At 71.7% G+C, this 56,441-nt stretch carries 51 protein-coding genes (1 of these 51 only partly in view); 21 read left to right on the forward strand and 30 right to left on the reverse strand.

The features are described from left to right. Positions 1-458, forward strand: the 3' portion of a protein-coding gene (locus ACH35V_RS25250; RefSeq protein ID WP_395975539.1) for a tetratricopeptide repeat protein. The gene continues 1,198 nt to the left of window position 1, outside the view; 458 of the gene's 1,656 nt are visible here — the last part of the coding sequence; its start codon lies off the left edge, out of view; its stop codon occupies positions 456-458. Between the two features lie 137 nt (positions 459-595). Next, complete coding sequence (locus ACH35V_RS25255; RefSeq protein ID WP_395975541.1) at positions 596-1,297, forward strand: DUF4234 domain-containing protein; 702 nt, start codon at positions 596-598, stop codon at positions 1,295-1,297. Positions 1,298-1,346: 49 nt separating this feature from the next. On the opposite strand, the gene ACH35V_RS25260 is transcribed toward ACH35V_RS25255, so the two are convergent. After that, on the reverse strand, positions 1,347-1,943 hold the full coding sequence (locus tag ACH35V_RS25260) for a TetR/AcrR family transcriptional regulator (RefSeq protein ID WP_395975543.1): 597 nt from the start codon (positions 1,941-1,943) through the stop codon (positions 1,347-1,349). A gap of 68 nt (positions 1,944-2,011) precedes the next feature. On the opposite strand from ACH35V_RS25260, the gene ACH35V_RS25265 reads away from it, so the two are divergent. Both ACH35V_RS25265 and ACH35V_RS25270 read left to right on the forward strand, forming a co-directional pair. Then, the gene (locus ACH35V_RS25265) at positions 2,012-2,680 is read left to right on the forward strand and encodes a hypothetical protein (protein ID WP_395975545.1); all 669 of its coding nucleotides are present in this window, start codon (positions 2,012-2,014) and stop codon (positions 2,678-2,680) included. A gap of 102 nt (positions 2,681-2,782) precedes the next feature. Continuing rightward, positions 2,783-3,286 (forward strand): hypothetical protein, encoded by a 504-nt coding sequence (locus ACH35V_RS25270; RefSeq protein WP_395975546.1) that lies wholly within the window; start codon positions 2,783-2,785, stop codon positions 3,284-3,286. 11 nt (positions 3,287-3,297) lie between these two features. On the opposite strand, the gene ACH35V_RS25275 is transcribed toward ACH35V_RS25270, so the two are convergent. Together ACH35V_RS25275 and ACH35V_RS25280 are read right to left on the reverse strand one after the other, a co-directional pair. Further along, on the reverse strand, positions 3,298-4,107 hold the full coding sequence (locus ACH35V_RS25275; RefSeq protein ID WP_395975548.1) for an SAM-dependent methyltransferase: 810 nt from the start codon (positions 4,105-4,107) through the stop codon (positions 3,298-3,300). A 105-nt stretch (positions 4,108-4,212) separates the two neighbouring features. After that, positions 4,213-5,337: an ROK family protein gene (locus ACH35V_RS25280; RefSeq protein ID WP_395975550.1), complete on the reverse strand. Its 1,125-nt coding sequence runs from the start codon at positions 5,335-5,337 to the stop codon at positions 4,213-4,215. 148 nt (positions 5,338-5,485) lie between these two features. Between ACH35V_RS25280 and edd the strand changes: the two genes are divergently transcribed. The 5 genes from edd to ACH35V_RS25305 all read left to right on the forward strand — a co-directional run bounded on the left by edd (position 5,486) and on the right by ACH35V_RS25305 (position 10,522). Further along, entirely contained in the window at positions 5,486-7,300 is a 1,815-nt protein-coding gene (gene edd, locus ACH35V_RS25285) for a phosphogluconate dehydratase (RefSeq protein ID WP_395975552.1), read from the forward strand. After that, on the forward strand, positions 7,297-8,319 hold the full coding sequence (gene glk / locus ACH35V_RS25290) for a glucokinase (RefSeq protein WP_395975554.1): 1,023 nt from the start codon (positions 7,297-7,299) through the stop codon (positions 8,317-8,319). The genes edd and glk overlap by 4 nt, the downstream gene beginning before the upstream one ends. Further along, entirely contained in the window at positions 8,316-8,942 is a 627-nt protein-coding gene (eda, locus tag ACH35V_RS25295) for a bifunctional 4-hydroxy-2-oxoglutarate aldolase/2-dehydro-3-deoxy-phosphogluconate aldolase (protein WP_395975556.1), read from the forward strand. The genes glk and eda overlap by 4 nt, the downstream gene beginning before the upstream one ends. A gap of 36 nt (positions 8,943-8,978) precedes the next feature. Further along, a complete protein-coding gene (locus tag ACH35V_RS25300) occupies positions 8,979-9,368 on the forward strand; it encodes a PPOX class F420-dependent oxidoreductase (RefSeq protein ID WP_395975558.1) in 390 nt (129 codons plus the stop codon). A gap of 227 nt (positions 9,369-9,595) precedes the next feature. Then, entirely contained in the window at positions 9,596-10,522 is a 927-nt protein-coding gene (locus ACH35V_RS25305; RefSeq protein ID WP_395975560.1) for a LysR family transcriptional regulator, read from the forward strand. Between the two features lie 5 nt (positions 10,523-10,527). Here ACH35V_RS25305 and ACH35V_RS25310 read toward each other — a convergent pair whose 3' ends face one another. Then, the gene (locus ACH35V_RS25310) at positions 10,528-13,071 is read right to left on the reverse strand and encodes an ABC transporter permease (RefSeq protein ID WP_395975562.1); all 2,544 of its coding nucleotides are present in this window, start codon (positions 13,069-13,071) and stop codon (positions 10,528-10,530) included. Positions 13,072-13,201: 130 nt separating this feature from the next. Between ACH35V_RS25310 and ACH35V_RS25315 the strand changes: the two genes are divergently transcribed. Continuing rightward, on the forward strand, positions 13,202-14,491 hold the full coding sequence (locus ACH35V_RS25315; RefSeq protein ID WP_395975564.1) for a sensor histidine kinase: 1,290 nt from the start codon (positions 13,202-13,204) through the stop codon (positions 14,489-14,491). Beyond that, positions 14,488-15,132, forward strand: a complete 645-nt coding sequence (locus ACH35V_RS25320; RefSeq protein ID WP_395975566.1) for a response regulator — start codon at positions 14,488-14,490, stop codon at positions 15,130-15,132. Before ACH35V_RS25315 ends, ACH35V_RS25320 begins: the two co-directional genes overlap by 4 nt. A gap of 14 nt (positions 15,133-15,146) precedes the next feature. Here the strand turns inward: ACH35V_RS25320 and ACH35V_RS25325 are convergent, their stop codons facing one another. Both ACH35V_RS25325 and ACH35V_RS25330 read right to left on the reverse strand, forming a co-directional pair. Next, on the reverse strand, positions 15,147-15,626 hold the full coding sequence (locus tag ACH35V_RS25325; RefSeq protein WP_395975568.1) for a DUF1707 domain-containing protein: 480 nt from the start codon (positions 15,624-15,626) through the stop codon (positions 15,147-15,149). 2 nt (positions 15,627-15,628) lie between these two features. Further along, positions 15,629-16,285 (reverse strand): PadR family transcriptional regulator, encoded by a 657-nt coding sequence (locus ACH35V_RS25330; protein ID WP_395975570.1) that lies wholly within the window; start codon positions 16,283-16,285, stop codon positions 15,629-15,631. Between the two features lie 140 nt (positions 16,286-16,425). Between ACH35V_RS25330 and ACH35V_RS25335 the strand changes: the two genes are divergently transcribed. Next, on the forward strand, positions 16,426-18,408 hold the full coding sequence (locus tag ACH35V_RS25335; RefSeq protein WP_395975572.1) for a phosphatase PAP2 family protein: 1,983 nt from the start codon (positions 16,426-16,428) through the stop codon (positions 18,406-18,408). Here ACH35V_RS25335 and hpnH read toward each other — a convergent pair whose 3' ends face one another. From hpnH to hpnC, 6 genes are read right to left on the reverse strand one after another with little or no spacing between them, the layout of a single operon-like run. Then, positions 18,409-19,413, reverse strand: a complete 1,005-nt coding sequence (gene hpnH, locus ACH35V_RS25340; RefSeq protein ID WP_395975574.1) for an adenosyl-hopene transferase HpnH — start codon at positions 19,411-19,413, stop codon at positions 18,409-18,411. It lies immediately after the preceding gene. 3 nt (positions 19,414-19,416) lie between these two features. Then, positions 19,417-21,297: a squalene--hopene cyclase gene (gene shc / locus ACH35V_RS25345; RefSeq protein WP_395975576.1), complete on the reverse strand. Its 1,881-nt coding sequence runs from the start codon at positions 21,295-21,297 to the stop codon at positions 19,417-19,419. A gap of 49 nt (positions 21,298-21,346) precedes the next feature. After that, positions 21,347-22,357, reverse strand: coding sequence for a polyprenyl synthetase family protein (locus ACH35V_RS25350; protein ID WP_395975578.1), 1,011 nt, complete (start codon positions 22,355-22,357; stop codon positions 21,347-21,349). Beyond that, complete coding sequence (gene hpnE / locus ACH35V_RS25355; protein ID WP_395975580.1) at positions 22,354-23,697, reverse strand: hydroxysqualene dehydroxylase HpnE; 1,344 nt, start codon at positions 23,695-23,697, stop codon at positions 22,354-22,356. Before hpnE ends, ACH35V_RS25350 begins: the two co-directional genes overlap by 4 nt. Positions 23,698-23,710: 13 nt before the next feature. Beyond that, a complete protein-coding gene (gene hpnD / locus ACH35V_RS25360) occupies positions 23,711-24,628 on the reverse strand; it encodes a presqualene diphosphate synthase HpnD (protein ID WP_395975582.1) in 918 nt (305 codons plus the stop codon). Then, positions 24,625-25,614 carry a squalene synthase HpnC gene (gene hpnC, locus ACH35V_RS25365; RefSeq protein WP_395975584.1) on the reverse strand — a complete coding sequence of 330 codons (990 nt, stop codon included), beginning with the start codon at positions 25,612-25,614 and terminating at the stop codon, positions 24,625-24,627. Before hpnC ends, hpnD begins: the two co-directional genes overlap by 4 nt. 172 nt (positions 25,615-25,786) lie before the next feature. Here hpnC and ACH35V_RS25370 point away from each other — a divergent pair, with 172 nt between their 5' ends. Next, on the forward strand, positions 25,787-26,410 hold the full coding sequence (locus ACH35V_RS25370; protein WP_395975586.1) for a TetR/AcrR family transcriptional regulator: 624 nt from the start codon (positions 25,787-25,789) through the stop codon (positions 26,408-26,410). A gap of 7 nt (positions 26,411-26,417) precedes the next feature. Then, on the forward strand, positions 26,418-27,782 hold the full coding sequence (locus tag ACH35V_RS25375; RefSeq protein ID WP_395975588.1) for a carotenoid oxygenase family protein: 1,365 nt from the start codon (positions 26,418-26,420) through the stop codon (positions 27,780-27,782). Positions 27,783-27,787: 5 nt separating this feature from the next. Here the strand turns inward: ACH35V_RS25375 and ACH35V_RS25380 are convergent, their stop codons facing one another. From ACH35V_RS25380 to ACH35V_RS25390, 3 genes are all read right to left on the reverse strand, one after another. Continuing rightward, positions 27,788-28,750, reverse strand: a complete 963-nt coding sequence (locus ACH35V_RS25380) for an aminoglycoside phosphotransferase family protein (protein ID WP_395975590.1) — start codon at positions 28,748-28,750, stop codon at positions 27,788-27,790. 61 nt (positions 28,751-28,811) lie between these two features. Further along, positions 28,812-29,111, reverse strand: coding sequence for a DUF1905 domain-containing protein (locus tag ACH35V_RS25385; RefSeq protein ID WP_395975592.1), 300 nt, complete (start codon positions 29,109-29,111; stop codon positions 28,812-28,814). Positions 29,112-29,177: 66 nt separating this feature from the next. Continuing rightward, positions 29,178-29,660, reverse strand: a complete 483-nt coding sequence (locus ACH35V_RS25390) for a PPOX class F420-dependent oxidoreductase (RefSeq protein ID WP_395975594.1) — start codon at positions 29,658-29,660, stop codon at positions 29,178-29,180. 342 nt (positions 29,661-30,002) lie between these two features. Between ACH35V_RS25390 and ACH35V_RS25395 the strand changes: the two genes are divergently transcribed. Continuing rightward, positions 30,003-31,361, forward strand: a complete 1,359-nt coding sequence (locus ACH35V_RS25395; protein ID WP_395975596.1) for a DUF222 domain-containing protein — start codon at positions 30,003-30,005, stop codon at positions 31,359-31,361. 213 nt (positions 31,362-31,574) lie between these two features. After that, positions 31,575-34,340: an aconitate hydratase AcnA gene (gene acnA, locus ACH35V_RS25400; RefSeq protein ID WP_395975598.1), complete on the forward strand. Its 2,766-nt coding sequence runs from the start codon at positions 31,575-31,577 to the stop codon at positions 34,338-34,340. 56 nt (positions 34,341-34,396) lie between these two features. On the opposite strand, the gene ACH35V_RS25405 is transcribed toward acnA, so the two are convergent. Further along, positions 34,397-35,017, reverse strand: a complete 621-nt coding sequence (locus ACH35V_RS25405) for a LysE family translocator (protein ID WP_395975600.1) — start codon at positions 35,015-35,017, stop codon at positions 34,397-34,399. A gap of 74 nt (positions 35,018-35,091) precedes the next feature. Here ACH35V_RS25405 and ACH35V_RS25410 point away from each other — a divergent pair, with 74 nt between their 5' ends. Genes ACH35V_RS25410 through mug form a run of 3 tightly spaced genes read left to right on the forward strand, consistent with a single transcriptional unit; the run spans position 35,092 to position 37,340 of the window. Then, on the forward strand, positions 35,092-36,030 hold the full coding sequence (locus ACH35V_RS25410; RefSeq protein WP_395975602.1) for an aldo/keto reductase: 939 nt from the start codon (positions 35,092-35,094) through the stop codon (positions 36,028-36,030). Between the two features lie 27 nt (positions 36,031-36,057). Next, positions 36,058-36,777 carry a sulfite exporter TauE/SafE family protein gene (locus ACH35V_RS25415; protein WP_395975604.1) on the forward strand — a complete coding sequence of 240 codons (720 nt, stop codon included), beginning with the start codon at positions 36,058-36,060 and terminating at the stop codon, positions 36,775-36,777. Further along, entirely contained in the window at positions 36,777-37,340 is a 564-nt protein-coding gene (mug, locus tag ACH35V_RS25420) for a G/U mismatch-specific DNA glycosylase (RefSeq protein WP_395975606.1), read from the forward strand. Before ACH35V_RS25415 ends, mug begins: the two co-directional genes overlap by 1 nt. Before the next feature lie 4 nt (positions 37,341-37,344). Here mug and ACH35V_RS25425 read toward each other — a convergent pair whose 3' ends face one another. The 5 genes from ACH35V_RS25425 to idi form a co-directional block, all read right to left on the reverse strand. Further along, positions 37,345-37,809 (reverse strand): hypothetical protein, encoded by a 465-nt coding sequence (locus ACH35V_RS25425; RefSeq protein ID WP_395975608.1) that lies wholly within the window; start codon positions 37,807-37,809, stop codon positions 37,345-37,347. Positions 37,810-37,989: 180 nt separating this feature from the next. Further along, complete coding sequence (locus ACH35V_RS25430) at positions 37,990-38,832, reverse strand: carbohydrate ABC transporter permease (protein WP_395975610.1); 843 nt, start codon at positions 38,830-38,832, stop codon at positions 37,990-37,992. Then, positions 38,829-39,722, reverse strand: a complete 894-nt coding sequence (locus ACH35V_RS25435) for a carbohydrate ABC transporter permease (protein WP_395975612.1) — start codon at positions 39,720-39,722, stop codon at positions 38,829-38,831. The genes ACH35V_RS25430 and ACH35V_RS25435 overlap by 4 nt, the downstream gene beginning before the upstream one ends. A 4-nt stretch (positions 39,723-39,726) precedes the next feature. Next, positions 39,727-41,043: an ABC transporter substrate-binding protein gene (locus ACH35V_RS25440; protein WP_395975614.1), complete on the reverse strand. Its 1,317-nt coding sequence runs from the start codon at positions 41,041-41,043 to the stop codon at positions 39,727-39,729. Between the two features lie 124 nt (positions 41,044-41,167). Then, positions 41,168-41,746 carry an isopentenyl-diphosphate Delta-isomerase gene (gene idi, locus ACH35V_RS25445; protein WP_395975616.1) on the reverse strand — a complete coding sequence of 193 codons (579 nt, stop codon included), beginning with the start codon at positions 41,744-41,746 and terminating at the stop codon, positions 41,168-41,170. Between the two features lie 151 nt (positions 41,747-41,897). Between idi and dxs the strand changes: the two genes are divergently transcribed. Next, positions 41,898-43,883 carry a 1-deoxy-D-xylulose-5-phosphate synthase gene (gene dxs / locus ACH35V_RS25450; RefSeq protein ID WP_395975618.1) on the forward strand — a complete coding sequence of 662 codons (1,986 nt, stop codon included), beginning with the start codon at positions 41,898-41,900 and terminating at the stop codon, positions 43,881-43,883. Here dxs and ACH35V_RS25455 read toward each other — a convergent pair. From ACH35V_RS25455 to ACH35V_RS25475, 5 genes are all read right to left on the reverse strand, one after another. Continuing rightward, entirely contained in the window at positions 43,880-44,245 is a 366-nt protein-coding gene (locus tag ACH35V_RS25455) for a hypothetical protein (protein WP_131965692.1), read from the reverse strand. The genes dxs and ACH35V_RS25455 overlap by 4 nt on opposite strands. A 71-nt stretch (positions 44,246-44,316) precedes the next feature. Beyond that, positions 44,317-45,666: an FAD-dependent oxidoreductase gene (locus ACH35V_RS25460; RefSeq protein WP_395975620.1), complete on the reverse strand. Its 1,350-nt coding sequence runs from the start codon at positions 45,664-45,666 to the stop codon at positions 44,317-44,319. A 60-nt stretch (positions 45,667-45,726) separates the two neighbouring features. Next, positions 45,727-47,211 (reverse strand): amino acid permease, encoded by a 1,485-nt coding sequence (locus ACH35V_RS25465; RefSeq protein ID WP_395975622.1) that lies wholly within the window; start codon positions 47,209-47,211, stop codon positions 45,727-45,729. A 196-nt stretch (positions 47,212-47,407) separates the two neighbouring features. After that, complete coding sequence (locus ACH35V_RS25470; protein ID WP_395975624.1) at positions 47,408-49,501, reverse strand: 3-hydroxyacyl-CoA dehydrogenase NAD-binding domain-containing protein; 2,094 nt, start codon at positions 49,499-49,501, stop codon at positions 47,408-47,410. Next, a complete protein-coding gene (locus ACH35V_RS25475; RefSeq protein WP_395975626.1) occupies positions 49,498-50,700 on the reverse strand; it encodes a thiolase family protein in 1,203 nt (400 codons plus the stop codon). The genes ACH35V_RS25470 and ACH35V_RS25475 overlap by 4 nt, the downstream gene beginning before the upstream one ends. Positions 50,701-50,850: 150 nt before the next feature. Between ACH35V_RS25475 and ACH35V_RS25480 the strand changes: the two genes are divergently transcribed. After that, the gene (locus ACH35V_RS25480) at positions 50,851-52,626 is read left to right on the forward strand and encodes an AMP-binding protein (RefSeq protein WP_395975628.1); all 1,776 of its coding nucleotides are present in this window, start codon (positions 50,851-50,853) and stop codon (positions 52,624-52,626) included. Here the strand turns inward: ACH35V_RS25480 and ACH35V_RS25485 are convergent. From ACH35V_RS25485 to ACH35V_RS25500, 4 genes are all read right to left on the reverse strand, one after another. Beyond that, positions 52,623-53,852: a sensor histidine kinase gene (locus ACH35V_RS25485; RefSeq protein ID WP_395975630.1), complete on the reverse strand. Its 1,230-nt coding sequence runs from the start codon at positions 53,850-53,852 to the stop codon at positions 52,623-52,625. The genes ACH35V_RS25480 and ACH35V_RS25485 overlap by 4 nt on opposite strands. Next, positions 53,849-54,511, reverse strand: coding sequence for a response regulator transcription factor (locus ACH35V_RS25490; protein WP_395975632.1), 663 nt, complete (start codon positions 54,509-54,511; stop codon positions 53,849-53,851). The genes ACH35V_RS25485 and ACH35V_RS25490 overlap by 4 nt, the downstream gene beginning before the upstream one ends. 48 nt (positions 54,512-54,559) lie before the next feature. Beyond that, entirely contained in the window at positions 54,560-55,402 is an 843-nt protein-coding gene (locus ACH35V_RS25495; RefSeq protein WP_395975634.1) for a hypothetical protein, read from the reverse strand. 99 nt (positions 55,403-55,501) lie between these two features. Continuing rightward, positions 55,502-56,377 (reverse strand): SMP-30/gluconolactonase/LRE family protein, encoded by an 876-nt coding sequence (locus ACH35V_RS25500; protein WP_395975636.1) that lies wholly within the window; start codon positions 56,375-56,377, stop codon positions 55,502-55,504. Positions 56,378-56,441: the final 64 nt, after the last annotated feature.

The raw sequence follows: 56,441 nt of genomic DNA on the forward strand, positions 1-56,441 counted from the left end.
GGGTTCCCGAGACCCGCCGGTTCTTCAACAACCGGTACGTCGACATCCTCGGCATCGCCGCCGAGATGCTGAGGGGAGAGATCGAGTACCGCAGAGGGGGGCACCGGAGAGCCTTCGACCACCTCCGGACGGCGGTGTCCCGCTACGACCGGCTTCCCTACGACGAGCCTTGGGGCTGGATGCAGCCGCCCCGGCACGCCCTTGGTGCGCTGCTGCTGGAGCAGGGCCAGGTGGAGGAAGCCGCCGAGGTGTACCGCGCCGACCTGGGCCTGGGCGACACTGCGCACCGGGCGGCCCATCACCCGGACAACATCTGGAGCCTCCACGGCTACGCGGAGTGCCTCCACCGGCTCGGCAGGTGCGCGGAGGCCGAGTCCGTCCAGGCCCGCCTGGACGTCGCCGCGTCCCACGCCGACACCGAAATCCGCGCCTCCTGCTTCTGCCGCACCGACGACTAGGGACGAGGACGCTCCGTGGGGCGCCGAGTCGATGGATCTTGGGAGACATATCGCGAGGTGTACCGTGGTTAAGAGGCCGATAGCGGTCCGTCACCGTGCTCCCTTCGTGCATTTCGCGTTGCCTGAAGGGAGGACCGATGGAGCCACTGCCAGCGGTTCAACGGGTGGATCGCTATGTGCATGAGAGGCGGACCACAGACCAGAAGTTGGTCGATTGGGCTGTCTACTTCTTCTTGCTGTCCTGGGTCACCCTCGGCATCTACACCATCGTGGTCTTCTACCGGCGGCTTAAGCGTGCAGACCTCTTCCGGGACCGTCGTCTCCACTACCACGGCGCTGTCATCGAGGCCACCAGGCAGTTCGCCGAGCAGAGCGGTAGTGGTCACGAAGTCAGAGGACAGCTCGATGACCTGCGGCGGTACGTCAATGACCGGTTTGAGGACGAGCATCGGCCGATCAACGCCGGGCTGTCGGTCTTTCTGAGCTTCATCACGCTCGGGGTCTACTGGTTCATCGCCACGTACCGGATGATGCGGTTCTGGTGGGAGATCCAGCTCACGGAGCAGGACTTCGACGACGTGCTGAGCGACATCTGGCTGCGCCTCGGAATCGTCCAGTACCGCGTGACCTTCGAGCCCGTGCCGGACCTTCATCGCGGCTTCGGGGTCCATGTGCTGCTGACGGTCGTCACATTCGGGATCTACGGAGTTGTCTGGGACTATCAGCTTCACACCGATCCGGAGAAGCTCTTCCCAGAAGTGCACTCGACCGAGGACACAGTCCTGTCGGCTCTACGCCACGCCGAGACGGCGCCTCGCGGAGGCCGTGCGGTGGCCTGAGCCTGGCGGCGTTTCATTTTGCCCAGGTCCGTTGCGACATCGGCCCGAGTCAGGCGGACGAGTGGGTGGCTCGGTGGTGAAGGTCGTTGAGGTGGGTGGATACGGCGGCGCGCATTCGGTCCGGGGTCGTGGTGCGCGGGTGCAGGGCGGCGTGGACGGCCAGGCCGTCGACCAGGGCGTGGAGGCGGTCGGCTTCTAGTTCCGTGTCCGACTCCGGGGCCAGGGAACGGGCCAGGGCCAGGCAGCCGGAGCGCATGGTGGCGTGAGCCTCCTCGCACAGGGCGCGCAGGTCGGGGTCGACGAGGGCGCGGGCGGTGAAGGCGAGCCAGACGTGGTTCTCGGCGGCGCGTTCGGCGTCCATCGGGAGGAGCTCGTTCAGGACGCGGGCGGCGCGGTCGCGGGGATCGGCGTCCGTGGACGGGACGGCGGCGATCCGCTGCTCGATCCGCTCGATGATCGTCCGGAGGGTGAAGGCCAGCAGCTCGGGCTGGGTGGCGAAGTAGTGCCGCAGCGAGCCGGCCGACAGGCCCGCCTCCTTCGCGACATTGCGGACGGACGCCCGGTCCAGGCCGTCCCGCCGGACCACCCGCCACACCGCCGCGACCACGTCCTGCCGGCGCCTGGCCGGATCCACCACTTTCGGCATGGGACTTTTATAGCACAGCTGTGTTACATTCCTCGTGATGGCACGGTCGTACTAAATAAGGAGTCGTCATGAGACGCGCGCTCGTCGTCGCCCTCACCGCCGGACCGCTGCTGCTCACCGGGGCCGGGCTCGCCGCCGGAGCGGCGCTTCAGGCCGAGTCCGGCGGGTCGTTCGCGACTTCGGAGCAGCGCTTCGGCACGTCCGCCGTCGCGCTCAAGACCGACGAGATCGAGGTGGGGGCCGAGACGGCGCGGGCCGGGAACCCCATGCCCGACGTCGGCGAACTCGCCGAGGTGAAGATCGTCGTCCGGCCGGCCGACCCTGGCGTTCCGCTGTTCGTGGGGGTCGGGCCCAAGGCGGAGGTCGAGCGCTACCTGCGCGGGGTGTCGCGGGACGAGTTCGTGTCGGCGCGGCTCAGCCCGTTCAAGCCGGTGTTCCAGCGGCTGCCGGGCGCGGACACGGCCGCCGCGCCGCCGTCGCAGCAGCGGTTCTGGGTCGTCAGCTCCGCGGGAACCGGGACGCGCACCGTCACGTGGGACAAGACCGGCGGCGCCTGGTCCGTGGTCGTGATGCGGATGGACGGCCGTTCCGGCGTGGACGCGCACGCCTCGATCGGCCTGCGCTTCGGCTTCCTGCTCCCCGGCGCGGTCGTCGCGCTGGCCGCCGGGACCGTGCCGCTCGCCTGGGCGCTGGTCGCGCGCCGCCGCCACGCCACCGGCCGCCGCGACGCGTCCTGAGAGGGAGTCTGTCCGGGTTGCGGTTTCTTGGGGTGTTCTCGTGCCCCCTTTTGGGGGTGCGCGTGCGACGCTCGATGGAGATCACGGACGTCTGGAGGGCTGATGAAGGCGCTGCTCAACTCGCTGAACGAGGACGAGAAGGCCCTCGTCCGGGAGACCGGGAGCGGGGAGCTCGCCGGCATGGAGGAGGACGGGCTCGTCGATCTGCACACGAGGATCAGGCGTGCCCGCGACAAGTACAGCAAGCTGTACCGGCGCACCGCGAGCGAGCGGGTCGGGAAGTACGGGGGGCGGGGGAAGGCGCGGCCGAAGAACGTCCGGAACGCGGGGAAGGCGGAGGTGTTCGAGGACGCGCTCGCCCGCGTGAGCTGGTACCTGGCGCGGGCGGCGCGGCGCAGCGCGGCCGAGCTCAAGGCGGAGCGGATCGAGGCGGCCAGGTCCGGAGGGAGCGTCCCGCCGGGGGCCGGGCCTCCGGAGGCCGCGCCGAGGACGTCCCAGACGACGGCCCGCCGCAGGCCGACCAGCGCCGACCCCGCGCTGAGCCGGAGGCATGCGGCCACCAGGGCGAAGGGCGCCCGCAGGCAGGCGAGGCGCGACAGCCGCTGAGCGCCGGGCCGTCAGACGACGCGGCCGACGCCGGCGAGGAAGCCGGGCTGGGACATGTCGGACCGGTCCGGTTCGCCCTCCGGCCGCCAGTCGGCCACCTGGACCAGGCCAGGCCCGACCAGCTCGGTGCCCTCGAAGAACGTCCTGATCTCGTCGACTCCCCGCGGGATGAAGCAGCCCGGCCCCGTCCCGTCGTAGGCGGAGCGCACCTGGGCCTCGATGTCCTGGGAGACGCCGCCCGCGTACGCGTGCGAGATGGCCAGATGGCTGCCGGGGGCCAGCGGCCCGCGCAGCCTCGCCATGATCTCGGCGGGACGGTCCTCGTCCGGGACGAAATGCAGGACGGCCAGCAGGATGAGCCCCACCGGCCGGTCGAAGTCGATCCGGGCCCTGACGTCCGGATGGTCGATGATGCCCTCCGGTTCGCGCAGGTCGCCCTCGACGACCGTGGTGAGCGGGTTGTCGGCCAGCAGCGCCCGGGCGTGCGCGAGCACGATCGCGTCGTTGTCGACGTAGATGACGCGGGAGTCGGGGGCGGCGCGCTGGGCCACCTGGTGCACGTTCTCCTGCGTCGGCAGGCCGGAGCCGATGTCGAGGAACTGGCGCACGCCGAGCCCGGCCATCATCCGCACGGCCCTGGACAGCAGCCCGCGGTTGGCGCGGGTGATCTCCCGCGCGCTCGGGATCGCCGCCATGACCCGGTTCGCGGCCTCGCGGTCGGCGGAGAAGTTGTCCTTGCCGCCGAGGTAGTAGTCGTACATCCGGGCCACGCTGGGGCGATCGGGATCGAGGACCCATCCCGGCTGGTGCTCATCGCTCACCGGCAGACCTCCCCCTCCGTAACGCCCAATCGACTGATTGTAGGGGAGAAATCCGGACGATTTCCGGAAGCTGCGGCCCAGGGCGGCGCCGGGCGACGGCGGCCGTCAGGACGCGTCGATGATCTCGGGGGCGAGGATGCGGTCCAGGACCATCGCGGCGCAGCCCCTGAGGCCCGCCTGCTCGCCCAGGCGGCTGGGCTCGATGCGGAGGTCGCGGGTGGCGAGCGCGGTGGAGCGCTGGTAGACGGTCTCGCGCAGGCCCGCGATGAGGGGCGCGTCCGCGCCCGCGAGGTCGCCGCCGAGGACGACGACGGCGGGGTTGAGGAGGTTGACGGCGGTGGCGACGACCTCGCCGATGCGGCGTCCGGCGTCGCGGAGGAGCGCGACGGTGGCGGGGTCGCCGGAGCGGGCCAGCGCGGCGAGGCCGGAAAGATCGCTCGCCCCCGCGCGGGCGAGGAGGGCGGCGCCGCCAGCGATGGCCTCGACGCAGTTGACGTTGCCGCAGCGGCACGGCGCCTCGACCGGGGCGGGGACGGGGACGTGGCCGATCTCGCCCGCCGCGCCGAGCGCGCCGCGCTGGATGCGGCCGCCGCTGACCAGGCCCGCGCCGATGCCGGTGGAGACCTTCACGAACAGCAGGTCGTCGACGCCGGGGTGGGCCTGGTGCTCGCCGAGCGCGGCGGCGTTGACCTCGTTGTCGAGGTAGGCGGGGACGCCGAAGTGGGCGGAGATCGGGGGCCCGACGTCGATGCCGTCCCAGCGTCCGGCGGCGTGCTCGACGGTGTCGGGGACGCCGAGGCCGACGCCGCGGACGGTGGACGCGTCCAGGCCGGAGCGGGCGAGCAGCGACGTCCACTCGTCGAGGAGGCGGGGGAGGGTCTTGCCGGGGGAGACCTCGGCCGGGGGGCCGTCGGCGCGGGCGAGGACCGTGCCCGCGAGGTCGCAGACGGCGAGCTGGCCGCGGGACTGGCCGAGGTTCGCGACGAGGACGGCGCCCCCCGCGGCGTTGAACTCCAGGCGGGCCGGCGGGCGCCCGCCGGTGGACGGGCCGTCGGCGCGCTCGGTGACGAGGCCGCGCGAGATCAGGTCGGCGACGCGGGACGCGACGGCGGGCCGGGACAGCCCGGTGATGCGCCCCAGCCCGGCGCGGGTGGCGACGCCGTCCTCCCGGATCAGGCGGAGCACGTCCCCGCTGGTGGACGGGCGGGTCCCGGGGCGCGGCAACGGCATCCGGCCAGTCAAGCACGCGCCGCTTTGGTACGTCCAGTTCGTGCAAGATCCAGACTTTTGTAAGTGTGTGTTCATAAGTCGGGTTGTGTTGGTTACCTATGTCTCGGTAGCTTGACGATCTGGAGATCCCCCTGGACTGGAGCGTCCTATGGCCGTACATCCCGTGCTGGCGGAAGTGACCCGGCGCGTCGCCGAGCGGAGCGCCGGACCGCGCGGCGCCTACCTGAGCCGAATCCGCGACGCCCGGACGGAGGGCCCGGTGCGCGGCGGGATGGGCTGCGCGAACCTCGCCCACGGCTTCGCGGCGTGCGGCGTCCAGGACAAGCTGTGGCTCAGGGGCGACGTCGCGCCCAACATCGCGATCGTGTCGGCGTACAACGACATGCTGTCCGCGCACCAGCCGCTGAAGGACTACCCCGACCTGCTGAAGGCCGCGATCCGCGCGGCGGGCGGGACGGCGCAGTTCGCCGGAGGCGTGCCCGCGATGTGCGACGGCATCACCCAGGGCCGCGCCGGGATGGAGCTTTCGCTGTTCAGCCGGGACGTGGTCGCGATGGCCACGGCGGTGGCGCTGTCGCACGACATGTTCGACGGGGCGCTGCTGCTCGGCGTGTGCGACAAGATCGTCCCGGGGCTGGTGATCGGGGCGCTGTCGTTCGGGCACCTGCCGGTGATCCTGGTCCCGGCCGGGCCGATGGCGTCCGGGCTGCCGAACGGGGAGAAGGCGAAGGTCCGCAAGCGGTTCGCGGCCGGGGAGGTCGGGCGCGAGCAGCTCCTCGCCGCCGAGGCCGCGTCCTACCACTCGCCCGGCACCTGCACCTTCTACGGGACGGCCAACTCCAACCAGCTCCTGATGGAGGTCATGGGCCTGCACCTGCCGGGCGCGAGCTTCGTCCCGCCGGGCACGAAGCTGCGGGACGCCCTGACCGAGGCGGCCGGACGGCGCGTCCTGCAGCTCACCGACCTGGCCGACGGCTACCTCCCGATCGGTGAACTGCTGGACGAGCGCGCGTTCGTCAACGGGGTCGTCGCGCTGCTCGCCACGGGCGGCTCCACCAACCACACGCTCCACCTGGTCGCGATGGCCGCGGCGGCGGGCATCGAGCTGACCTGGGACGACTTCGACGAGCTGTCCAAGGTCACGCCGCTGCTCACGCGCCTCTACCCGAACGGGACCGCCGACGTGAACCACTTCCACGCGGCCGGCGGCACCGCGTTCCTGATCGGGGAGCTGATCGACGCCGGGCTCGTCCACGAGGACGCGAGGACGGTCGGCGGCGACACCCTGGCCGCGTACCGGAAGGCGCCGGAATTCGACGGCGGCATGGTCGAGTGGCGGGACGTGGCGCGCGCGTCGGGCGACACCGGCGTGCTGCGTCCCGTCGCCGACCCGTTCGACGCGCACGGCGGCCTGCACACCGTGCGCGGCAACCTGGGCCGGGCGGTGGTCAAGGTGTCGGCGGTGCGTCCCGAGCACCGGACGATCGAGGCCCCGGCCCGCGTGTTCGACTCGCAGGAACGGCTCCAGGACGCGTTCGCCGCCGGGGAGCTCGACCGGGACGTGGTCGCGGTCGTCCGCAACCAGGGGCCGCGCGCCAACGGGATGCCCGAGCTGCACCGGCTGACCCCGCCGCTGTCCGTCCTCCAGGACAGGGGGCACCGCGTCGCGCTCGTCACGGACGGGCGCATGTCGGGCGCCTCCGGGGCGGTGCCCGCCGCGATCCACGTGTCGCCGGAGGCGGCGGCGGGCGGGCCGCTCGCCCGCGTCCGCGACGGCGACGTCGTCCGGCTCGACGCGGACGGCGGGGTGCTGGAGGTCCTCGTCCCGGACGAGGAGTTCGCGGCCCGCGAGCCCGCCGCCGCACCCCCGCCGGACGGGACGTGGGGGACCGGCCGCGAGCTGTTCCGGACGTTCCGCGCCGCCGTCGGCCCGGCCGAGCAGGGCGCGGGAGTCTTCGCGTGAGCGGCGTCGTGAGCGGCGGCAGCACGGCCGCGCGTCCGTGGCTGGTCGGGGACGTCGGCGGCACGAACGCCAGGTTCGCGCTGGTGGACGGCCCGGACGGCGCCCCGTCCCGCGCGCACTCCCTCCCCACCCGCGAGCACGCCGGTCTCGCCGAGGCCGCGGCCGCCTACCTCGCCCAGCACGCGCCGGGCGTCCGGCCGTCCGCCGCGTGCCTGGCGGTGGCCGGGCCGGTCACGGGCGGGACGTACCACCTGACGAACGCGGGCTGGCCGAAGGGCACCCGCGAGGAGGTGCGCGCCCACCTCGGCGTGCCCCACCTGGACATCATCAACGACTTCGAGGCGCTCGCCCTCGCCCTCCCGCGCCTCGGCCAGGACGACCTCGTCCCGATCGGCGACCTCGTCCCAGTCGGTGACGCCGAGCCGACGGAACCCGGCGCGCCGCTGGCCGTGGTCGGGCCGGGCACGGGGCTCGGCGTGGCGGGGCTCGTGCCGACGCCGTCCGGATGGCTGCCGCTGCCCGGCGAGGGCGGCCAGGTCGACGTCCCGGCCGCGACCGACCGGGAGATCGAGATCACGCGGCTGCTGCGCGCCGAACGCGGCGCGGCCAACGCCGAACACCTGCTGTCCGGGGCCGGGCTGACCCGCATCCACCGGTACCTGGCCGCGCTCGACGGCACGTCCGCCGAACCGCTCACCGCGCAGGAGATCACCGAGCGCCGCGACGACCCGCGCTGCCACGAGACGCTGCTGACGTTCTGCGCGATGCTCGGGTCGCTCGCCGGGAACGTCGCCCTGACGCTCGGCGCCCGAGGCGGCGTCTACCTCGGCGGAGGGATCCTGCCGCGCATCGCGGACGTGCTCAGCGACAGCGCGTTCCGGGCCCGCTTCGAGGGGAAGCCTCCCGTCGAGGACTACATGCGCGGCATCCCGACCGCGCTGATCGTCCACCCCGGCCCCGCCCTGGCCGGGGCCGTGACGCGGCTCGCGCAGAGCCTGCCCGAACTGGAGATCGCATGATCGCCGCCGACCTGTTCGACCTCGCGCCCGTCATCCCCGTCGTGGTGCTGGACGACGCCGACGCGGCCGTCCCGCTGGCCCGCGCCCTGGTGGACGGCGGGCTCCCGGTGATCGAGGTGACGCTCCGCACCCCGGCCGCCCCGGCGGCGATCGCGCGGATCGCCGCGGAGGTCCCGGACGCGGTCGTCGGCGCGGGGACCGTCGTCCGGCCGGAGGACGCCGAGCGGTCCGCCACGGCCGGGGCCCGGTTCCTGGTCAGCCCCGGCCGCACGTCCCGGCTCCAGGCGGCGATGGTCGCGACCGGGCTGCCGTTCCTGCCGGGCGTCGCGACCGCGTCCGAGGCGCTCGCGCTGCTGGAGGACGGCGTCACGGCGATGAAGTTCTTCCCCGCCGAGGCCGCGGGCGGGATCCCGTACCTCAAGTCGCTCTACGGGCCGCTGCCGCAGATCCGGTTCTGCCCGACCGGCGGCGTCGGGCCGGGGAACGCCGCCGAGTACCTCGCGCTGGACAACGTCGGCTGCGTCGGCGGGTCCTGGCTCACCCCGGCGGACGCCGTCCGCGACGGCGACTGGGACCGCGTCCGCAAGCTCGCCGCCGAAGCCGCGGCGCTCCGCTCCCGCTGATGTCACATTCGCGCGCCGTGCGCCCGTCTCATGGGCATGAATGACGCACCGACTCTAGAGAGCCTGAAGAAGCAGCGGACCGTCCAGGTGACGTCCTACCGCAAGGACGGGACGCCGGTCGGGACCCCCGTCAGCGTCGTCGTCCGCGGCGACCACGCCTACTTCCGCACCTACGACAAGGCGTTCAAGGCCAAGCGGCTGTCCCGCAACCCCGAGATCGAGATCGCGCCGAGCACCTCCAAGGGGAAGGTCACCGGCCCGGCGGTGCACGGCCGCGCCCGGCTGCTGACGGTGGAGGAGGCGCGGCCGATCCGGAAGCTGCTGGCCCGAAAGCACCCCTTCCTCCAGGGGTTCGCGGTGCCGCTCTTCCACAAGATGAAGCACTACCAGACGCTCCATTACGAGGTCACCCTTGAGGACCGCTGACCCGTGCGCAGTGCGGGCAGGGACCGGCGACGAGCCCTCGCCCGCCGCCCGTCGGGACGAGGTCCATCCGGAGCCGGCCGCAGGCGCAGCGGGTCCAGACCACGATGCCGTCGCTGGTCAGATGCCGTGAGACTGTCGTGCTCTGCTGATCCATGACACCAGTCTGCAACCGGCCGAACGTTTCCGTCCATTTCAGGTTTCCGCACTGGATCGTGCAAGATGGTTACATGATTGATCTGCGGCGGCTGCACATGCTCCGGCTCGTCCACCAGTTCGGGACGGTCACGTCGGCGGCGGAGGCGATGCACCTCACCCCGTCGGCGGTCTCGCACCACCTGCGCGAGCTGGCGCGGGAGCTGAAGGTCCCGCTGCTGGAGCCGCAGGGCCGCAAGGTCAAGCTCACCCCGGCCGCGCACCTGCTGGTCGAGCACGCCGACGGGCTGCTCGCCAAGTGGGAGGAGACCCTCGCCGACCTGGAGTCGCATCGCGCCGGGGCCGTGGGGCCGCTGCGGATGTGCGGGTTCACGACGGCGGTCGGCGGGCTGATCGCCCCGGCCGCGGGCGCGCTGAAGCGGGCCGACCCCGGCCTCGCCGTCGAGATCCGCGAATGCGACACCGACGTGGCGATGGGGCTGCTCGCCGCCGACGAGACCGACATCGCCGTCATCGAGCCCACCCCGGACGCGCCGCCGCCCGGCGACCCGCGCTTCGACCGGGAGCCGCTGCTGGAGGAGGCCCTCGACCTGATCGTCCCCGGCGGCCACCCGCTCGCCCTCCGCGCCGGCGTCTCGCTGGAGGACGCGGCGGACGAGGCGTGGATCAGCGTCCAGCCCGAAGGCTGCGCCCACCACCAGCAGGTCATGGCGTACTGCGCCGCCGCCGGGTTCACGCCCCGCATCGCGCACAACGCCACCACCTGGTCGGTGATCTGGGCGCTGGTCGCCAACGGGCTCGGGGTGTCGCTCGTGCCGCGGCTGGCGGGCGGGCCGTCCGACCAGCCCGTCGTCCGGGTCCCGCTGAGCGGCGACGGCGTCCCGAGGCGGCGCGTGCTGACCTGCGTGCGGCGCGGCAGCCGCGGCAACCCGCTGATCGTCCGGGCGCTGCGCGCCCTGCACGACGCCGTCCCCGACCGCTGCACCCGGATGGCCGCCTGACCCCGCTATTCGCTCGCGATCGCTTCCAGGATGTTCATGCGGGCGGCGCGGCGCGCGGGCCACACGGCGGCGACGACCCCGATCACCGCGGCCGCCGCGACGCACACCGCCAGCGTCCCGTACGGGATCGCGAGGACCTCCATGCCGCCGTCCCCGTCCGCCATCACGCGCTGCAGGACGATCCCGAGGACCAGGCCCGTCCCGACCCCGGCCGCCGCGCCGAACAGCGACACCACGACCGCCTCGTACCGGATCATCCGGCGGAGCTGGCGGCGCTGCATCCCGACGGCGCGGAGCAGGCCGATCTCCCGCGTCCGCTCGGTGACGGCGAGCGCGAGCGTGTTGACGATGCCGAGCGCCGCCACCAGCACCGACAGCACCAGCAGGCCGAGGACGAGGTTGAGGAACAGGCCGATGTCCCCGGCGGCGTCGTCCTTCACCTGGGCGCGGTCTTTGAGCTCCAGGTTCGGCCAGGGGGCGAGCGCCGCCTCCAGTGCGCCTCTGCGGGCATCCGTGACGTTGATCTCGATGCGGTCGATGGGCGCGTCCGGGTCGCGCGTCCGGTAGCCCGCCCAGTCGATGATCATGGACGGGGCGGACGGGGTGACGGACGGCCGGTCGGCGTAGATCCCCGCGATGCGGAACGTCCGCCGCGTCCCGTCCTGGTAGCGGCCCTTGATCGTCGAGCCGACCCGCCAGCCCTGCGACGTCGCGACGCTGCGGCCGACGAGCAGGGCGTCCCCGCGCGCGGACGGCGTCCCCTCCTGGAGCGGCAGGCGGAAATGGCCGAGCAGCTCGCCCGGCGAACCCGCCGCCGCCGTCCGGACGGACCCGGCCAGCTCGAACCGCGCCGTCCGGATCGGGATCGCCGACCGCACGCCGCCCACCCCCGCCACCGCGCCCGCCGCCTCCGCCGCGACCGGCGTGATCTGGCTCCGGCCGGTGACCTGGTAGTCGGCGGTGAGGCCCGCGTCGAGCTGCCGGTCCACCGACGTCGCCATCGACTGGACGATCACCGACACCGTCGCGATCAGCGCGAGCCCGATCGTCAGCGCGGACGCGGTCGCCGCCGTCTGCCGGGGGTCGCGCAGCGCGTTCCGCCCGCCCATCCGGCCGGAACTCCCGCCGAACCGTGCGAACGGCCAGGCCAGCACCCTGATCACCGGACGGCCGACCACGGGCGACACCACGACCACCCCAGCGAACAGCGCCATCGCGCCCGCCCCGGCGAGGGTCAGCGCCGCCGTCCCGTCCGCCGCGAGCCCGGCCGCGACCAGGCCGCCGCCCGCCGCGAGCGCGACGCCGCCGCACACCGCCCGCCCCCGCAGCGGACGCGGCGCGGCCTTCCCCTCGCGGAGCGCCGCCACGGGCGGGATCCGCGACGCGCGCCGCGCCGGGACGAACGCGGCGGCCAGCGTGACGAGCGTCCCCACCCCGTAGGACGCGATCACCGCCGAGGCCGGGATCACGAGCGTCCCGAACGGCAGCTCCTCGCCGCCCGTGACGACGGTCATCAGCCGCGCCAGCCCGGCCGCGACGCCCGCGCCCGCCGCCAGGCCCAGCGTGGAGCCCGCCAGCCCGACCCCGGCCGCCTCGCCGAGCACCGACCGCGTCACCTGTCCGCGCGACGCCCCGACCGCGCGCAGCAGCGCCAGCTCCCGCACCCGCCCGCTCACCAGCATCGCGAACGTGTTGAAGATGATGAACGAGCCGACGAACACCGCGATCACGGCGAAGACCAGCAGGAACGTCCGCAGGGCCTTGAGTATCTCGGTGAACGACGCGGCCTGCTCGTCGACGGCCTCCCGCCCGGTGATCGCCTCGACGCCGGGCGGGAGGGCGGCCGCGACCGCGTCCCGGAGCCGTTCCTGCGGGACGCCGTCGTCCCCGTGCACGACGATCCGCGCATACGTTCCGGGATGGTCGGACAGCAGCCGCCGCGCGGTCTCCGGCGCGAACGCCGTCATCGAGAGCTGGTCGCTCAGCGCCGAGTCGCCCACCTCGAACAGGCCCGTCAGCCGGAACGCGCGCGTGCCCGAGGTGAGCGCCACCTTGACCTGGTCGCCGACGCGGTACCCGGCGTCGGCGGCGGTCGTGACGTCGACGGCGATCTCGTCCGGCGCGGCGGGCGGCGTCCCGGACGTCAGGCGGGGGAGCGACAGGTCGGGGTCGCCGTCCCACGCCACCCCGGCCTGTGGCTCCGCGCCGACGATCTCGCCGCGCCGGTCGACGACGGCGGCGAACCCGGTGACGACGCCGTGCGCCTTCTCCACCCCCTCCACGCCCTGGACGGCGGCCAGCACCGGCTCCGGGACGGGACGCTCCGACGCCCGCTCACCGAGGCCCGGCTCGAACGCCCGGTCCGTCCGGACGACGACGTCCGTGCCGCGGCCCAGGTCGTCGAAGGCCCGGTCGAACGAGCGGTCCAGCGTGGCGGAGAAGATCAGCGTCCCGGCGACGAACGCGACGCCGGCGACCACCGCGACCGTCGACAGCAGCAGGCGGGCACGGTGCGCGACGAGGCCGCGGAGCACGAGCTTGAACATCATGCCGCCGATTCCAGCCCGGACGGACCCCCGCCCGGCAGCGCCGGTCGTCGTGTCCGCGCCCTACGAACTGCCTCCGGGACGCGACTTTCGTAGGGGTCGCGGGCCCCATCCGGGTGCGTACCGTGTTCTTGTGCACCTGCCCTCGCCGCGTTCCGCGATCGCGCGGCTCCTCCCGCCCGGACGGTCCCGCGACCTGACCGCCGACGCCCTCGTCGTCGCGGCCGGCGTGGCGCTGAGCCTGGGCGCGGACGGAGGCACGATCGTCCGCCCGCACGGCGGCGCCACGATGGCGCTTCTCCTGGTGCCCGCGCTCGCACTGGCGTTCCGGCGCCGCGCCCCGATGACGGTCGCGTGGATCACCGCCGCCCTCGCCGCCCTGGTCTGGGCCGTCGAGCAGGCCGCGCCGGGGACGCTGCTGCACGTCGACGCCGACCACGCCCTCAGCCCGCCGGTGTGGTGGCCGCCGACCGCGCCGCTCGCCGCCTACGCGGCGATGGCGTTCCCGCGCGACGGCGCCCGCCCGGTCTGGATCCGCGCGCTGCCCGTCGCCGTGCTGCTCCTCCCCGTCGGCGCCCTCGGCGACGTCTTGCCCGGCACGGCCATGCGGCAGTTCTCGTCGCAGGAGACCGACAGCATCGAGGCGCTGGTGTTCCGCAGCGTGGTCGCCGTGGCGGTCGCGGCGCTGATCGGCATGTACGCCGCCGCCCGCCGCCGCGTGGTCCAGGCGCTCACCGAGCGGGCCGAACGCGCCGAGCGGGAGCGGCACCTGCTGGCCGAGCGGGCCCGCGCGGAGGAGCGCGCCCGGCTCGCCGCCGAGATGCACGACGTCGTCGCGCACCGGGTGACGCTGATGGTTCTGCAGGCGGGGGCGCTGCGCGTCCGGGCGAAGGACGACCCGACCCGCGAGGCCGCCGAGGAGCTGCGCGGCACCGGCTGCCTGGCCCTCGAAGAGCTCCGCGACGTCATCGGCCTGCTGCGCCGCGACCCCGCGGCGGCGGCCCCGGCCGCGGACTCCGGTCCGCTGCCCGACCTGTCGGCGCTGGTCGCCGAGTCGGCGGCGGTCGGCGTCCCGGTCGAGCTGGCCGAGCACGGAGACCCGCCGCCCGCCTCGCCCGCCGTGGGACGGACCGCGTACCGGGTCGTCCAGGAGGCGCTGACCAACGCCCGCAAGCACGCGCCGGGCGCGGCCGTCGAGGTGGACGTCCGCTACCGCGTCGACGGCGTGACGCTGACCGTCCGCAACGCGTCCGCGCCGGGCGAACCGGACGCCGAACTGGCGGCCAGCGGGTCCGGCATGGGCCTCGCCGGGCTGCGCGAGCGCGTCGAGCTGATCGGCGGGACGTTCACCGCCGGCCCGCACCTGGACGGGTTCCGCGTCGAGGCGTCCCTGCCCGCCTACGTCCCGGTGGCGAAGCCGTGATCACGGTCCTGCTGGTGGACGACGAGCCGATGGTGTGCGCGCACCTGCGCACCATCCTCGGCGCGGCCGACGACGTCCAGGTGGTGGGGGAGGCGCACGACGGGGCCGCCGGGGTGGAGGCCGTCGTCCGGTACCGGCCGCACGTGGTGCTCATGGACCTGCGGATGCCGGGCGTGGACGGCCTCGCCGCCATCGAGCGGATCGCCGCGCTGCGCTCCCCGCCCGCCGTGGTCGCGCTGACGACGTTCGACGCCGACGAGTACGTGATCCGGGCGCTGCGGGCGGGCGCGGCGGGCTTCCTGCTGAAGTCGACGCCGCCGGAGGACCTGGTGAAGCTCGTCCGGGTCGCCGCCGACGGGCACACCGTGATGTCGGCCGCCGCGACCATGCGGCTGCTCGGCACGGCGGACGCCCGCGCGTCCGACCGCGACCGGACCCGGGCCCTCGTCGGCGGCCTCACCGGACGGGAGACGCAGGTGCTGGCCTGCCTCGGCGAGGGCCTGTCCAACGCGCAGATCGCGGGACGCCTCCACCTCAGCGAGGCCACCGTCAAAGGCCACGTGTCCCGGCTGCTCGACAAGCTCGGCTGCGCCAACCGCACCCAGGCGGGGCTCGTCGCCCGCGACGCGGGCCTGCGCTGAGCCCCGCGCCCGCGTCAGGCGCGGGTGCGGGACCGGCGGACCCCGACCGCCAGCACGACGGCGCGGATGACCCAGACGGCCAGCGCGATCTGCAGGACGGCGAGGAACCCCGCGCCCGGCCCGACCGTGAACGCCAGCACCAGGAACACCGCGAGCATCAGCGGGAACGCCTTGAAGTGCGGCCCGTGGCGGTGGGGATGGAGCCGCATGTGACGGTGCCGCCACGCGGGATGCCCCGGCCCGCCGAACATGACGGCCGCCCCCTGCTGCCAGGGGACGTCGGGCGCCTTCTCCGGCTCGGGCAGCCCGGTCGGCGGCGGCAGGTCGCGGACGTGCGCGCGCAGGTCGCCGCGCGTCTTGGCGGACAGCACCGCGTCGAGGCGCTCGTCCAGCTCGGCGGTGTCGAGACGGCCCGCCGCGAAATGGTCGTGCAGGGCGAGCATCACCGCGTCGCGCTCGGCGTCGCCGATCCGGATCTCATCCTGGCGTGCCATGATCACTCCCTGGTTCCCGCGGCCGTCGGCCCGGCGTCGTCGTCGCCACTGTCGGTGTCGGTGTCTTCGTCGGCCAGGATTCGGTAGAGGTCGCGCCGCGCGTCCGACAGGACGTCCCTGGCCCGGTCGACCTGCTCCGGCGAGCCGGAGTGGACGATCTGCATCACCGCGGCGCCCGTCTGCGCGGCCTGCCTGAACAGCTCCGGGACGCCCTCGCCGTACTCGGGCGTCATCTCGGCCCACGGCTCGGCCAGCCGGTCGGCGTGCTCGGCGACGTAGGCGCGGCCCTCGTCGGTCAGGTGGAACGACCGGCGCCCGCCGGCCTCCTCGCCCGCGATCAGGCCCTCGTCCGCGAGCTGCTGCAGCGCCGGGTAGACCGCGCCGGGGGACGGCTTCCACGCGCCGTCGCTGCGCTCGTTGATCTCCTGGATGATCTGGTAGCCGTTGCGCGGCTCCTCGGCGAGCAGCACGAGGATCGCCGCGCGGACGTTCCCCTTGCGCGCCTTGGCGCCCCGCCCCCACGGCCCGCCGCGCCCGCGCGCCCAGGGCGGGCGCGGCCCGCCCCAGGGGCCCGGGAAGGGGCCGTGCCCGTGGCCGCCGCCGAACAGCGCGCCGAAGGGGAAGTCGCCCCAAGGGCCGCGCCCATGCATGTGACCCATGTTCTGCACCACCTTCTGAGAGCTCTCTATGACCTCTCGCGATACGACAACGATATATCGATGACGTCCGGATGCGCCAGATGGTTCCCGGCGCCGTCTGATCGTCCGGAAACGTGGGTAACAGGCGTATGAGGAGGACGATGGGCACACACGAAGCGGTGACCGCGCGGGACGCGGTGTTCACGCCGGACGCGCCGGGCCCGAGCCTGCGCGCCCGCCGGGAGCTGCTGATCGGGCTGCTGCTCTTCGCGCTGTACGCCCTGGTCACCCGGCTCCCCGACGACGGCAGGACGGCCGCCGCCCGCGCGCACGGCGAGGCGATCTTCAACCTGGAGAAGGCGCTTCGCCTCGACGTCGAGCTGGGCCTCAACGGCTGGCTCGCGGACCAGTCGATCCTGCGGGTGCTGGCCAACTACGAGTACGCGATCACCTACATCGCGAGCGCGCTGGCCCTGCTGATCTGGCTGTTCGTCCGGCATCCCGAGCGGTACCGGACGGCCCGCAACGCCTTCATCCTGCTCAACCTCGGCGGCCTCGCGACGTTCGCGCTGTATCCCGTCATGCCGCCGCGGCTCATGCCCGACCTCGGGTTCATCGACACCGTCATGCAGGGCCGCACCTGGGGATCGTGGGGGTCGCCGCTGGTCGAGCACGCCGACAAGTTCGCCGCCGTGCCGTCCCTGCACATGGGCTGGACGCTGTGGGTCGGCGTCGAGCTCGCCCGCGTGAAGGCCAAGCGCTGGGTGCAGGTGCTGAACGCGGTGCACGTCCTCGTCACCCTGTACGTCATCCTCGCCACCGCGAACCACTACATCCTCGACGCGATCATCGCCGTCCCGTACGTGCTCGGCGCCGTGTTCGTCGCCGAGCGCATCGCCCGCCCGGCGCCCGTGCGCGCCGAAGGCCCCGACGCGTTCTTCCTCGCGGTGGAGACGCCCGCGGCCCCGCAGCAGGCCGGGGGCGTGATCATGCTGGACACGTCGCGGAAGGACGTCGGCCGCGACGACCTCGTCCGCGTGATCGGCGAGCGGCTCGGCGGGCTGCCCCGGTTCAGGCAGCGGCTCGTCCGGCGGGGCCGCTGGCGCCGTCCCGTCTGGCGCGACCATCAGCCGGTCGACTGGGAATGGCACGTCACCGAACGGCGCGTCGACGGCATGCCCGGCCTGCGCGCCGCCGTCGCCGAACTCCAGTCGCAGGCGCTGCCGCTCGACCGGCCGCCCTGGCGCATGGTCGTGCTGAAGGGCGCCGAACCCGGCCGCACCGCCGTCGTGTACCTGATGCATCACGTCGTCGCCGACGGCGTCGGCATCGTGGCGCAGGCCGTGTACCTGATGGAACCGCCGCCCGAGCCGTTCACCGGCCGGGTGCCGCGCAGGCCGTTCCGCAAGGCGCTCGCCACCGTGATCGGGCTGGGCCAGCTCGCCGTGGACGTCGCGCCCCCCGACCGGCTCCCGGCAGCCGGCACGTCCGAACGCCGGTTCAGCACCATGCACCTGCCGCTCGCGACCGTCCGGGACGTGGGCCGCCGCTACGGCGCGCGGGTCACCGACGTCGTGCTGTGCGCGGTCGCGGGCGCGCTGAACCGCGTCGTCAGCGAGGAGGACGGGCGCCCCGGCACCTGCCGCGTCGCCGTCCCGCTGATGATGCGGCCGCCCGGCAGCGCGATGGTCGGCAACCACACCACCGCCGTCATGGTCGACCTGCCGATCGGGAAGATGTCCGAGACCGACCGGCTCGCGCTGATCTCCAAGCGGAGCCGGGTGCTGCGGTCCGGGACGCGGGCGCAGGCCGCGTGGACCGTGATGTGGCAGGCCGGACGGCTCATGCCCGTCCCGCTGCACGCCCGGTTCGCGCGGCTGGCCTACAGCGGCCGCTTCCTCCAGGGCACCGTGTCGAGCCTCCCCGGCCCCGACAAGACGCTGCGGCTCGCCGGGGCCCCGCTCACCGCCGTGTACCCGATCGTCCCGCTCGCGCCCGGCACGCCGTTCGCGATCGCCGGGCTCGGCGTCGACCGCGAGCTGTGCTTCGGCCTCTCCCTCGACCCGGGGCTCGCGGACGACGCCGACACGCTGATGGACGCCGTCCGCGACGTCATCGAGGAACTCCGCGACGGCCCGAAGTGATCAGAAGCTGCGCGCGGCGCGCAGTGACTCCTTGAGGGAGCCCATCGTCGCGAACACGGCGGTCGGCTCGTAGCCGCAGTGCGCCATGCAGTTCGCGCAGCGGTCGTCGCGTCCCCGGCCGTAGGCGTCCCAGTCGGTGGTGTCGAGAAGCTCCTGGTAGGTGGCGGTGTAGCCGTCGTCCATCAGGTAGCAGGGCCGCTGCCAGCCCTTCAGCGAGTACGACGGGATCGCCCACGCCGTGCACGGGAAGTCGACCTTCCCTTCGAGGAAGTCGAGGAACAGCGGCGAGTGGTTGAACCGCCAGCGGCGCCGCCGCCCGCCCGCGAACGCCTTGCGGAACAGCTCCCGCGTCTCCTGCACGCCGAGGAAGTGCTCCTGGTCGGGGGCCTTCTCGTACGCGTACGCGGGCGAGATCATCATCTGGTCGACGCGCAGATCGTCGTTCAGGTAGTCGAGGACGTCGATCACCGTCTGCGGGGTGTCGGTGTTGAACACCGTCGTGTTCGTCGTGACCCGGAACCCGCGCTCCTGGCACAGCCGGATCGCGTCCACCGCCTGGTCGAAAACGCCCTCCTTGCAGACGGACGCGTCATGCCGCTCCCGCAGCCCGTCGATGTGCACCGCCCACGCGAAGTAGCGCGACGGCTCGAATCGGTCGATCTTCTTCGGGATCAGCGCCGCGTTCGTGCACAGGAACACGTACCGCTTCATCTTGATCAGCTCGGCGACCAGCTCCCCGATCTGCGGGTGCATCAGCGGCTCGCCGCCCGCGATCGACACCATCGGCGCGCCGCACTCGCGGATCGCGGCGACCGCCTGCTCGACCGGCATCCGCTGCTTCAGCACGTCCGCCGGGTGCTGGATCTTCCCGCAGCCCGCGCAGGCCAGGTTGCACGCGTACAGCGGCTCCAGCTCGACGATCAGCGGGAACCGCGTGCGGCCCCGGAGCTTGTTGCGCAGGACGTATCCGCCGATGCGCAGGCTCTGGCGCAATGGCATCGCCATGACTCACGAACCCTTCAGGTAGCGGCCCAGCGCGCTGAGGGGGAACACCAGGCGGTACAGGTGGTAGTTGATGTAGAAGTCGCCGGGGAAGCCGGTGCCGGTGAAGTGGTCCTCGTCCCAGGTGCCGTCCGGGCGCTGCCGCTCGACGAGCCACCGCACCCCGCGCTCCACGGACTCGCCGCGCTCACCGGCGGCGAGCAGCGCGAGCAGCGCCCACGCCGTCTGCGACGCGGTGGACGCCCCGTGCCCGACCCACGACCGGTCGCGGTAGGACCGCAGGTCCTCGCCCCAGCCGCCGTCGTCGCGCTGGTGCCGTTCCAGCCAGGCGACCGCGTCCCTGATCACGGGCTTCTCGGGGCGCACGCCCGCCGCGATCAGCGCGGGGACGACGCTGCCCGTCCCGTACACATGGTTGGCGCCCCAGCGGCCGAACCACGAGCCGTCCGGCTCCTGCGCTTTCAGCAGCCAGCCGACCGCCCGCTTGACCAGCAGCGAGTCGGCCATGCCGCGGTGCGCCATCGCCTCCACCACGTGCGCGGTGACGTCCGCGGACGGCGGGTCGATCACCTCGCCGAAGTCGCAGAACGGCAGCCTCCGGCACAGCGTGCGGGTGTTGTCGGCGTCGAACGCGCCGAACCCGCCGTCCTTGGAGACCATCCCCGCCATCCACCGGACGCCCCGCTCGACCGCCGGCTCGGCCAGCGGATGCTGGACGCGGTTCAGCGCGATGACCACCTCCGCCGTGTCGTCGACGTCGGGATAGCAGTCGTTGTCGAACTCGAACGCCCAGCCGCCCGGGGGCAGCTCGGGGCGCCGCACCGACCAGTCGCCGGGGCCCTTGACCTCCTCGCGGATCACCCAGCCGGCCGCCCTCTCCAGCGCGGGATGCCCGGCGGGGAGACCGGCGTCGGCGAGCGCGTTCATGGCGAGGACGGTGTCCCAGACGGGCGACTGGCACGCTTCGAGCCGCCGCCCCTTCTCGTCGCGGACCGTGAAGCGTTCGAGACCGTCCAGGCCACGCTGGACGACGGGATGGTCCAGGCCGTAGCCGAGAAGGTGCAGGGCGAGCAGCGAATACACCCATGGCGGCTGGATTCCGCCCCACGAGCCGTCCCGCTCCTGCCGCGCGATGATCCAGTCGGCCGCGCGGCGTAGCGCTGCCCTTCTGATGGGCTTCGCCGGATGGCGCTCGTAGATGTGCAGGGCCTTGTCGAGCGCCTGGAACGCCGCGTCCCAGCCGGCCTTCTTGGCGGGACGCGGGACGTCGTCGTCCGGGTACAGCTCGTCCAGCGTGAACGGCAGCGGCCGGACGGGACGCACCGCCGCCACCACCGTCAGCGGGACGATCGTCTGCCGCGCCCAGCACGCGAAGTCGTAGACGTTCAGCGGGAACCAGCGCGGCAGGAACATCAGCTCCGGCGGCACCACCGGCAGCTCGTCCCACGACCACCGGCCGAACATCGCCAGCCAGAACCGCGTGAACACCCGCGTCGCCGGAATGCCGCCCTCGCCGCGGATGTAGGCGGCGGCGCGGGCCATGTGGTCGGTGTCCGGCGCGTCCCCGGCCAGCCGCAGCGCCACGTACGCCTCGACGGTCGTGGACAGCTCGGGCGGGCCGTCGTGGAAGTTCGCCCACGTGCCGTCCGCGGCCTGCTGCGACCTGATCCAGCGGGCCGCCTCGCGGGTGTCGTCCTCGTCGCGGATGCCGAGGAACTCGCGGAGGAGCAGGTCCTCGGCGTCCATCGTGACGTTCGTCTGCAGCTCGCCCTTCCACCAGCCCTCCGGCGACTGGAGGAGCAGCAGATGCTCGCGCGCGGCCTCCACCGCGTCGGCCGCCGTCCGGACCCCGGTGGTCTCTTCTGTCGCTGGCGCTTCCGCCGTCATCCGTGATCCCGCTCGTCGTGTGTCGTCGTGTTCCCGGTGAGTGGTGCCATCAGTGGTCCCTGCGGGTGACGAAGTCGGCTATGTGCAGGAACTCGGCGCGGACGGGGTCGGGCAGCCGCGCGGAGACCAGGTGCTCGGCGGCGCGCTGGATGCGGCTCTCCGCCTCCATCTCGGCCCACGCGCGCCCGCCCGCCGCCTCCACCAGCCCGGCCGCCTCCTCCAGGTCGTCCTCGGAGAGGTCCGGATGCGCGTACAGCTCGGCGAGGCGCGCGGCCTCGGGCCTGTCGGCGTTCAGCGCGGCGACGATCGGCAGCGACATCTTGCGGGACCGGACGTCCGACAGCGCGGGCTTCCCGGTCGTGGCCGGGTCGCCCCAGATGCCGAGCAGGTCGTCCACCAGCTGGAACGCGATGCCGAGGTCGGCGCCGAACGCGTCCAGCGCGTCCGACAGCGGCTCCGGCGCCCCGTCCAGGACGGCCCCGATCGAGCAGGAGCACGCCAGCAGCGCGGCGGTCTTGTCGGCCGCCATCGCCAGGCACTCGTCCACGCCGATCTGCCTGCGGGTCTCGAAGTCCATGTCGAGGGCCTGGCCGGTGATGAGCCGGCGGGTGGTGGCGGTCAGCCCGCGCGCCGCCCGCGCGGACCCCTGCCCGGGAGCCTCCAGCAGGACCTCGACGGCGAGCGCGAGGAGCGCGTCGCCGGCCAGGATCGCGGACGCCTCGCCGAAGACCGTCCACGCGGCGGGACGGTGCCTGCGGGTCCGGTCGCCGTCCATGATGTCGTCGTGCAGAAGCGAGAACGCATGGGTGAGTTCGACTGCGACCGCACCAGGTAGGGCGCTCTCCGGCGGGGCCAGGGCCGCGCGTGCGGAGAGCAGCGCGAGCGCTGGGCGGAGCGCCTTTCCGGCCGGATTCTTGCGCGGACGGCCTTCCTCGTCCGTCCAGCCCAGGTGGTAGGCCGCGACACGGTAGGTGCGCGGATCGAGCCGTCCGACCGCGGCGCGCAGCGCGCCGTCGACCAGCTCGCGGACATCGGTCAGGGACACCGGAACGGTCGTCACCGGCCCCTCACCCCCTCCAGGTAGCGGTCTTGGGGGCGTTCAAGGTGGCGGCGGACCAGGCGGGCGGCGGTGAGACCGCTGCGCACGGCGCCCTCCATCGTGTCCGGCCAGCCCGTGTCGGTCCACGCGCCCGCCAGGAACAGCCCCGGCGCCCGCGTCGCCGCGCCGGGCCGGACGGACGCGGTCCCGGGACGCTGCCGGAACGTCGCCCGCCGCTCCCGCGTCACGAACAGCTCCCGGACGACGGCGCCCCGCGCGGCGGGGAGCAGCCGCCGCAGCTCGGGCACGAACCGGGCGCGCAGCTCGGCGGTCGGCATGTCGATCCAGCGGTCCGCGGCCGACAGCGAGATCGCGAGGTACTGGCCGCGGCGGAGGCCGCTCACGGCCGTCCGGTCGAACACCCACTGGACGGGCGAGCCGACGGCGGCGGCGAACGGCCCGTCCATGACCTTCCGGTCGTAGACGACGTGGACGTTCACGATCGGGCTGGCGTCCAGCTCGTGCCAGCGCAGCGGGTCCGGCAGCGCCTGCGCGGGCAGCAGCCGCGCCGCCGCCTCGTGCGGCACCGCCAGGATCACCGCGTCCGCGGCCACCGGGACGCCGTCCACCACGACCTTCGGGTCGGTGGTGACCGCCTCCACCTTGGCCTTGAGCCGGACCGTCCCGCCCATCTCCGCGATCCGCCGCAGCGCCGGGCCGCCGTGCAGCTCCTCCAGCGGGACGAGCGGCAGCCCGATGTCGGCCGCGTCGGCGCGCCCGAACAGCGCCCGGCGGCACACCATCGCCGACAGGCCCATCGCCGCGTCGTCGACCTCGGCGTTCAGCGCGGACGTCAGGAACAGCCCCCACAGCGCCTGCCGCGCCCACGGCCGCTGCCCGCGCTCCGCCAGCCACGACCCGGCCGACACGGCGTCGAGCGCCGGGTCGGCCGGGTCGAGCCGCCGGATCCCCGCCGACGCGCGGATCGCGCGGAGCCGGTCCTTGACGGGGAGCGGCGCGTATCCGGCCAGCGCGGGCATCAGATGCAGCGGGCTCGGCAGGTTCGAGCGCCTCAGCCTGGTCGGCCGTGCCCCCGGCCGGAGGACGCGGACGTCGAAGCGGTCCTGCACGTCCACCAGGTGGTCGGCGCGCAGCCTGCGCAGCAGGCCCTGATACGCCGAGCAGCACCGGATGAAGACGTGCTGGCCGTTGTCGACGGACAGCTCGCCGCGTCCGAACGAATGCGTGGCCCCGCCCAGCCACGGCCTGGACTCCACGAGCGTCACCGGGACGCCCGACTCCTGCAGCGCGATCGCGGCGCTGATGCCCGCCAGCCCTCCGCCGACTATGACTACGCTCATCGCTCCACCTCCCTCATCGCTCCACCCCCGAGAGGGCGCGGGCCGCCACGACCGCCTTCTGCCAGGTCGGCAGGGACACGCGTGTGCTCAGGGCTTGTGATGGGCGTGCCGCGATGTTCTCCAGGAGGCGGCGGTAGATGCCCGCCATCGCGGCCGTGCAGGCGGCGCTGCGGCGATCAAGGAGCGGCAGCAGCCGCAGGCCCTCGGCGTACCAGGCGCGCGCCCGCTCCGCCTGGAAGCCGACCAGCTCGTTCAGCCGCCACGGCGGGTCGACGAACTGGCCGGAGTCGTCCAGGTTGAGGGTGCAGCCGAAGCGCTCCAGGTCTTCGGTGGGGATGTAGATCCGGCCCGCGACGCGGTCTTCGCGCAGGTCGCGCAGGATGTTCGTGAGCTGCAGCGCGACGCCGAGCGAGTCGGCGAGCCCTTCGGCGCGCTGGCGGCCCTCCCCGCCGAACACCCCGAGCGACAGCCGGCCGACCGTCCCCGCGACCCGCTGGCAGTAGCGCAGCAGGTCGTCGAACGTCTTGTAGTCGGCGCCGCGGACGTCGTCCTCGCAGCCGTCGATCAGCTCGGCGAACGCGTCCAGCGGGATCGGGTAGCGGCCCGCCGCGTCCGCCAGCGCCGTCAGCACCGGATGGCCCTCCAGGGCCTCGGCCTCCGCGCGGCGGCGCAGGACGTCCTGCACCGTCGCCAGCCGCCGCCGCGACCGGTCCAGCAGGTCGAGGCGCACGCACGCCGGGTCTGGGCCGTCGCCGATGTCGTCGATCCCGCGCGCGAACGCGTAGATCGCGCTCATCGCCCGCCGCTTCGGGACCGGCATCAGCCGGATCCCGTAGGAGAAGTTCCGGGCCTCCTCGCGCACCACCCGCTCGCAGTGCCGATACGCCTCGACGACCTGGCCGGACCGCTCGCACGTCTCCGAAACCGTCATCGCCTCCCCCTTTCCGTTCTTTCCGTTCCGAGGGCTCGTGCCCATCCGGTCAGCAACGTGGCCCGCCGCGGGCGCAGGCGGCGCGCGAGGACGTCGTAGCGGCCGCGCTCCAGCGCGGTGAGCGCGGCACGTCCGCCCGCCACATAGCCCGCGACGGCCACCCGCGCCCAGCCCGGCAGGCCCGCCAGCAGCGGCGCGGCGCCGCCGTCCAGCAGGTCGCGGGCGCGCCCCGCCTCCAGCGCCAGGACGCCCCGCAGCCGCGTCGGCGTCACCGGTCGGGCGAGGTCGTCCTCGGCGCAGCCGAACCGGCGGAGGTCCTCGCCCGGCAGGTAGATCCGCCCGGCCCGGTAGTCCTCCCCGGCGTCCTGGCAGTGCTCGATGATCTGCAGCGCCGTGCAGACGTCGTCGGACGCCGCCACCAGGCGTTCTCCGTGCGCGCGGAACAGGTGGAGCACGATCCGTCCCACCGGCGCGGCCGACAGCGCGCAGTACTCCGTCAGCTCGGCGAACGTCGCGTACCGGTGGACGGCCTGGTCCCGCCGGTTCGCCCGGACGAGATCGCGGAACGGCTCCTCCGGCAGCCGGTGCGCGTGGACGGCCGGGGCCAGCCGCCGTAACTGCGGCAGGTTCGGCGTCCGTCCGGCGAACACGCGGTCGAGGTCGTCGTCCACGAGACCGAGCAGCTTGGCCCGCTGCTCGCGCGGCGCCGCGTCGCCGACGTCGTCGACGAGCCGCGCGAATCCGTAGACGGCCCGCAGCCCGGCGCGGTGCCGGGCGGGCAGCAGCCGCGTCGCGACCGGGAAGTTCTCCCGCGCGGCCAGGCGGTCCAGCGCGCGATCGTGCTCGTCGAAGCTCCAGCCGTCGAAGCCCCAGCCGTCGAAGCTCTCGCCGTCGCGGCTCCCGTCGGCCGGCTGCCCGGCGGCCGATTCCCCGTTGGCGGGACGCCGGTCGTCGGGGCTCCTGGGCGATTCAATGATCACCTTCATGAGATCGACCGGACCGGCACTAGAGAAACTCTGGCCAAGGTATGGAGTTTTTGAAACGCTGCGCGGCCGGGCGCAACCGTTCCACAGTCCACGGCCCCCCGGGGGTTGACCTTCCGCCGGTGATGTGCGATAACAGCGTTACTGGTCAAAAACGTTGTTACTGTGAGGGTGGATGAGCGAGAGCACCACGGCCCCCAGCGCGTACGCGCTGGCCCAGAGGCAGGGCGACCGGGCGATCCGGACGACGCTCCTCGACGCCGCCAGCCGCCTGCTGGCCGCCGAAGGGTCGCAGGCCCTCGCGCTGCGCCGGATCGCTGCGGAGGTCGGCTGCTCGACCACCGTCCTCTACCGGATGTTCGGTGGAAAATCCGGGCTCACCGAAGCGCTTTTCATCGAGGGTTTCGAGCGGTTCCGCCAACGTCTCGCCGCCGTCCCGCACCATTCCGACCCGCGCGACTACGTGCGGGAACTCGGCCGCGCCTACCGGGCCAACGCGCTCGCCGAACGCAACTACTACGGGCTGATGTTCGGCGAGACCGTCCCCGGGTTCGAGCCCGGCGAAGAGGCGATGGCCACAGCGGCCTCCGCCTACGAGGTCCTGGAGAACGCCGTGGCCGCCTGCGCCGCCGCCGGCCTGCTCATCGACGCCGACCCCAGCCACGTGGCCGCGTCGTTCTGGGCCGGAATCCACGGCTTCGTCAGCCTCGAACTCGGCGGCCACCTGGACGACGCCGAGGCCGTCCTCGACGCCTTCATGCGCGGCGTGTCGTCCGGCTTCTTCATCAACGCGAAGTGAGGTCATCATGACGAACTTCAAGAATCCCTACCTGCAAGGGCTCCTCGCGCCCGTCGCCGAGGAGGTCACCGCCCACGACCTGCCCGTCACCGGACACATCCCGTCCAGCCTGCGCGGCCGCTACCTGCGCATCGGCCCGAACCCGCTCGGACCGCTCGGACCGGAGGACGACGCGTCCTACCACTGGTTCACCGGCGACGGCATGGTCCACGGAATCCGGCTCCGCGACGGCCGCGCCGAGTGGTACCGCAACCGCTGGGTTCGCTCACAGGCCGTCGCGGAAGGGCTCGGTGAGACGTGGGCCGCCGGTCCTGTCGTCGAGGACTTCGACTTCTCGCCCAATACGCATGTCATCGCCCATGCCGGAGAGACCTATGCGCTCGTCGAGGGCGGGGCCAGGCCGTATCGGCTCGACTATGAACTGGGCACGCTCGGGCCGTGCGACTTTGGCGGCACTCTCAAGGGCGGGTACCCGGCGCATACCAAGAAGGACCCCGACAGCGGGGAACTCCACGCCATCGGCTATTTCTTCGGGTGGGAGCACCTGGAATACACCGTCCTGAGCGCGTCCGGGCAGATCGTTCGGTCGGTGGAGATTCCTGTTCTGGGTTCCCCGATGGTGCACGACTTCGCGTTGACGCAGAAGTACGTGGTCATTTATGACCTGCCCATAACGTTCTCCATGAAAATGGTCGAGGACGGGCTGTCTTTGCCGTACGCGTGGAACCCCGAGCATTCGGCCCGCGTCGGTCTGATGCCGCGCGGCGGCGGCGCCGACGACGTCCGGTGGATCGACATCCCGCCATGCTGGGTCTTCCACACGCTCAACGCCTACGACGAGGGTGATCGCGTGGTGGTGGACCTCGTTTCCTTCCCGAGTTTCATGCACGGCGGAAGGCTGGAGGGCAACCCGCCGCCCACCCTCGACCGGTGGACGATCGATCCGGTGGCAGGGAGCATTCACCAGGAGACGATCGACGACCGTCCCCAGGAGTTTCCCCGGGTGGACGAGCGTGTCGTGACGCGTCCGCATCGGTACGGGTACACGGTGACCGCGGAGGCCATCGTCCAGAATCAGGCCGGTGAGGCGCTGATGAAGCACGACTATGTGAAGGGGTCGTCGGAGGCTCGGCTCTTTCCGGCGGGGTCTGGGGTCGGGGAGGCAGCGTTCGTGCCTTCCTCTTCTTCCTCTTCTGATTCTGCGGAGGATGACGGGTATTTGATGGCCTTGACGTTCGATCCTGGTCGGCAGGCCACTGATCTCGTCATCATCGCCTCGCAGGACTTTACCGGGGAGCCCGTCGCCACCGTTCATCTGCCGGTTCGGGTACCGCTCGGGTTCCACGGAACTTGGGCCGCCGATCGTGTTTGATCTGTTTATGAGAGGCGGGGGAGTAGGAGCGTGGCCACGTCCAGGGCTCGGGTCGTCTCGGTCGGCTGGGCCGGGGTCCAGGCCTCGGCCGTCCAGACTTCGGAGAGGACGGCGGTGACAAAGCCCCACGCTTCTACTCGTTCGCGGGGGAGGGACAGACCGTCCGCCAACTGCTCTATGCGCGCTGGGACGAGCTTGAGCAGGTCTTCGTCGCGGTCGTCCGGGTCGGGGTTGTAGAGCAGCGCTCCCGCTTCGTAGCCGCGATCGCCGACGTAGCCGTGCGGGTCGATCGCCAGCCACGGTTCCCGGGTTGCCTGCAGGACGTTGTCGTGGTGAAGGTCGCCGTGCAGGACGACTTGGTCGGTGCTGTCTGAGCAGAGCTCGTCGAAGAGGCTTCCGGCGCGGTCGACCAGGTGGCGCGGCAGTGGGTCGTCTGTTGGGAAGCGTTGTAGGTGGTCTTTGAACGAAGCGCTTTCTGTGGAGAGGTTCGGTAGCGGGCAGTCCGGCTCGTCAAGCTCGTCAGGCTCGTCGGGTGGAGGCGTGCGGTGCAGGCGCCTCATGACGGTGATCATGGCGGCTGTGGCGTCCTCGTCCTTGGCTGGGAGGAGGGAGCGGGCGAGGGTTCCGGGTGTGGCTCGCTCCAGCAGGAGCGCGCCGCGCGCCGGGTCGTATTCGAGCAGGCGGACGGCGCCTCGGCCGTCGTACAAGCCGAGGGCCGCCGCCTCGATGGCGAGATGGCCCGGTTGTGTTGGTCCTAGCTTGAGGACTGCTGGTGAGCCGTCGTCCTCGCGTGTCGCTTCGGCCACCCAGTGGTAGCTCAGCTCGAACGGGCGTCCTACGCGCAGGCGCCAATCGTCCGCCACGGCCTTGATGATCGTGGGCAGGGCGTCCAGCCATCGCCGGCCGTCCGCGCCCCAGTTTTCAACGGCGTTCCGGACCAGCGCGGGCGGCGTGATGGAGGAGGGCATGACATCAACCCTGCCATCGGCTCGGCAGTAGCTCTTCTGCGGGTTAGCTCAGGCAGTCGGGTTAGCCGAGGCGTTCGTTCAGGTGGACGGTGACCTCGTCGCCTACGTCCTTGCCCAGCGTTTCGCGGAGCTCCGCTTTGACCGCCAGCTTGTGATTGCCGTCGCCGAGTGCCATGAACGAGCCCTGGAACGGGTGTCCGTCAATGGTTCCCTTGACTTTGACCAGGCCGCGCGTGCCGAAGAACTCTGCTGACTCGGGCCAGATCACGTATGTCCAGCCGCCCTTGGCCGGGCTCTTCTGCAGGGATGCCTTGAACTGCTTGTCGAGCTTGGACTGCTTGCTGTTGGTTTTCGCTGTCATCTCGGGTCCCTCCCCGGGCTTGATGGCGGGTGGTTCTGATGGGGAGACCGTCTGGGGGCTTGAAACTCATCGGTCGTTGTCGTTCGGGTCGGTCGGTCTCGTGGGGGTGATCTCCAGGTAGGCGGTGTCTGTTGTCTTCGCGCCGACCGCCTTGCGGTACAGCTGTCGGAGTCGGCCGTACCTACCGTCCAGGACTCGCTCGGCGTGCTCTGCCTCGTGGGACTCCAGGACGCGGGCGGTCGCCTCGGCATGCGGGCCTAGTGGCTTGCCCCTGACCGTGCTCGGGGCCACGAGGACTTGTGGGTTCCGGCGGATGCGCTTCACCTTTCCGGAGTCGGTCGCTGTGCTGGCGTAGAGGCGTCCATTCGCTGCCGCGCATGAGAGGGGAGTCGGCACCGCTTCGCCGCTGGCGCGGAACGTCACTACTAGAACCGTCCCATGTCTGCGGAGGCCGTGGGCTCTTCCTGTTGGGGGTGATGTCGTTCGGTGTGCTGATGGGTGGAGTGCGCGTTCGCAGAGCCAGTACACGACGTCCCACTTGCGGGTCATGCCCTTATCTTACGGCCGGTGCTTTCTTTTCTACTGATTAAGTGCGGTTGCTGTCGGTGGACGGCTGAGGTGCCTTCCGAAGGCTGGTGCGCCCGTTTGCCGCTACACCGGTTGCTGTCACGTTGGTTGCTGTAGTCGGTTTGGGGTGGGGTGTTCGTCTGCTGGTCGGCGCGGGGTTCGGTCTCTGCCTCGCTACGCGCGGAAAGGCGATCGGCTGGGGCGGGAGGGCTCAGGAAAATGCGGTGATAAAAATGTGGCGGGTCTGAATTGTCCACTATTGTTGCTGGTTCGATCGCATATAATTGGGTTAGGGATTTGGGATGGGGGTGAAGGTCGGTGGGGGTGCCTGTTGAGATCGTTGAAGCAATTGGTGATCAGCGTGAGTGGGGCGATCGGGAATGGTTTCCGCCTGGGGCGCAACTGGCCATCTGCTTGTCCGGTGGGAAGGAGCGGCTTGCCGATCTCACTGATGATGAACTCTTGCAGGTTGTCGTGGCTGCGCGGCGGCAGACTTCGTGGGCTCAGGCTCGGGAACTGGCCGCGATCGGTGAACTCACCCAGCGTCGGGTCCGGGACGAGGACGACGGTGATCCCGACTATCGGGTGCTGTCCGCTCGTGAGTCGGTCGCCGAGGAAGTCGCCGCCGCGCTGACGGTCACCGGCAATGCCGCCACCACACTGGTCCACCTAGCTGAGCGGTTGACCGGGCCGTTGGCCGCCACCGGCGATGCACTTTCGGCCGGACGGATCGATCTGGCCAAGGCCCGTGTCATCGTCGATACCGCTGACGGCTTGCCCGACCAAGCCGTTGGTGATGTCGAGGTTGTGGCGCTTGCCAAGGCGTCCGAGCAGACGACCGGGCAGCTACGCCGCCGCGTTAGGCGCATTGCCCAGCGGCTCGCGCCGGAGGCCGTTGAAGAACGCAAACGCCAGGCCGTCCGCAGCCGCAGGCTGGAATTGTTCGACACCCCGGTCGGCACCGCTGACCTTGCCTTGTGCGACCTGCCCGCCGAAGACGCCCACGCGATCTACAACAAGATCACCGCTGCGGCGCGCGGCCTCAAGGCCGATGGCGACACGCGGGCCCTGCACTGCATCCGCGCCGACCTGGCCACCCAACTCCTGCACGGCCACCAACTCCCCAACGCGATTCGCACCCCCGTTGTCCAGCCCACCAGCGACCCGCCCGCGGATCTGCCCTCCTCGGCCATCGGCGATATCGGGTCTCCGGCGGGTGAGGACCTTGGTGTTTCTGGTCTGGCCGCCATGGTCGATCGGCGGCTTGGTCACGTGCGCGGACGCGTCCGCCCGGCGGATCTTCCTGCCGCTATCGCACGTGCTGCCCAGCGGGTGCGCGACGAGCTCGCGTCGGCGCGGGACGCGGCCTGTCATGGCCACGACGACGAGTGGGACGGGCGGTCCGGCTACCGGCCTCCGGCTGCGCTGCGGCGCGAAGTCCTGGCCCGGTACCCCACCTGCGTGTTTCCGACCTGCAACCAGCCCTCGCACCGCTGCGACCTCGACCACACCGTGCCCTGGCGGCCCGGAATTACGTGCCGCTGCAACCTCGCCCCGCTCTGCCGACGCCACCACCGGCTCAAACAGACCCCGGGCTGGCACCTCCACCACCTCTGGCCCGGCCTCCTCCTCTGGGTCACGCCGTCCGGAGCCTGGTACATCGTCCGGCCCGACCGGCAGTGAGGCCGGGAGGGTGCAAGAAGCTTGATGTCGAGATAAATTGGAGTTAGCTTGACGTCAAGAGAAAAGCGGCGGAAGTTAGGCGGCCCTGATTCTCGGTCGGACGCCCGACTAAGGCAGGATCAAGGTAGGCGAACACTCAACCGCTGAAGATCGATACATGCCCGCGCGCTCATGTCCCGGACCCGACGCGCGGTGGTGACGGAGGAGGAGTCCGTGTCCGCGAACAGCTTCGGCAGCCTTGACAAGCTGCAGGTGGGCGACAAGGCGTACGACATCTATCGGCTGGACGCCGTCGAGGGCTCGGCTCGTCTCCCGTACAGCCTCAAGGTGCTGCTGGAGAACCTGCTGCGCACCGAGGACGGCGCGAACGTCACGGCCGACCACATCCGCGCCCTCGCGCAGTGGGACTCGCAGGCCCGGCCGAGCAAGGAGATCCAGTTCACCCCGGCCCGCGTGATCATGCAGGACTTCACCGGCGTGCCGTGCGTGGTCGACCTCGCGACGATGCGCGAGGCCGTCCGGGAGCTGGGCGGGGACGCGAGCAAGATCAATCCGCTGGCGCCCGCCGAGATGGTGATCGACCACTCCGTCATCGTCGACTACTTCGGCTCGCCGGACGCGTTCGAGCGCAACGTGGAGCGCGAGTACGAGCGCAACCGGGAGCGGTACCAGTTCCTGCGGTGGGGGCAGACGGCGTTCGATGAGTTCAAGGTCGTCCCGCCCGGCACCGGCATCGTGCACCAGGTGAACATCGAGCACCTCGCGCGCGTCGTGTTCGACCGCGACGGCGTCGCCTACCCCGACACCTGCGTCGGCACCGACTCGCACACGACGATGGAGAACGGCATCGGCGTGCTCGGGTGGGGCGTCGGCGGCATCGAGGCGGAGGCCGCGATGCTCGGGCAGCCGATCTCGATGCTCATCCCGCGCGTGGTCGGCTTCAAGCTGAGCGGTGAGCTGCCCGCCGGGACGACCGCGACCGACCTGGTGCTGACCGTGACCGAGATGCTGCGCGAGCACGGCGTCGTCGGCAAGTTCGTCGAGTTCTACGGCGAAGGCGTGCACGCGCTGCCGCTGGCGAACCGCGCCACGATCGGCAACATGAGCCCCGAGTTCGGGTCCACCTGCGCGATCTTCCCGATCGACGACGAGACGCTGAGCTACCTGCGGCTGACCGGACGCAGCGAGGAGCAGATCGCGCTCGTCGAGGCGTACGCGAAGGCGCAGGGGATGTGGCTCGACCCGTCGGTCGAGCCCGAGTTCTCCGAGTACATGGAGCTGGACCTCGCGACGGTCGTCCCGTCGCTGGCCGGTCCGAAGCGCCCGCAGGACCGGATCTCCCTCTCGGACGCCAAGCAGACCTGGCGCCGGGACGTGCAGAACTACGTCGCGAGCGTCCAGGGCGCGGCGGACGAGGCGTCCAACGAGTCCTTCCCCGCCTCCGACTCCCCGGCGATCAGCCACGACACGAGCGGCGACAAGCCGCGGCACGTCGACCCCAACGGCTCGTTCCGCCCGCACAACCGGGTTCCGGTCACGCTGGACGGCGGCGCCACGTTCGAGCTCGACCACGGGCATGTCGCCGTCGCCGCCATCACGTCCTGCACCAACACGTCCAATCCGTACGTGATGGTCGGCGCGGCGCTGCTGGCCAAGAACGCGGTGGAGAAGGGCCTGACCCGCAAGCCGTGGGTCAAGACGTCGCTCGCGCCCGGGTCGCAGGTCGTCACCGACTACCTGGAGCGGGCGGGGCTCACCCCGTACCTCGACAAGATCGGTTTCAACCTCGTCGGGTACGGCTGCACGACCTGCATCGGCAACACCGGGCCGCTGCAGCCGGAGATCTCCAAGGCCGTCAACGACAACGACCTCGCGGTCACGGCGGTGCTGTCCGGCAACCGCAACTTCGAGGGCCGCATCAGCCCCGACGTGAAGATGAACTACCTGGCGTCGCCGCCGCTGGTCATCGCCTACGCGCTGGCCGGGACGATGGACATCGACATCCTCAACGACCCGATCGCCGAGGGCGCCGACGGGCCCGTCCACCTGCGCGACATCTGGCCCGCGCCGGACGACGTCGCCGCGATCGTCGAGTCGTCCATCGGGCAGGAGATGTTCACGCAGAGCTACGCTGACGTCTTCAAGGGCGACCAGCGCTGGGCCGCCCTGGACATCCCGTCCGGCAACCTGTTCGAGTGGGACCCGTCGTCCACCTACGTCCGCAAGGCGCCGTACTTCGACGGCATGAACGCCGAGCCGGAGCCCGTCACCGACATCCACGGCGCGCGGGTCCTGGCGAAACTCGGCGACTCGGTCACCACCGACCACATCTCCCCGGCCGGGTCCATCAAGGCCGGCACGCCCGCCGCGCAGTACCTCCAGGACAACGGCGTCGCCGTCAAGGACTTCAACTCCTACGGCTCGCGCCGCGGCAACCACGAGGTCATGATCCGCGGGACGTTCGCCAACATCCGGCTCCGCAACCAGCTCCTGGACGACGTCGAAGGCGGCTACACCCGCGACTTCACCCAGGACGGCGCGCCCCAGGCGTTCATCTACGACGCCGCGCAGAACTACGCCGCGCAGGACACCCCGCTCGTCGTCATCGCGGGCAAGGAGTACGGCTCCGGGTCGTCCCGCGACTGGGCCGCGAAGGGCACCGCGCTGCTCGGCGTCCGCGCCGTCATCGCCGAGTCGTACGAGCGCATCCACCGCTCCAACCTCATCGGCCTCGGCGTCCTGCCGCTCCAGTTCAAGGACGGCGACTCCGCCGCGTCGCTGGGCCTCACCGGCACCGAGACGTTCGACATCACCGGCGTCACCGCCATGAACCAGGGCGGCGTCCCCGACGAGGTCACCGTCAAGGCGGACGGCAAGGAGTTCACCGCGACCGTCCGCATCGACACCCCGGGCGAGGCGGACTACTACCGCAACGGCGGCATCCTCCAGTACGTCCTCCGCAACCTCATCCGCAAGTAGACGCGACACGTAGCGAGACGGGCCGCTCCGCATCTGGGGCGGCCCGTCGGCCTATGTCAGCGTTCTACAGCCACTCGGACGCCGAAACCGATGAACGCCAAGCCCGTGACCTGCTGCAACCGGCGCTTCACGGCCGGACGGGACAGGACTCTCCGTGCCGCGCTCGCCGCGACGACCACCAGCGCCAGCCACATCAGCACCTCGGCGACGTGGATGACGCCGAACAGCATGCTCGTCCCGAACATCGGCGCGCCGTCCGGGATGAACTGCGGAAGCATGCTCATGTAGAAGACGCCGACCTTGGGATTCAGCAGGTTGCTCGTCAGGCCGGTGCGCAGCGCGGTGACACCGGAGACGCTCGCGTCCGGCGCCTCCTCGGAGTCCCGCGTCCTCCGGCGGGCCTTCCACAGCGCCTGCCCGCCGAGCCACAGCAGGTAGCACGCGCCCGCGACGCGCAGCACGTCGAACGCGATCTGGGACGCGGCCAGCAGCGCGGTCAGCCCGGCGGCACTCGCCGCCGCCCAGCACAGCAGGCCCGACGCCACCCCGGCACTGGCGAGATAGCCCGTCCGGCGCCCGCTGGTCACGGTCGTGCGCAGGACGAGCATCGTGTCCACGCCGGGGGTGATCGTCACCAGGGCGGCCACCGCGGCGAAAGCGAGGCAAGCCGTGATCATATGCACCATTCTGCCAGGCATGTTCCCGCGCTCGGCGGGAACCGGACGGCGGGAACCTTTGATTGGATCGGAGCATGGCTGACACGAAGAAGATCGGCGACCTGGACGTCTTCCCGCTCGCGCTCGGCGGCAACGTCTTCGGCTGGACCGCCGACCGGGACCGCTCGTTCGAGATCCTGGACGCCTACGCCGGAGCGGGCGGCACCTTCATCGACACCGCCGACCAGTACTCCGCGTGGGTCGACGGCAACCGCGGCGGCGAGTCCGAGACCATCATCGGCGACTGGACGGCGGCCCGCCGCAACCGCGACGACCTGGTGATCGCGTCCAAGGGCGGCCGCCACCCCGACCACCAGGGCCTGTCCGCCCCGGTGATGAAGGCCGCCGTGGACGACTCGCTCAAACGGCTCCGCACCGACCGCATCGACCTGTACTACACGCACTTCGACGACCCGTCCGTCCCCGTCGAAGAGATCATGACGACGCTGGACGAGCTCGTCACCGCGGGCAAGATCCGGCAGATCGCGGTGTCCAACATCGAACTCGACCGGCTGGAGGCGTCCCTGGAGTTCAGCCAACGCGAGGGCACCGCCCGCTATGCCGCCATCCAGCCGCACTACAACCTCGTCTCCCGCGACACCTACGAGGGCGAGCGCCGCGCCATCGCCGAACGCCACGGCCTGGCCGCCGTCCCGTACTATGGCCTCGCCTCGGGCTTCCTGACGGGCAAGTACCGTCCCGGCGCCAGCGTGGACAGCGTGCGCGCCGGAGGCGCCGCCAAGCACCTCGACACCGAACGCGGCCGCAAGGTCCTCGCCGCCCTCGACATCGTCGCCGAGGAGCAGGACAAGGCCGTCGCGACCATCGCCCTCGCCTGGCTGGCCGCCCAGCCGACCGTCGCCGCCCCCATCGCCAGCGCCCGCACCCTCGACCAGCTCCCACCCCTGATCGACATGGCCGACACGGCACTGACCGACGACCAACTCCAGCGCCTCACCACCGCGTCCGCCTGAAATCTCCGGCATGTACCGTTCTACGGCGTGCCGGATCTCGAATTTCTGCTGATCGGCGGTCTGGCCGCGCTGGTGGGCGCGATCGTCCAGGGCAGCGTCGGCCTCGGCGTCGGGCTGGTCGCGACCCCGATCGTGACGATGCTGTACCCGTCCTTGATGCCGGGCACGATCCTCGTGCTCTCGGTCGTCCTGCCCCTCGCGACCCTCGCGCAGGAGGTGGGGCACGCGGACCTGCGCGGCATCGGCTGGGCCTTCGGCGGCCGCCTCGCCGGGACGCCGCTCGGCGTCCTCCTGGTCGTGGCCGTCCCCACCCGTGCCCTCGGCATCGTGATCGGCGTCGTCGTCCTCGCCGCGCTGGCCGCCGCCACCTGGTCGCGCGAGGTGCCGCGGAACCGGCGGACGCTCACCACCGCCGGGATCATCTCCGGCATCACCGGCACCGCGTCCGGAATCGGCGGACCGCCCGTCGCCCTGCTCTACCAGCGGGAGAGCGGCCCCCGCGTCCGCGCGACACTCGCCGTGTTCTTCACCGCCGGCGCGCTGCTCTCGCTGACCACCCTCGCGCTCGCCGGACGTCTCCCCGCCCGCCAGGTCACCGCGGGCCTGGAACTGCTCCCGTTCGTCCTGGCCGGCTTCCTCGCCGCCGCCCCGCTACGCCGCTACCTCGACGCCGGACACCTCCGCGTGGCCCTCCTCATCGTCGTAGGCGCCTCCGCCATGACCCTCATCATCCGTAACCTGATCTGATGCGTCCTACTAAGGGTGAGCTGGAGGCTGCTCGCGATCGTGTGATTCCCGACGTCCTTCCGGAGGGCGGTGGGGGGTTGCGAGTGCTTTTCAGCGGTATCAACCCCGGGCTCTACTCCGGGGCGACCGGTTTTCATTTTGCGCGGCCTGGGAATCGGTTCTGGCCCGCGCTGTATCGGTCGGGGTTTACCGATCGGCTACTGGATCCGTCCGAGCAGGAGCTTCTGCCTTCGTATGGGCTCGGCATCACCAATTTGGCGCATCGCACTACTGCGCGTGCTGATGAGTTGACTGATGTCGAGCTTCGGGAGGGTGGGGCCCGGCTTGTTGAGCTGGTTGAGCGTTATCGGCCGTTCTATCTTGCTGTCGCTGGGGTTACGGCCTATCGCACTGCGTTCGGGCGTCCGCGGGCTCAGATCGGGCCGCAGGACGAGGCGTTCGGGACCGCGAAGGTGTGGGTTCTGCCCAATCCGAGCGGGCTGAACGCCTCGTGGCCGCTTGACCGGATCGTCGGCGAGTTCGGTCGCCTCCGTGAGGCCGCCGAGGCGCTCAGGGGGACGTGAGGGCTCAGGGAGTGCGGTCGAGGGCGGCCGCCGTGGTGACCATGGTGGTGACCACCTGGATCAGGGTGGGCTTCGGCTCCCAGAGGCCCGGACGGCCGAGGGCCACGATCGGGCGGGGGAGGGCCCGGACGCCGGCGAGGCGCCAGTGGTGCGTCCCCGGGGTCGACCAGGGGCCGCAGTCGCAGGCGCCGCCCGTGACGCCGCCCGAGCAGACGTCGTCGAGGTCGGCCATCGCGATGACGGCGCCGATGGTGGCGAGCGGGTCGCGGGGATCCCAGCCGGCGGCCTGGATGAGCGGGGAGTCGCAGGCCTTCAGGTCGACGCGCATGGACGCGTGGATCAGCAGCGGGCCGCGGTAGGCGGTCGGCAGGGGCTGGTTCGAGACGGTCTTGCCGCCGCGCGCGATCGTGAAGGCCCAAGGCTGCTGAACACTGATCGCCTGCACGCGGTCCACCTCCAGTGCTCGCACGTCCTCCCACCGCCACGGGATCCCCCGAGGCCCGGCGAGACGCCGGCACACCGCGCAGTGATGTCCGAGAGGTTAGGCGCATTCCGGCGGAATTGCCAATGGACGAGGCGAGCGCGTCGCCGTCCAGGTATGGACCGATCGGAAAGCGCTTCGATTCCCGACCGATTTCCCTGGTCGTCCTCACCCCTTCAGCGCTCCCGCCATTAGGCCGCGCATGAAGAAGCGTCCGAGAAGCAGGTAGACGAGGACGGTCGGCAACGACGCCAGTAGCGCCGAGGCCATCTGCTGGTTGTACTGGACGGCCACCGCACCCGACCCGGCGAGATTGTTCAGCATCACCGTGACCGGCCAACTGTCGGGCGTGCCCAGGAAGACGGCGAACAGGAAATCGTTCCACAGGGACGTGAACTGCCAGATCAGCGTGACCGCGAAGGCCGGGCCGGAGACGGGCAGGATGATCGACCAGTAGGTGCGGAGCATCCCGGCGCCGTCTACGCGGGCCGCCTCGATCAGCTCGTCGGGGACGGTGACGTAGTAGTTCCGGAAGATGAGCGTGCAGATCGGGATGCCGTACACGACGTGGGCCAGGATGAGGCCGCGGATCGTCCCGGCGAGCTCCATGTCCGTCAGCAGCCCGGCCAGGGGGATCATCACGGCCTGGTACGGGATGAACATGCCGAACAGGAACAGCGTGAACACGACGTCGGAGCCGGGGAACCGCCATTTCGACAGGACGTAGCCGTTCAGCGAGCCGAGCACGGCGGAGATCAGCGAACCCGAGACGGCTATCTTGACGCTGTTCTCCAGGCCGGGGCGGAGCTCGGTCCACGCCGCGCTCCAGCCGGACGTGCTCCAGTTGCTCGGCAGGCTCCACGCGCTGCTCGGGTCGGCCTCGTCCAGCGGCTTGAAGCTCGTGACGACGAGGACGTAGACGGGGATCAGGAACAGCAGGACGAAGACCAGCAGGACGGCCAGCTTCACCGCCTGCGCCGGACGGCCCGCGGTGGGCGCCGGGGCCGTCATCGGGACCGCTCCGTCCGGACCGACCAGACCAGGTAGGGGATCACCAGGACGGCGACGGCCACCAGCAGGTACGTGGCGATCGTGGCGCCGTTGGCGGGGTCGTGCCGGTCGAAGATCTCGACGAAGGTGGCGACGGCCGGGACGTAGGTGACGATCTGCTTGCCCGCGATCGCCATGATCAGGTCGAACACCTTGAGCGAGATGTGCCCGAGGATGATCAGCGCGGACAGCGTCACCGGGCGGAGCTGCGGGAACACGACGTAGCGGTACACCTTCCACTCGGACGCGCCGTCCACCCGCGCCGCCTCCCGCAGCTCCTCCGGGACGCTCCGGAACCCGGCCAGATACAAAGCCATGACATATCCGGACATCTGCCAGATGGCGGGGAGGGCCATCGCCGCCATGCCCCAGGTCGGGTCCTGCCACCAGCTGTTCGCCAGCGCCCCCAGCTGCAGTTTGTCGAACAGCTGGTTGAGGCCGACCGCGCGCTCCGGCGGCGCCGGGTTCATCAGCCAGCGCCACACCACGCCGCTGGCGATGAACGACACCGCCATCGGGAACAGGTAGACGACGCGGAACGACGCCTCGCCGCGGATCCCCTTGTCCATCAGGAACGCCAGGAACGCGCCGAGCACCAGGGCGCCGACGACGAACACGGCCGTGAACACCAGGGCGTTCTGGACGGCGCCCGGCCAGCTCGGCTGGTCCCACAGGTCGACGAAGTTCTTTCCCTTGTCGAACCCGTACTCGCTGACCTCGTCGTGCTTTCCGCTCAGCGCGACCCGCGTGTTCCAGAAGATGAGCCCGTACACGAACAGGCCGATCGCGACGATGGACGGCGAGAGCAGCAGCAGACCAGGCAGCCACTTCCTACTACGGCGGAGCCTCACCGGTTCACAGGCCGCTGTTCTTGGCCGCGTTCACCAACGCCTCCTGCAGTTTGGCCGCGTCCTTGCTCTGGAGGAAGAGACCCACTGCGGTGTCGATGTCGGCGTGCCACTTGTTGTTGGCGTTCACACCGTGCCAGAACGAGCCCGCCAGCTTGGTGTTCGGGCTGTTCCACTGCTCGAACGCGTCCTTGAGGTAGCCCGTGTAGAGGCTCCTGTCGGCGTCCTTGCGGGCGGGGATGGAACCCTTCTTCGGGTTGAACAGGTCCTGCCCCTCCTTGCTGGACACCTCCTTCAGCCACGCGAGGGCCCCGGCCCGGTGCGGCGCGCTCTTGGGGAGGGTGAAGCTGTCCGACAGCCACATGTAGGTGCCCTCGGTGCCCGGCGCGGGCGCGTACTTGAAATCGGTGTCGAGCTTCTTGCCGAGACCGTTCGGCGCGCTCCCGACGAAGTAGCCGTACGCCCAGTCGCCCATGATGTTGAACGCGGCCTTGCCGTCCACGACGGCCTTCGCGGCGCCCTGCCAGTCCGTGGACGCGGCCTCCAGCGTCGTGTACTTCATGATCTCGGCGAAGTCGTTCAGCGCCCTGGTCACGGCCGGGGTGCTCCAGTCGGCGCCCGGCTTCCACAGCGCGTTGTAGGCGTCGGTGCCGAGATCGCCGAGCAGGACGTTCTCCAGCAGGTGGTCGGCCGTCCACTGCGCGCCGAGCGACAGCGGGACCTTCTTCGTCTTGTCCTTGACGGCCTTCAGCGCCGTGATGAACTCCGCGATCGACTTCGGCGCCGCCGAGATCCCGGCGTCCTGGAGGATGCCCGGGTTGTACCAGAGGACGTTCGACCGGTGGATGTTCACCGGGACGGAGTAGATCTTGCCCTGGTAGGTGATCTGGTCGATGAGCTGCTGCGGGTACACCGACTTCAGGTTGTTCTGCTGGTAGAAGTCGTCCAGCGGCTCGATCTGCCCGGCCTTGATGTAGTCGAGCAGCTCCGCGCCCGCGTGGCCCTGGAACGAGTCCGGCGGCTTGCGGTTCTGCAGCCGGCTCGCCAGGACGGCCTTCGCCTGCGTCCCCGACCCGCCCGCGATGGCCGCGTTGACGAACTTCGTGCCCGGGTTCTTCTTCTCGAAGTCGGCCTGCATGGCCTTCAGCCCGTCGGCCTCGCCCGGACCGGTCCACCAGGAGAAGACCTCGACCTGGGACTTGTCGTTCGAGCCCTCGTCCTCGTTGGCGCCGCAGGCCGTCAGGGCCAGCGCGCCGGTCATCGCGCCCGTCATCGCAAGGGCCGCGAAGACCGTCCGGCGGTTCCTGGGAGCACGTAGTCGCATCGTCCGATTCCTCCGTTCCCGGAAAAGCAAGCGTCCGTTCGGACGCCCGCGCGGGTCAACACCGGGGACGGAAAAGTGATCTAGCGGTGATGCGAGCGCCACGCAGCGTGCGAGGCGCGGGGAGTTACCAAGCGATGGCGGGCGGTAGGTCGCCGGGGCCCGCGTCCGGCCAGTCCAGGGGAGCGCCGAGGGGCGCGAGCTCGGCGAGCTGGAGGCGGTACCACGGCGACGACTCGGGCCGCCGGGCCAGCTCCAGGCAGCGGTCCCACGTCCACCATTCCGCCTGCTCGACCTCGGCGGGGTTCGGCCGGACGGCGGAGTCGGCCGGGACGGTCGCGCGCACGACGGGGCACCGCTCGTTCTCGACGGTCCCGTCCGCCGCGACGGCCCGGTACTGGAACCGGGGCAGGACGGACGTGAGCTCCGCGTCCGGCATGCCCAGTTCGTCGCCGAGCCGGCGGAGGACGGCGTCGCGGAGCTTCTCGCCCGGACCGGGATGGCCGCAGCAGCTTCCCGTCCACACGCCCGGGAACGTCCGCTTGTCGAGGGCGCGCTGAGTGATCAGAACGCGACCCTCCGTGTCCGCGACATAGCAGGAAAAGGCCAGGTGGTACGGCGTGTCACTATGGTGGCTCGGGCCCTTCGGAGCCGTTCCGACGGCCTCGTCGTCCGCGTTGAGCAGCACAATCTCTTCGACGCCCATGCTCAAGTCCTACCCCATGCGCACCGGCGGGGTCAGCCGTTTCACACCCGCGGGGCAGGTGCCCTCCGGCGCGTCGCGGGCGAACCGGGATTAAACTCGGAACGGCCCGAGCCAGGGGAGACCCGATCCCCCACGGAGGAGTTGAAAACGAGTGAGCTTGCTTGAGGCGATCACGGGTCCCGACGACCTCAAACGACTGGACGCCGCTCAACTGCCTCGGCTCGCGGAGGAGATCCGCGAGTTCCTCGTCCAGGCGGTCTCCAAGACGGGCGGCCATCTCGGGCCGAACCTCGGCGCGGTCGAGCTGACGATCGCGCTGCACCGCGTCTTCGACTCGCCGCACGACAAGCTGCTGTTCGACACGGGCCACCAGGCGTACGTGCACAAGATGCTGACCGGGCGGCACGACTTCGAGCGGCTGCGCAAGCGCGGCGGCCTGTCCGGCTACCCGAGTCGCGACGAGTCCGAGCACGACGTCATCGAGAACTCGCACGCCTCGCCCGCCCTGTCCTACGCGGACGGTTTCGCCAAGGCGTTCCAGCTCCGCGGCGAGGACGACCGGGCCGTGGTCGCGGTCGTCGGCGACGGCGCGCTGACGGGCGGCATGTGCTGGGAGGCGCTCAACAACATCGCCGCCGGCGGCGCCGGACGTCCCGTCATCATCGTCGTGAACGACAACGGCCGCTCGTACTCGCCGACGATCGGCGGGCTCGCGTCCCACCTCGCCGACCTGCGCGTCACGCAGGGCTACGAGAACGCGCTCGACCTCATCAAGAAGACCGTGCCGCGCGCGCCGGTCGTCGGCAACGTCGCCTACGAGGCGCTGCACGGCATCAAGAAGGGCATCAAGGACGTCCTCCAGCCGCAGGCCATGTTCGAGGACCTTGGCATCAAGTACGTCGGCCCGATCGACGGCCACGACGAGGACGCCGTCGAGCGCGCGCTGCGCCGGGCCCGCGGGTTCGGCCGTCCCGTCATCGTGCACTGCATCACCACGAAGGGGCGCGGCTACGCCCCCGCCGAGAACGACGAGGAAGACTGCATGCACGGCGGCGGCGCGTTCGACCCCGCCACCGGGCAGTTCGTCCGCAAGTCGGGCGGCCCCGCCTGGACGAAGATCTTCGGCGAGGAGATGGTCGCGATCGGCCGCGAGCGCCGCGACGTGGTCGGCATCACCGCCGCGATGCTCCACCCGGTCGGGCTCGCGCCGTTCGCCGAGGCGTTCCCCGACCGCATCTTCGACGTCGGCATCGCCGAGCAGCACGCGGTCACGTCCGCGACCGGGCTCGCGATGGGCGGGCTGCACCCGGTCGTGGCCGTGTACGCGACGTTCCTGAACCGCGCGTTCGACCAGGTCCTCATGGACACGGCGCTGCACGGGCAGCCCGTCACGTTCGCTTTGGATCGCTCCGGGGTGACGGGCGACGACGGCCCCAGCCACAACGGCATGTGGGACCTGTCGATCCTGCAGCTCGTCCCCGGCATGCGCATCGCCGTCCCGCGCGACGGCGCCCGGCTGCGCGAGCTGCTGCGCGAGTGCGTCGCGGTGTCGGACGGCCCGACCGCGATCCGCTACCCGAAGGGCTCCGCCGCCGCCGACATCGAGGCGGTCGGCAAGGCCGGCGAGATGGACGTCCTCGCCCGCCACGACGGCTCCAACGGCACCCGCGTCCTGCTGGTCGCGGCCGGGTCGATGGCGACGCCCGCGGTCGAGGCCGCCGAGCTGGTCGCCGCGCAGGGCATCGGCGTCACCGTCGTCGACCCGCGGTGGGTGAAGCCGCTCGACCCGGCGCTCGCCGGCCTTGCCCGCGAGCACGCGCTCGTCGCCGTCGCGGAGGACAACGGCCGCACCGGCGCGGTCGGCGACGCCGTCGCGCGGCTGCTGCGCGACGAGGGCGTCGACGCCCCGATCCGCACGTTCGGGATCCCGCAGGAGTTCCTCGACCACGCGGCCCGCGCCGAGATCCTCGCCGACATCGGCCTGACCCCGCAGGCCCTCGCGCGCGACATCACCGAGCACATCGCCCGGATCACCTCGTCCGAGTCCGACGCGCCCACGGCGTCCGACAGGGAGGCGTCCGACCGGGAGGCGTCCGACCGGGAGGCGTCCGACAGGGAGGCGTCCGACCGGGACTAGACGCCCTCGGCGGACAGCAGCTGCCAGAAGTGGGTGATGGACGCCGCGGACGTGCCCAGCTCGCGGCCGGAGTACGTCCATCTCCCGCGCAGCCGCCACGGGCGTCCGGCCCCGTCGCGGACGAAGACCTGGAGCGGGAAGCAGGCGTCGTGCGCGCGGATGACGCCGGACGTGTCGACCGAGGGGTCGAGCCGGGGCTCGCCCTCGCACCGCACGCCCATCACGGACGTGCGCGGATCCTGGCGCAGGAGCCCTTGCGTCAGGTCGTACACGAGTACGGAAACGTAGTCGGGGCCGAGCCACCTCAGGTCGGGCACCGTCTCGGGTGGGGGGAACCCGTACAGTTCTGGACCGCCGGTCACAGGCCGCACCGTAGCGCTAGCGTGACATGTCCGTCACTACTTTCCCGGCGGGATATTGCCCGGAAGGTGAATTATTCTCTTCCGCGGCACGCGGACGTCATCGCCTCCCAGCGGGCGAGCTTGACGCGCTCGCCGCGGTCGAGCCGGCGGGCGAGGGCGATCTCGGCGGCGTCGAGGTTGAGCCAGTCGTCGTAGGTGACGACGCGGAGGCCGCGCGACTCCAGCAGCTCCTCGATCGTGAGCTTCCGCCGCGTCGGCGAGCCGGTGACGTCCGCCAAAAGGTTGCGGACGGTCTCGGCCGCGTCGGACTTGTTGGTCCCGACGACGCCGGTCGGCCCGCGCTTGATCCAGCCGGCGACGTACTCGCGGGGCACCGGGCTCCCGTCCGGGCCGAGGATGCGGCCGCCGTCGTTCGGGACCGTGTGGGAACGCTCGTCGAACGGGACGCCGTCGAGCGGGACGCTCTGGTAGCCGACCGACCGCAGCACCATCCCGACGGGCAGCGTCTCGAACTCGCCGGTGCCGGTGACGCGTCCGTCGTCGTCCAGGCGGGTCTTCTCCAGCCGCAGGCCCTCGACGCGTTCCGTGCCGACGATCTCGGCGGGGGCGCGCCAGAACCGCACGTCGATGCGGCGGAGGCGGTCGGCGGGTGGCTCCTCGGTCCAGGTGTTCAGGACCTTGACGTTGCCGCGGACGTGCCGGTCGCTCTCGGCGAGCTCGGCGCTCGCCGGGTCGAGGTCCATGTCCTCGGGGCTGACGTGGATGCCCGCGTTCGGCAGCTCGCCCAGCTCCCTGGCCTCCTTGGTGGTGAACTTCGCCTGCGCCGGGCCGCGCCGCCCGATCATGTGGACGCGCTTGACGCGGCTGCCCGAAAGCGCCTCGATGACCTGCTCGGGGGCGTCGGTCTCGCGCAGCTCGTCCGCCGTCTTGGCGAGGATCCGGACGACGTCGACGGCCACGTTCCCGACACCGATCACCGCGACCTCCTCGACGGACAGGTCGAACTCGTGGTCGGCGGCGTCGGGGTGCCCGCAGTACCAGTTGACGAAGTCGGTCGCGGCGATGCTGCCGGGCAGGTCCTCGCCGGGGATGCGCATGTGCCGGTCGACCATCGCGCCGGTGGAGTAGATCACGGCGTCGTAGCAGTCCAGCAGGTCGGCGCGGCTCAGGTCGCGGCCCAGCTCGACGCAGCCGAAGAACCGGACGCCCGGCGTCTCCAGCACCTTCTGCAGGTACCGGGCGATCGCCTTGATCGACTTGTGGTCGGGCGCGACGCCGTAGCGCACCAGCCCGTACGGCGTCGGCAGCCGGTCGAACACGTCCACCCGGACGTCCCCGTCCGTCTGCTTGACGAGGGCCTCGGCGGCGTAGATCCCCGCCGGGCCGGAGCCGATCACCGCGACGCGCACAGGTTGAGCCATGCGCGCCATTGTGCCCACCCTGCGCCGAAAACGACACCGTGAGCCCGGTCACCGAGCGTGTCAGCGTTTCGCGGCCGGTTCATTAGACCGCTGCAGGCGGCTGTTCCGGTAGCCGTACAGGGCGTAGACGACGATGCCGATGGCCAGCCACGCCAGGAACCGCAGCCATGTCTCCACCGGCAGGTTGATCATCACGAACAGGCAGGCCAGCACCGACAGGATCGGGATGACCGGCACCCACGGGGTGCGGAAGGCGCGCGGCAGGTCCGGGCGGGTGCGGCGCAGGATGACGACGGCGACCGAGACGACGAGGAACGCGAACAGCGTGCCGATGTTGACCAGCTCCGCCAGCTCGGCGAGCGGGATGAACCCGGCGAGCACGGCGGCGATCACGCCCATGAGGATCGTCGACCGGTAGGGGGTCCCGAATCGCGGGTGGACGGCCGACAGCCAGGCGGGCAGGAGCCTGTCCCGGCCCATCGCGAAGAGGATCCGGCTCATCCCGAGCAGCAGGATCATCACGACGGTGATGAGGCCGGCGACGGCCCCGACGTCGATGATCGTGGCGTACGCGGAGTGCCCGTTCGCCTTGAACGCGTCCGCGAGCGGCGCCTCGGTGCTCAGCTCCGAGTAGTGCTGCATGCCCACGACGACGATCGACACGGCCGCGTACAGGATCGCGGTGATGACGAGGGAGCCGATGAGCCCGATCGGCAGGTCCCGCTGCGGCCGGCGCGCCTCCTCGGCGGCGGTGGCGACGATGTCGAAGCCGATGTAGGCGAAGAACACGATCGCGACGGCGGAGAAGATGCCGAGCCAGCCGTAGGTGGCGGGCGTGATCCCGAACAGCACCTGCATGAGCGGCGCGGCGAGGCCGCCGGCCTCCTCGGTCGACTTCGACGGCGGGATGAACGGGTCGTAGTTGTCGCCCTTGACGTAGAACAGCCCGGCGATGATCACCAGCAGCACCACCGACACCTTGATCGCGACGACCACCGCGGTGACCCGCGAGGAGATCTTGATGCCGAGCACGAGCAGCGCCGTCACCGCCAGCACCAGCCCGATCGCGGGGACGTTGACCGTGCCGCCGTCGCCCGGCGGGGCGGCGATGGACGCCGGCAGCGTCACGCCGACGTCGTCCAGCAGCGCGGCGAAGTAGCCGGACCAGCCGACCGAGACGACCGCCGCGGCCAGCCCCATCTCCAGGATGAGGTCCCAGCCGATGATCCAGGCCGGGAACTCGCCGAGCGTGGCGTAGGAGAACGTGTACGCCGACCCCGCCACCGGGACGGTCGAGGCGAACTCGGCGTAGCACAGCGCCGCGAGCCCGCACACCACGGCGGCGAGGATGAACGACAGCGCGACCGCGGGCCCGGCCTTTTCCCGGGCGACCTGGCCGGTCAGCACGAAGATGCCCGTCCCGATGATCACGCCGACCCCGAACACGGTCAGGTCCAGCGCCGACAGGGCGCGCCGGAGCCGGTGCCCGGGTTCCTCCGTGTCGCGTATCGACTGCTCCACCGACTTCGTGCGCAGCAGAGTCATCCTCCCCGCCCTTTCCCGTCCGGGTCGCCGGATCGTCCGCCCGGTCGCCTGATCGTCGCGGCCGTCAGCCCTATGCCCGAAAGCGGGCTGCTTATGATCAGACCGGCCGATTGACCGTCCGTGACGTGCGGAAACATCGGAAAAAAGGCGTTCCGGCCGCGGCCGGAACGCCTCTTCACAGCGGGTAAAGCGAGGGTCAGGCGGGGAGTGAGGCGACCCCCGGGTCGAGGAAGCGGCGGCCGGTCGCCTTCTCGGAGACGCCCGTCCTGTCCAGGTACGGGGTGATGCCGCCGAGATGGAACGGCCAGCCCGCGCCGAGGATCATGCAGAGGTCGATGTCCTGCGGGGCCGCGACGACGCCCTCGTCCAGCATGATGCGGATCTCGTCGGCGAGCGCGGCCAGCGCCCGGTCGAGGACTTCCTTCTCGCTGGACGGGCTGTCCCCGCCCCCGAAGATCTCCACGGCCTCCGGGTCGAGGGAGAAGTCGGGCAGGTACACGCCGGACTTACCGGCCGCGACCAGCTTCGCCAGGTTGTCCGACAGCGGGAACCGGTCCGGGAACGCGGCGTGCAGGGTCTCGTTGACGTGCAGCGCGATCGCCGGGCCGACGAGGCCCATCAGCACGAACGGCGGCATCGGCAGGCCCAGCGGTTGCGCGGCGCGCTCGGCCGTCTCGATGGGGGTGCCCTCGTCCACCGCCCGGACGATCTCGGCGAGCAGCCGCAGCAGGACGCGGTTGACGACGAACGCCGGAGCGTCCTTGACCAGCACGCACGACTTCTTCAGCGCCTTGCCCGTCGCGAACGCGGTGGCCAGCGTGGCGTCGTCCGTCGCGGTGCCCCGGACGATCTCCAGCAGCGGCAGCACCGCGACCGGGTTGAAGAAGTGGAAGCCGACCACCCGCTCGGGGTGCTTGAGGCCGGACGCCATCTCGCTGACCGAGAGGGATGAGGTGTTGGTCGCGAGGACGCATTCGGCCGAGACGTGCTGCTCGACCTCGGCGAACACCTTCCGCTTGACCGACATCTCCTCGAAGACGGCCTCGATGACGAAGTCGGCGTCCGCGAAGGCGTCCTTGCCGAGCGAGCCGGTGATCAGCGACTTGAGGCGGTTGGCCTTGTCGGGGGAGACGCGCCCCTTGCCGAGCAGCTTGTCGATCTCGCCGTGCGCGTAGCCGACGCCCTTGTCGAGCCGCTCCTGGTCGAGGTCGGTCAGCACGACCGGGACCTCCAGGCGGCGCGCGAACAGCAGCGCGAGCTGGGACGCCATCAGCCCCGCGCCGACGACGCCGACCTTGGTGACGGAGTAGGCGAGCGACGCGTCGGGCGCCCCGGCCGGCTTCTTCGCGCGCTTCTGGGTGAGGTCGAACGCGTACAGCCCGGCGCGCAGCTCGTCGCTCATGATCAGGGAGCACAGTGCTTCATTTTCGGCGGCGAAGCCCTCGTCGCGGGTGCGGTCCTTGGCGGCGGCGACCAGGTCCAGGGCCTTCAGGTAGGACGGGGCCGCGCCGTGGAGCTTGCCGTCCACGTTCCAGCGGGCCATCGCGACGGCGTCGTCCCACGCCTTGCCCGTGTCGACCTCGGCCCGCCGGACGGTGATCTCGCGGTTCAGGACGCGGGCCGTCCAGGCGAGCGACTCCTCCAGGAAGTCGGCCGGCTCGAAGACCGCGTCCGCGATGCCCAGCTCGTACGCCTGCGGGCCCTTGAGCATCCGGTTCTGGGACAGCGGGTTCTCGATGACGACCTTGAGCGCCTTCTCCGCGCCGATCAGGTTCGGGAGCAGGTACGTCCCGCCCCAGCCGGGGACGAGGCCGAGGAACGTCTCGGGCAGCGCGAACGCCGGGACGCCGGACGAGATCGTCCGGTACGTGCAGTGCAGGCCGATCTCGACGCCGCCGCCCATCGCCGCGCCGTTGTAGTAGGCGAACGACGGGACGTGCAGCTCGCCGAGCCGCCGGAACACGTCGTGCCCCAGCCTGGCGATGGCCGCCGCGTCCTCCCGCCGCCGGATCAGCGGGACGCCGTTGAGGTCGGCGCCGACGGCGAAGATGAACGGCTTGCCGGTGACGCCGACCGCGGCGATGTCGTCGCGCACGGCGATCGTGTCGAGCGCGGCGTCCAGCTCGGCGAGGCCGTTCGGCCCGAACGTGTTGGGCCTGGTGTGGTCGTGCCCGTTGTCGAGCGTGATGAGCGCGAGCGTGCCCGCGGAGTTGGGCAGCGTCACGTCCCTGACGTGGGCGTGCGTGACGACCTCGTCCACGAAGACTTCTCCAACGGCTGCGTCGCTCACCTGGACCCCTCCCAGTTCACGTTCTCCCAGAGGACCGTTCCGCCCATGCCCATGCCCACGCACATCGTGGTCAGTCCGAACCGGACGTCCGGACGTTCCCCGAAAAGGCGGGCCAGCTGGTTCATCAGCCGGACGCCGGACGAGGCGAGCGGGTGGCCGAGCGCGATCGCGCCGCCCCACGGGTTCACGCGCGCGTCGTCGTCGGCGAGCTTGAAGTGCTCCAGGAACGCCAGGACCTGCACCGCGAACGCCTCGTTGATCTCGATGAGGCCGATGTCGTCCATGGTGAGGGCGTTGCGGGCGAGGAGCTTCTCGGTGGCCGGGACGGGCCCGACGCCCATCACCTCCGGCTCCACGCCGGCGAACGCGAAGTCGACCAGGCGCATCCTCGGGGTCAGGCCGAGTTCGGCGGCGACGTCCTCGGCGGCCAGCAGGCAGGCGGTGGCGCCGTCGTTCAGCCCGGCGGCGTTCCCGGCCGTGACGTTGCCGTGCACGCGGAACGGCGTCTTCAGGGCGGCGAGGTCTTCCAGCGTGGTGCCGGGACGCGGCGGCTCGTCGTCCGTCGCGAGCCCCCACCCCTTCTCCGCGGACCGGATCGCGGTCGGGACGAGGTCCGGCTGGATCTTCCCGGCGGCGTAGGCGGCGGCGACCTTCCGCTGGCTCCGGACGGCGTAGGCGTCCGCGCGCTCCTTGGTGATCCCGGGGAACCGGTCGTGCAGGTTCTCCGCGGTCGACCCCATGACGAGCGCGGACGGGTCGACGAGCCTCTCGGCGAGGAACCGCGGGTTCGGGTCGACGCCCTCGCCCATCGGGTGCCGTCCCATGTGCTCGACGCCGCCCGCGATGACGACGTCGTACGAGCCGAACGCGATGCCCGCGCCGGTCGTGGTGACGGCCGTCATCGCGCCCGCGCACATCCGGTCGATCGCGTAGCCGGGCACGCTCTTCGGCAGCCCGGCCAGCACGGCGGCGGACCGCCCGATGGTGAGGCCCTGGTCGCCGGTCTGGGTGGTGGCGGCGACGGCGACCTCGTCCACCCGCTCGGGCGGGAGGGACGGGTTGCGGCGCAGCAGCTCGCGGATCGCGCGGACGACCATGTCGTCGGCCCGGGTCTGCGCGTACAGGCCCTTGGGGCCCGCCTTGCCGAACGGTGTGCGTACGCCGTCGACGAACACGACGTCGCGTGCGGTGCGAGGCACGGATCGTCCTCCCTGCGATGGGTCCGGATGTGCTCCTGACCGCAATGCTACTCGTCAGTAACCGCTGACGTCCGACCCGTCTCGCGGATTGCCTTGTCCAGCGCGTGAACCCGTGGATAACGTGGCTGGAAATCGCCGGAGGAGGCCGCGGTGACGCACGCGAGGCCCGCTTATCGGCCGGGGATGCGCCGGCGGCTCGGGCACATCCGCGACCTCGCCTCCCTCCTGCTGAGGACCGGGCTGCTGCTCGCCGGCGGCCCCCGCCGGGTCGGCCCGCAGCTGCGCGCCCTCAGGCGCTGGGGCACGACCCTCGCCGGGCTGGTCGCCTCGTCCGCCGCCCGCTCCCCGTCCCGCCTCGCGCTGATCGACGACGACGGCGCCGTCACGTACGGCGAGCTGGACGAGCGCGCCGCGCGGCTCGCCGCCGGCCTGCCGCTGAGCGGCCCGCGCCCGCGCGTCGGCGTGCTCTGCCGCAACCACCGCGGGATGGTCGAGACGCTCGTCGCGTGCAGCCGGCGCGGCGCCGAGGTCGTCCTGCTCAACACCGGCTTCGGCACCGGCCAGATCCACGCCGTGCTCGGCGAGCTGCGGCCCGACCTCATCGTCGCGGACGCCGAGTTCGCGCCGCTGCTCGCCGACGTGCCGCTCGCGCTGCGCCGGACGGTCCTGTGGTCCGACCGGGACCCCGGCATCGACGGGATCGTGGCGTCCGTCCCGGCGGCCGGCGCCGCCGCCGCGCCGCCGCAGATCCAGAGCCGCACCATCATGCTCAGCGCGGGCACCACCGGACGCCCGAAGGGCGCCCGCCGCCCGCCCCGCCCCGGGCTGTGGCCGCTCGCCTCGATGACGTCCCGGATCCCGCTGCGCGCCCGCCAGACGATGATCATCGAGGCGCCGCTGTTCCACACCTGGGGGTACGCGGCGCTGCAGATGGCGTGGGCGATGCGGGCGCCGGTCGTCCTGCACCGCCGGTTCGACCCCGAGCGGACGCTGCGGGCCGTCGCGTCCCACCGCGAGACGGCCGTGTTCGCCGTCCCGGTGATGCTCCAGCGGATCCTGGACCTCGCGCCCGAGGTCCGCGCGCTCTACGACACGTCCGCGCTGCGGATCATCGCGCTCAGCGGCGCCGCGCTTCCCGGCGACCTCGCCACCCGGATCATGGACGAGTTCGGCGACCGGCTCTACAACGTGTACGGCTCGACGGAGGCGTCCTGGGTGTCCATCGCCACCCCGCGCGACCTGCGGCTCGACCCGCGCACCGCCGGGCGGCCGCCCCGCAACACCGCGCTGGCGATCCTGGACGCGCGGGGCCGCAGGCTCGGCCGCTCCACCATCGGGCAGATCTTCGCCGCGAACGAGCTGCTGTTCGAGGGGTACACCGGCGGCGAGCCGATGGAGGTCCGCGACGGGCTCCTCGCCATCGGCGACCTCGGGCACATCGACGACCGCGGGCTCCTGTTCGTGGACGGGCGCGGCGACGGCGTGGTCGTGTCGGGCGGCGAGAACGTCCTCCCGCGCGACGTGGAGGACGCGCTGCTCGGGGTCCCGCAGATCCACGAGGTCGCCGTGGTCGGCGTCCCCGACGACGAGTGGGGGCAGCGTCTCGCGGCGTACGTCGTCCTGCGGGCGGGCGCCTGCCTGGAGGCGGACGCCGTCCGCGACCACGTGCGCGCCCACGTCGCCCGGTACGCGGTGCCGCGCGACGTGCACTTCATCTCCGAGCTGCCCCGCAACGCGACCGGCAAGGTCGTGCACCGCTGGCTGGCCGCGCGTCCCGGCCGTCCCGGCGGCCGTCCCGAGCCGGAGGGACGCGTCGAATGGCCGCGCCCGAGCCCGCGCCCAGGCCCGCAGCCGGGCCCGCAGCCGAGCCCGCGGCCGCAGCCAGGCGCGCAGTCGCAGCCGCCCGCCGCCGAACCGGCGAGCTAGGGCACCGCGGCCGCCAGGGCCGGGACGGGCCGGTCGGAGACGGGCAGCCGCACGGTGATCGACAGCCCGCCGCCGTCGCGCGGGACCGTCTCGATCGTGCCGCCGTGCGCGTCCACCACCGCCCGGACGATCGACAGCCCGAGGCCCGTGCCGTCCGCCGACCCCGTCCGCTCGCGGGTCCCCCGGTCGGGCCGCAGCCGCCGGAACGGCTCGAAGATCGTCCCGACCTCGTACGACGGGACGGGCCGCCCGGTGTTGACGACCTGCAGGAACGCCGTGCCGTCCCGCACCCCGGTGCGGACCCACACCCGCCCGTCCTTCACGTTGTACTTCACCGCGTTCTCCAGCAGGTTCACCGCGCACCGCTCCAGCAGGACGGGATCGCCGGTCACGACGGCGGGCGCGAGCCGCGCCTCCACGTCCACGCCCGCCTCGTCGGCCAGGTCGTCGAGATGGCCGAGCGCGCCGTGCACCACGTCCGGCAGCGGGGTCGCGGTCCGGGCCGCCAGGTCCCGCTCGGACCTGGCGAGCGTCAGCAGCCCGTCGATGAGCCGCTCGTGCCGGGCGGTGTTGCCGAGCAGCACGTCCGCGAGCGCCTTCGTCTCCGGCGGGCTCTTCCGGCTGGCCAGCGCGACCTCGAGGACCGTCCGGTTGATGGTCAACGGCGTGCGCAGCTCGTGCGAGGCGTTCGCGACGAACCGGCGCTGGACGTCGAACGCGCGGTTCAGCCGGTCCAGCATCCGGTTGAACGTGTCGGCCAGGTCCTTGATCTCGTCCTGCGGGCCGTCCAGCGCGATCCGCTCGTGCAGGTTGCTCTCCGACAGCCGCCGCGCCGTCGCGGTGACCGCGTGCAGCGGGCGCAGCATCCGCCCCGCCACCACGTACCCGATCGCCACGGCGAGGACGCCGAGCACCAGCATCGTGATCAGCGAGCTCTGCAGCAGCTGCTCCAGCACGTCGCGCTTCTGCTCGGCGACCTGCCGGTTCGCCTCCGCCTTCAGCTCCATCAGCGCGCTCACGTCGCCGCCGGACGCCAGATTGCGCAGCCGGGTGAAGGTCGCCGGGGTGACGTCGTCGCCGGTCAACGCGATGCGCTGGTCCATGGTCCGGACGGTCAGCAGGTACGTCACCGCGACCAGGACGGCCGAGCTGAGCAGATAAAGCGATCCGTACACCAGCGTCAGCCGCGTCCGGACGCTCACCCTGGGCACCGCAGGCGCCCTCATCGGGCCTCCAACCGGTACCCGGAGCCCGTCACCGTCTCGATCACGGGCGGTTGGCCCAGCTTGCGGCGCAGCGTCGCCATCGTCACGCGGACGATGTTGCTGAACGGGTCGATGTTCTCGTCCCACGCGCGCTCCAGCAGCCGTTCGGCGCTCACCACGCCGCCCTCCGCCCGCAGCAGCTCCTCCAGCACGGCGAACTCCTTCTTCGTCAGCCGCAGCTCCCGGCCGTCCCGCGCCACCCGCCGCCGGTGCGGGTCGAGCCGGATGCCCCGCCGCTCCAGCACCGGCGGCACCGGCGGTCCCGACCTGCGCGCCAGCGCCCGCACCCGCGCCACCAGCTCCCCGAACACGAACGGCTTCGGCAGGTAGTCGTCGGCGCCGAGGGACAGCCCGTCCACCCGGTCGCCGACGTCGCCGGACGCGGTCAGCATCAGGATCCGGACGGGGCTCCGCCGCGCCACCAGCTCGCGGCACACGTCGTCGCCGTGGACGGTCGGCAGGTCGCGGTCGAGGACCACCACGTCGTACTCGTTGTAGGACGCCCGCTCCAACGCGTCGTCGCCGTCGTACACCACGTCGACGGCCATCGCCTCTTCGCGGAGCCCTTCGGCGATCGCGTCCGCGAGCACCCGCTCGTCCTCGACGATCAGAACACGCATGCCGCAGAGCATGACCGGTGGCAGGTTAAACGCCGGTAAGGAACCGAGCTAGAGGCCGGGGCAGGTGTAGATGATGTCCGCGGTCCCGCCCGGGGCGAACGTCACCGTCCCGCTGATGGACCCGCCCAGGTGGCAGAGGAAGGTCGGGCGCACCGTGACCGGCACCGACACCGACTCCCCGGCGTCCAGCTTCCCGTCGCCGCCCGTGGCGATCTGCCCGCTCACCGAGCGGACCGCCGACACCGACCACGTCACCGGACCGCCCTTGGCGGTGAGCCGGATGTCGCAGGCGCTGGGAAACGCGCTCACCCGGAACGCCTGGCAGAGTGCGTCGTCCACCAGGAGGCGCCCCTTCAGGGCCGCCGGCTCGTGCCGCTTCTCGGGCTTCGACGGCGACGGGCTGGGCGCCGGCAGGTCGTCACGCTGCTCGGGAGGCGGCGGCGCCGGCAGCGGCGGGAGGCTCGGCGTGGGCTCCGCGGACGGCGGCAGCGGCGTGTGCATCGCCATCGGCGGCGCGACGGTGCCGTACGTGACCTCGAACAGCATGAGCATCCCGACGGTCAGCGCGACCCCGGCGCCGACCCCGGCGATCACCATTCGCCGGCGTCCCCGGCCCTGCGCCTCCCGGCACTGGTGGCGGACCAGCCCGTACAGCCACTCCTGGAGCGCCTCCGGGGGCGGCACGAGCTCGGGCCCGTCCCGCAGCATGAGCACCGCCGACCGGACGGCCTCGACCGCCCGGTCGTGGTCGCCGAGCAGCACCTCGGCGTACTCGACGAGTTCCGGCCCGTACACGCTGTAGATCTGGCCGCCGACCCCCGGGCGCCGATCCCGGAGCGCTTCGACGATCCGCACGTCTTCGCTCGGTGTCTGAGCGGAATGCCTGGACACGGGGCGGATTCTACCGCAAATATGCACGTTTAGTAACGGGCCGGAATCGGACAGTTGATCTCCCTTTCATCCTGATTTGTGGGCATTTCTAAGGACCAGTCAGGGCTGGACGGCGATGATGTCGTACGGGGTGTCCGGGGCCGGCGGAGTGCTGAACCGGGCATTCGGGAGATATAGCTGGTTCCCGGACTTCGCCACGGTCGTCGGGACGTCGAACCGCGGATCGGTCAGCTTCTTGGCGACCTTTCCCGCGGTGGCGTCCTCGTTCAGCTCGATGACGGCCACGGTGTTGAGCGCGTTCTGCACCGCGTACAGGGTCCGGCCGTCGAGCAGGATCCCGTCCCCGGCGGTCAGGACCTCGCCGCCCAGGTCGATCGTCTTCGCGACGCCGGTCTGCGAGTCGACCTTGAACAGCTTGCCGGTGTTGGACTGGATGAGGACCAGCGACTTCCCGTCCGGCAGCGCGGCGATCCCGTTGGCGTTGAAGCCCTGCTGGTAGACGAGGTCGCCGCTCAGCGGCACGGTCTTCACGTCCCCGGGGTCGTCCTCGTCGAGCGGGATCCGGTAGATCTGCGGATTGGTCGAGTCGGTGAGGTACGCGCCGTCCGCCGCGACGGTGACGTCGTTGACGAACGCCGTCTTCGTCGTGAGCTTGAACGACCGCAGGACGGCGCCCGTCCGGGTGTCCACGATCCGCGCGTCGCCGCCCCGCCCGCCGGCCACGTACAGCCGGTGCCCCTGCGTCTTCATGCCGAGCGAGGGCGTCCCCGGCCCTTCGTTGATCACCTCTCCCTCTCCGGTGCGCAGATCGGCCCGGTAGATCGCGCCCGTGGCCCGCGAGCCGAGGAACGCCACCTTCCCGGGCCCGGCCGCGATCCCCTCGGGCTGGAACCCGGCCGGCAACGCGATCCGATCGGGCGGCGCCGCCGCGTCACCACGCGCGGACGCCCCCACGGGAACCAGAAGCCCGACCATCAGTGCAGTGCTGAGAATTCGAGACCACATGGCATCAACGTCCCGCACATACCCCCAGCGGGCC

The organism is Actinomadura sp. 1N219, assembly GCF_044326405.1.
Classification (GTDB): domain Bacteria; phylum Actinomycetota; class Actinomycetes; order Streptosporangiales; family Streptosporangiaceae; genus Spirillospora.

Bases quoted from the DNA above. Each gene is read 5' to 3' on its own strand.
- ACH35V_RS25255 (WP_395975541.1), top strand. From the start codon at position 596: ATGGAGCCACTGCCAGCGGTTCAACGGGTGGATCGCTATGTGCATGAG.
- ACH35V_RS25260 (WP_395975543.1), bottom strand. From the start codon at position 1,943: ATGCCGAAAGTGGTGGATCCGGCCAGGCGCCGGCAGGACGTGGTCGCG.
- ACH35V_RS25265 (WP_395975545.1), top strand. From the start codon at position 2,012: ATGAGACGCGCGCTCGTCGTCGCCCTCACCGCCGGACCGCTGCTGCTC.
- ACH35V_RS25270 (WP_395975546.1), top strand. From the start codon at position 2,783: ATGAAGGCGCTGCTCAACTCGCTGAACGAGGACGAGAAGGCCCTCGTC.
- ACH35V_RS25280 (WP_395975550.1), bottom strand. From the start codon at position 5,337: ATGCCGTTGCCGCGCCCCGGGACCCGCCCGTCCACCAGCGGGGACGTG.
- edd (WP_395975552.1), top strand. From the start codon at position 5,486: ATGGCCGTACATCCCGTGCTGGCGGAAGTGACCCGGCGCGTCGCCGAG.
- eda (WP_395975556.1), top strand. From the start codon at position 8,316: ATGATCGCCGCCGACCTGTTCGACCTCGCGCCCGTCATCCCCGTCGTG.
- ACH35V_RS25300 (WP_395975558.1), top strand. From the start codon at position 8,979: ATGAATGACGCACCGACTCTAGAGAGCCTGAAGAAGCAGCGGACCGTC.
- ACH35V_RS25305 (WP_395975560.1), top strand. From the start codon at position 9,596: ATGATTGATCTGCGGCGGCTGCACATGCTCCGGCTCGTCCACCAGTTC.
- ACH35V_RS25310 (WP_395975562.1), bottom strand. From the start codon at position 13,071: ATGATGTTCAAGCTCGTGCTCCGCGGCCTCGTCGCGCACCGTGCCCGC.
- ACH35V_RS25325 (WP_395975568.1), bottom strand. From the start codon at position 15,626: ATGGCACGCCAGGATGAGATCCGGATCGGCGACGCCGAGCGCGACGCG.
- ACH35V_RS25330 (WP_395975570.1), bottom strand. From the start codon at position 16,285: ATGGGTCACATGCATGGGCGCGGCCCTTGGGGCGACTTCCCCTTCGGC.
- ACH35V_RS25335 (WP_395975572.1), top strand. From the start codon at position 16,426: ATGGGCACACACGAAGCGGTGACCGCGCGGGACGCGGTGTTCACGCCG.
- hpnH (WP_395975574.1), bottom strand. From the start codon at position 19,413: ATGGCGATGCCATTGCGCCAGAGCCTGCGCATCGGCGGATACGTCCTG.
- shc (WP_395975576.1), bottom strand. From the start codon at position 21,297: ATGACGGCGGAAGCGCCAGCGACAGAAGAGACCACCGGGGTCCGGACG.
- hpnE (WP_395975580.1), bottom strand. From the start codon at position 23,697: ATGAGCGTAGTCATAGTCGGCGGAGGGCTGGCGGGCATCAGCGCCGCG.
- hpnD (WP_395975582.1), bottom strand. From the start codon at position 24,628: ATGACGGTTTCGGAGACGTGCGAGCGGTCCGGCCAGGTCGTCGAGGCG.
- hpnC (WP_395975584.1), bottom strand. From the start codon at position 25,614: ATGAAGGTGATCATTGAATCGCCCAGGAGCCCCGACGACCGGCGTCCC.
- ACH35V_RS25370 (WP_395975586.1), top strand. From the start codon at position 25,787: ATGAGCGAGAGCACCACGGCCCCCAGCGCGTACGCGCTGGCCCAGAGG.
- ACH35V_RS25375 (WP_395975588.1), top strand. From the start codon at position 26,418: ATGACGAACTTCAAGAATCCCTACCTGCAAGGGCTCCTCGCGCCCGTC.
- ACH35V_RS25380 (WP_395975590.1), bottom strand. From the start codon at position 28,750: ATGCCCTCCTCCATCACGCCGCCCGCGCTGGTCCGGAACGCCGTTGAA.
- ACH35V_RS25385 (WP_395975592.1), bottom strand. From the start codon at position 29,111: ATGACAGCGAAAACCAACAGCAAGCAGTCCAAGCTCGACAAGCAGTTC.
- ACH35V_RS25390 (WP_395975594.1), bottom strand. From the start codon at position 29,660: ATGACCCGCAAGTGGGACGTCGTGTACTGGCTCTGCGAACGCGCACTC.
- ACH35V_RS25405 (WP_395975600.1), bottom strand. From the start codon at position 35,017: ATGATCACGGCTTGCCTCGCTTTCGCCGCGGTGGCCGCCCTGGTGACG.
- ACH35V_RS25410 (WP_395975602.1), top strand. From the start codon at position 35,092: ATGGCTGACACGAAGAAGATCGGCGACCTGGACGTCTTCCCGCTCGCG.
- mug (WP_395975606.1), top strand. From the start codon at position 36,777: ATGCGTCCTACTAAGGGTGAGCTGGAGGCTGCTCGCGATCGTGTGATT.
- ACH35V_RS25430 (WP_395975610.1), bottom strand. From the start codon at position 38,832: ATGACGGCCCCGGCGCCCACCGCGGGCCGTCCGGCGCAGGCGGTGAAG.
- ACH35V_RS25440 (WP_395975614.1), bottom strand. From the start codon at position 41,043: ATGCGACTACGTGCTCCCAGGAACCGCCGGACGGTCTTCGCGGCCCTT.
- idi (WP_395975616.1), bottom strand. From the start codon at position 41,746: ATGGGCGTCGAAGAGATTGTGCTGCTCAACGCGGACGACGAGGCCGTC.
- ACH35V_RS25460 (WP_395975620.1), bottom strand. From the start codon at position 45,666: ATGGCTCAACCTGTGCGCGTCGCGGTGATCGGCTCCGGCCCGGCGGGG.
- ACH35V_RS25465 (WP_395975622.1), bottom strand. From the start codon at position 47,211: ATGACTCTGCTGCGCACGAAGTCGGTGGAGCAGTCGATACGCGACACG.
- ACH35V_RS25485 (WP_395975630.1), bottom strand. From the start codon at position 53,852: ATGAGGGCGCCTGCGGTGCCCAGGGTGAGCGTCCGGACGCGGCTGACG.
- ACH35V_RS25490 (WP_395975632.1), bottom strand. From the start codon at position 54,511: ATGCGTGTTCTGATCGTCGAGGACGAGCGGGTGCTCGCGGACGCGATC.
- ACH35V_RS25500 (WP_395975636.1), bottom strand. From the start codon at position 56,377: ATGGTCGGGCTTCTGGTTCCCGTGGGGGCGTCCGCGCGTGGTGACGCG.